Origin of the sequence: Clostridium lundense DSM 17049 (assembly GCF_000619945.1) — a bacterium.
Lineage (GTDB): Bacteria > Bacillota > Clostridia > Clostridiales > Clostridiaceae > Clostridium_AO > Clostridium_AO lundense.
Window position 1 is genome coordinate 57,672 of record NZ_JHVC01000014.1, and the last position, 50,099, is coordinate 107,770.

Sequence of the window (50,099 nt, forward strand, 5' to 3'; positions counted from 1 at the left end):
AGCGACTAAATATCTATCCCTGTGCAAATTGTCGCCCAAACTCATACCTACAGACTTTGCACAGGGCATTTTAATCATTTTTCTATCCATGAGATTAATATTCATAATATCACACTCCCTGTTTGTATTAAATCAATTATATTCTTTATTAAGAGGATGCGTAATTCATTACCATTCCGACTTCATTACTAGTAATTATATCATGTACAACCAATTAACTCCATATAAACCATATATGAAAGAAGATTTTAAGCAATTTTTTCACCGCATTATTTATTTTTCATTTGTGACATTAAATAAGAAATATCTTACAGAACTAAAGCTAAAATTATGTTACCTAACTCTACAAATTGAAATTTATCAAACCCTTTTATATCCATAAATTACGTAGGTATCATTATCCTTTTCATAATTAATATTATATTTATTAAGTATTATTAGAAACTCTTTTTCAGCATCATGTATAACCTTTTTAGAACACAATCGTCCTCCTTTTGTTTCATAATATCGTGGTCTGACCTTAATCCATTCTATTAAATAATACTTTAGATAGACAAAACTTTCTTCATCATATCCCCCAAAATAATTTACATCTGAAGCAAAGTGAGTATAATATGTGCTATCATCTTCAACTTCATATATTGTTTTAATTATATATGGAGGTGGAAATGGCATTTCCTCAAGCATAGCCTTTCTAAATTCTTCCCACTTTGTATTGTTCATGAAAGAAACAAGCTGCTCCTTTTCAATATATTCTCTTGCTTTCTTTTTTGATTTTTGAATACGTGCGTTTTCTATACTTGTCATTCTTTATTCCCTCATTCTATAAATCACCATTTATTTAGTTATTTTATATATTTCATATGTCGCATTGTAATCACACTTTTGGTATTGAGCAAGTGTATTTTCGTTTTTCTTAATGTGATAAGCACCAGACCATCTACAAACAGTTACAGCCAGTAAAGCAAAGTTATCTGCTGGACTTTAATTCGTAATATAAGAATGTTACGAACTAAAATTTACATTAATGTTCTATCATCCTGTAAATAAAGCGTTATCTTCTAAATAACGCCTTTACTTTTTAAATATTTTTCATAATAAGGTAAAAATACATTATAATATTGATTAATTTCCTCAATTTCTCTGTAAAATTCTTTTTTTACCTCTAAATGCTGAACGTTCTCTAAAGCCATTGAAAATCCTGAATCCTCATATCTATTCAGTAAATGGTAAAAATATTCACATGAAAATTTCACCATTTCCGTTCCATCAGAATATACTCCTGCATCATTTAAGAATGTTGCCCAAGAAATTTCTCTTCTACAATATTTTAAATAAAGACAGCCAATATATAAATCGTCAAATTTATTACCTATATAATGTTCAAAAGGTTCTGAATGAATATACTCGTATAAAATATTTAAAGCAGAACCTCTATTTTTTTCTATAGAAATATCTAATATCCAAGAAGGAGGATTATCAGATATTTCAATAATTTCATCACACCATAAATAGTAGTGTTTATACCATATTAGTCGTGAATCAATCATAACTGCCAATTTTCGTGCAAACTCTTTATCTAAATTAAACTTCATGTTCAAGCCCACCTTTAGTTAATATGTAATTTACAACAGTTGCGTCACAATATTTTACTATTCCATCAAAGTTTAAGAAAATTATTCATTTTCTCAGTTGTGACGTTAAAAAAGAAAGATACGACAAAATTGAATATAAAATTATGTTACATCAAGTCCACAAATTGGAACCAGGTTATCACTCATGAAAATCTTCTGAGACTTCAAAATTAGTATAATAATCCACGAAATCATCAATTAATAACTGTCTGTTACGCACATATTGATATTCTACGCCCCCATTTTCAAGACTTTCTATCCATTCACCATCTACCATACAACCAACATCCATATTTATACTATATTTTGCCTTCTTAATAATTTCTACATCATTAACATCACCTATACAAAACAAATACCCGCATAGGAAACGTAAATATTCACTGCTACCATTTTGATAGTTAATAATCTCTTTTTCCAAAAGTTGTCTGATTTCTGCATGATATTTGTGACTAAAATCGAAGTCATATCTCTTTATTAAAGCTTCTGCACGTTCTTCATTATTCAAACTTATTCATCCTCCTAAATTAGAATTTACCAAATAAGAAAAATTATATTACTTCAATGCCTTTTTCTTTAAATTCATCCATCAATTCCTCTGAACACATTGCAATATATTCTACTTTTTTTAAGTTTAGTAAATTTTCAAAACCACCTACACTTTTTACATTAAACTCTTCAGACTCTCCATCCCAGTTAGGCATAATCATGAAATAAATATCTTCTCCACCATCAAAGCAAAGCTCTGTAATAAGTAACAAGTCTTCTTTTGTAAGCTTTAGATCTTCAAAAAACTCAACCATCTCTGGAATACACTCAAATCCATCAGTATCATAAGTATCAACATATTTTTCATTCATTTTCTCAAGTGCATCTGTAAAGCTTGTCTCTTTATCCAAAAGACTATTAATTACAACCAGTTTAAATCCAAAATCTTCAAAAATCCCACTTTTATCTTGAAACATTTCTATACCTCCATAATTCTTTATAACCTCTAAATTTATTTAATAAAGATAGTTTAACATATTTGTAAATATGGCATTGTTCAAATTTACAGATAGTAAAAAAACACTTATATAAAATACCTCATTAAGTGAATTGTAAACAAAACTTAATCAATGTATTTAAAGCATATATTTATTTTCCAAGGTTTTATATTAATCAACAAAATTACTATTTATATTACTCGGCCTTAAATTGGAATTTGTTAATCTGTTGAAGACGCAGCAATTACAACAAATATATTTGGCATTTTATCATATATAGTCCAGTATATAACCCCCCACCATTCTAACCCATAATCAAAATAATTAGACCATTTATGTTCCCAATATGCATCTGATGTGTTCCAGTCTATTCCACTACACCAATCATATATCTCAAGGTTCTTAATATGAGAAAACAACATATTGTTAACATGAAAAAAATCCTCTTCCTTTAATTCGCTGCCATATGGTGGGTCAAGAAAAGCATGTATTGCCTTGACCTTTATCATTTAATTTCTTAATTAATGAGTAAGCAGGATGATATATGATCTCTTTCATTTTTTTAACTCCTTTAAACATTTATTAAATACTTGTTATAATATTTGTTTTATTCGACAAATGTAGAAATTGGAATTTCAGCACCTTACCATCCTTTTGCTTATTAGACTATATAGATGATGAATCAATACCTATTATTTCGATATTGCCATCATTATGTATGATAAAGTGAACTTCAAGGCCAAGATAATCCTGTTCAGTAGGAGCAGTGATAACTCCACCGCAAAACATCTCGGTAAAGTGAGTAAGAATATTGCCTTGTATTCCATTTCCACACCAACTGTAATATTCCTCGGCTACATAATAGTTACCCGTCATGCAATCATTTCGCGGAAACATACCTTCCTGAGAATTACATAAGTCCTCTGTATTAACATATTCCAAAACAGCTTGATACACTATTTCATCAAGCCGAGTTTTTGCTTTAATAATATGACAGTATCCACTTTCTTTTACATTTTCAAATATATAACGAGGACTTGTAGGCTCTTTTCCAATATCCCAACGCACATAATCGTTATTTGAATTTTCTTTGGTAAATATCAGCTTATTAAGTTTTTCAAAATTCATAATCATACTCCTTTATCCACCACTTTAACTTGTTGGCTGCTATCTCGAAATCCTACTAAATCTCAGACGAATTTCTGTTTAACTACCTCTTGCTTATTTAGCCATTTAATCTATCATCACTTAAATCCCAATCCTTAATTAGTTGCTCTATTGGAATTTATCATGTTTTCCATAACATAGTTTGTTAATTTAATACCTTTTCTCTTAAATCTATACTTCCCGTTGCTCATACATTTAACTGTTCTTCTGTATTGTAAAATAGTTCAGCTAACACTATACAATCTAATGGTTTATATTTTCTTATAATCATGCCTTTTCCTTTCAGAACACCCATTCACAGACTAATATACTGGAATTGGTAGTTTTGTGTTATATTTATATTGTAAAACTATTAAATTACTATTTATCAGTTAGTTTCATTATGGATTAATTAACATTTATATGAATTAATTTACAATTACTGATATACAATTATATATTAATTCTATTATGTTGTAAATTATTCAACTAAAACTTCTTCAATCACATTAGAAAAAATATGGTTAAGGAACTTTAATGTTACTATTTCAGGCAGGATCATTTTTACTAGCACTATTAACATTAATAGTGCTACTTATAGAAAAAATCTCAAAAAAATAGTAGCCCCCCTGTGCAAATGGATAGCTACTATTTTTAAGTATTAAATTTAATAGTGATACCAGCTGCCTAAGCAACTAGAATTGTATATGAGTAGAGTGTTGACGCACTCTACTTTTTTTATTATCTACATTTTTTATTTATATTATATCAAATTTTTATTAAAGATAAACCTAAATAATTTTTCTACTTAAAAATTTTTAACTAATAGATAAATTGGAATTACAATGAAATCCAATATACATACATTGGCTTTTTATCTATATATAATTTTTCCTCAGTTCTTATCCCACCACATCGTTCAATAGTTTTTATCGAGGCTATATTGCTAGAGTAGCAACCAAGCATAACTTTCTCAAGTCCTACTGTCCTCTCAAATTCAAGTGCCATTTTCAGCATTTGTGTGGCGTAGCCTTTACGCCTCTCCGATGGACGTACAGAATAACCAATGTGTCCCCCGTATGCAGCAAGGAAATCATTGTTGATGTTATGCCTGATATCAATTATACCTATGATTTTATTATCGGCCTTTCGTATTACAAAAAACGTATTGGCAACAACCCAGTCACTTCTCACAGTTTCAGGAGAGCTGTTGTTTAATGTGTTGACAAGCCAATTATCATATATCATTTGGTCAAGCAACGCACTGCCATTGATAACTGTTTCTTCATAATCAAAAAATTCTTGTTTAAATTCTTCAGCCTGATTTTTATACTGCACAGTTGGTGTCCTAAATTCAAGAATTTCCATATTAATCACCTCAGTAAATTGGAATTTATCACACAACCTATATACTACATCGTCTCGCATTCCAGCCATGCTTGCCTGCATCAAAAATAATAATTTCTTTATTACATTTCTGACAAATTAGTTTTACAATCATTTTGTCATTACTTTGATAAATACTAAATGTCTCACTGCCACAGGAACATTTAATATTGCCTTTTACTTCATATTCATTATTATTAGTACTGACTAATTGAAAAAACTCTTTAATATGTCTAGGTATTGGATACTCCACCATTTTCCACCTACTTTTCAAATTGCTATTCTCCTTAATCAATTTAAAATTAATTAAACTGGATTACTGAATAAATGATATTTCTTGGGGTAACTTCCCTATTTTTTTATAATCTACATAGATATGATATATTATATGTATAGCTAAATAATCAAATTTCATTTCATATATATAAAATGCATTCTTACACTCCTTTATTATTTTAATTCGGCCTTCATCAACAGCCTTACCCCATTCCTCTTCATTAAGCACACTTTTCTTAATAGAGATTAATCCATCATATAAAAAACGGTCTTCCTCCTCATTTGGTAGATTCCAATTTGCTCCTGAATATTCATATATTAAATAGCCATTACTTTCTTCTTTATATCTGGCATAGCCTTCAAATCCTAAACTCATTTATGTCCTCCATAAATTGAAAATTTATCTTACTCATATGTCAAGTTAATTATGTCTTCTGCTGTGATCTCTCGTAATACTTTGCAAGGATTACCTACTGCAATTACCCCCTCTGGAATATCTTTATTTACCACACTTCCTGCTCCAATAATGCTACCTTTTCCGATAGTAACTCCACCACATACAGTAGCATTAGCACCAATCCATACATCGTCTTCTATTGTAATAGGTTTTGAAGTTCCAATTCCTTCTGCTCTTTGTCTTGAATTTATAGCATGCCCAGAACACGCTATACAAACTCCAGGAGCTATAAATGCATTTGCACCAATATGGACTGGTGATGTATCTAATATCACACAATTATAGTTAATCACAGTAAGTCCATGGGTATGTATATTAAACCCATAATCACAACGAAATGATGGCTCGATAAATGTTAGCGGATGATAAGTTCCAAGTAATTCTTTTAAAATACTACTTCTCTTTTCTCCTTCAGATGGTCCCGTCTGATTATATTTCCAACATAATTCTTTCGCCTTTTGTTGTAATTCTGATGGCATATCTGTATGCTTTGAAAAATATCCTTTATTTTGTGTCATAATTTCTTTAAAATCCATAATCTTACTCCCTTCAAATTACTATTTGCCAGTTTTATATTATTTTCACAATCCCATTTTTTCAATCTACTGAATAGCAATATATAAATAACAATGTGGTTTTCCATCTTTCATATATTCACCGAGAATAATGCTCTCATAAACCTTGATAAAGGCTCTTCTTATATGTGCTGATTTTTGATCAAACCATACTTTTTCTTTTCTTCTTACATAATTATTAAATTGCTTATATTGTTGACATACCGAATTAGATTGCTATTGTGAATTAATTATAACATATTACTAAAGGAAAATTTAGTAAGCATTATTCAGTAATACATTTGAAATTTCCTTAATAATATTTTAAGCCAACACAATATTATTTCCTTACAAAAATTCACAATCACTTTTTATTAGGTCTTCTTTTAATAAGCAACAATTTTGTTTATCTGCATTTCTTATCCTTTAGCTGTATTAAAAAATCAAATTCCAATTTAATTATCTCACTCATAGGAATTTCTTCACGATATCTACTTTCTAATGAATCAGCTTCTGCCCATAAGAATGGATAAAAACTTATTCCATTATCATTACTTATTCTTTTCATATCATCTTTCCATGTGTTCCATCTATAATCCTTGTAATATGTATCAGTATCTCCATGAAACGCCCAATAAAGAAACTCTGAAAAAGAAATCTCCATGTCTTCCCATTCCAAGCAGTCCGGTGCAAAATAACTAATATTACCATCATTAAGAATTGCAAATAAACCACCTAAAACATCTTCTGCAACAATAATATTAGAATACGGAAATAAATCATTTCTTTCATAAAAGTTCAATTCTCCAGAGCCATAAAATCTAAGCCAGTTTTCAACTATAATTCCACCAGTTTTAAAAAGAATATTTCCAAATAAACTTTCTTCATTTATCTCATATTTTTTCTTAATACAATTCAATACTTCACTATTAATAGGAAGAATTTTTATCTCTTTTTTAGAACTTTTGATACTTTCTAAAATCTTTTCGTATCTATCCATTTATCTCTCCTACAAATTCACTATTTATCTTTCACTAAAAAATTACTTATTTTTTATTATAGCATATTTTGTAAATGCAACATTACTTATAATACAGTCTTTCCATGTACAAAAATAGTCTTAACCAAATAATATTAATGGTTAATGTAACCACTATTTTAGCAGATATTAACCCCTTTCAGACAGCGATAAAGAACAATTATTCAATGCTATTGGTAAGATACTAACGCTTTTTTCATATGCAAAGAATTTAACGGAGTAGCAACTAAATACTTGTCAAACTATCTATATTGGTTTAAGTGTCTACAATTTTTCAATAAAGAGAAAGAAATTGTAAAAAGCAAAAACTTTTTAGTGCATAGTAATAGAAATTTTGTTAAGGTTAAGATAGCAAGTTTAAGGGCAAAATCGCCTATACAAGTATAATATTTGAGTAAACTGTATGTTGGAGGAGAAGTATTATGGATAAAAATAAGAAGAAAGAACTTATGAGAAAGTATGCTCAAGAGCAGAAGAATACTTTTGAAAACTCGCTTCCATTTGACAAGACTATGTTTGAACAACTATTTGATTATCTTGATGAAATGTTGGAGCAAGAAGGATGTGACGATACTTTAAAATACACTACAAAGTTTCTTAATGACAACAACCTACCTGTAGAAAAATCTTTAGATTGGTTGAATGAAAATGGTGGTTACTGTGACTGCGAAGTTTTAGCAAATATTGAAGATAAAATATCAGAATTATAGGACATAGACCTCGGTGAAACATCCTAAAAAAATCATTAAGGGAGGGTAGAGATACCTTCCCTTAAAAACATACAATATCAACATTTTCTTAAAACAAAGCCTTTAACAATTATTCACCAGCTATTTAAAACTTTTTTCCTTTATATTATTTAATTGGCCACTTCAAACTGACTGTAATAAAGGGAGGCATAGAAACCATTTTCTTCTAGAAGACTCTCATGGTTTCCTCTCTCTACAATATCTCCATCTTTAACAACTAAAATCATATCTGCATTTTGGATAGTTGACAATCTGTGAGCTATGACAAAACTTGTTTTATCCTTCATAAGCCTTGATAAAGCTTTTTGAATTTCTACTTCTGTTCTTGTATCTACACTTGAAGTAGCCTCATCTAATATCATAATTGTTGGATTAGTCAGCATAGCACGAGCAATAGTTAAAAGCTGCATTTGTCCTTGAGAAACATTAGATGTCTCACTAGATATTACAGTATCATATCCTTCTGGGAGTGTACGAATAAAATGGTCACAGCAGGCTGCTTTTGCAGCAGCTATAATTTCTTCTCGTGTAGCATCCATCTTACCATAAGCAATATTTTCAGCTATTGTACCTTCAAACAGCCATGTATCTTGAAGTACCATACCAATTTGTCTACGCAATGTACTTCTAGAAATTTCAGTAATGTTAACCCCATCAATTGATATAGCTCCTCCATTCAATTCATAAAAACGCATAATCAAGTTAATTAATGTAGTTTTTCCTCCACCTGTTGGGCCAACAATAGCTACTATTTCGTTAGGCTTTACTTCCAAATTTAGATTCTTTATTAAAGTTCTATCTTGTGTGTAACCAAACTTTACATTCTTAAAAGTCACTTTACCATTAGATTTTGAGAGTGTACTAACTGTATTATCTATAGTTTCTTCCTCTTCATCTAATAGTTCAAAAACTCTCTCAGCTCCAGCAATAGCAGATTGTAGAGACATAATAACATAAGAAGCTTGAGTAATAGGCTCAGAAACTTGATTTACATATTGTAAAAATGCCTGAATTCCACCTAAGGAAATCTGTCCATTAAGTGTCATTATTCCTCCTACAATAGCTGTAACAACAAAACCTAATTGATTTAATAGCCTTATAGTTGGGTATATGGCAAAATCAATGAATTGTGCTTTTCTATTTGCTTCAAACTGCTTTTTGTTAAGCTTAGAAACCTCTTCAATCATATCAGATTGTTGATTAAATACCTTTATAATACGATTGCCAGAATATACTTCCTCAATTTTTCCACTCAAATCACCCATGGCAGCAAAATTATCTGCATAATAACGTTGACTTAATTTTGATACAAAATTTGTTGCAATAGCGCTGATTCCAATGAATATAAAAGTTAAAAAAGATAACTTTGGATTTAAGATAACCATAGCAATAATAGTAAGTATAATTGTAAAACAAGAAGATATGAACTGCATAAATCCAACTTGCATTACTAAGGATACTTTTTCAAGATCAGTTGTTACTCTACTCATAACATCCCCTGCTTTATGTGAATCAAAGTATTTCAGTGGAAGCTTATTTATTTTTTCGCTAATATCTTTACGTAGTGATAGAGTTAAATTTTCACCAATGCTAGATATTATATATTGCTGAATATAAGAAAGCAGACTATTAACAATAGATGTTACTACTAACATGAAAACTGGCATAGCTAGTGCATGTGTCACCATTGATATAACACTTACAGAGCCATCAAAACTACGAATTGCATTTAGTAAATTATTAATAGCAGCTCCAACCATAAGTGGCATAATTGCATAAGATGCACTGCTTAGTAATGCAGCTATACCTACAATTATTAGCTTTTTATTTTGCGTTTTTAATCGTCCCATTAGTCTCTTAATAGTCTTTTTTGTATTTTGAGGAATATCCTCACTAAACATTATTGTATCTTTCTTTTTATTTTTATCCTTCTTCACAAAATCAAGCCGTTACCAAAACTCTATAAAACTCTCTAAGAAGATTATATAAGTTTAAAGTTTTGTTTATTTCCTACTTCATAATGTTCGATTTTGCCAAAGCTACTTTCGTTTGTATAACACTCCATAGGCTTTGTTACCTAATAAGGTAATGGGTTGTAACGATTACCCAATCTAGTAAATCTTTTAAGTGATTATACTAAACCATAGTTTGCAAGGTTGTATGAAGCATTTTTATCTCTATCACAAATAAAGCCGCAACTACATTTATAAGTTCTATCTGAAAGTTTTAAATCTTTCTTGATAGTACCACAATGGCTGCAAGTTTTACTTGAAGGATAAAATGTAGGTACTTGAACAAATTTAATACCATACTTTTCACATTTATATTTTATTTGATTAAGAAATATATTAAATCCTTGCTCTGCTATCGCCTTTGATAAGTGTTTATTCTTCATCATATTAGATACTTTTAAATCCTCCATAACTATCCTATATGGTTTGGCTTTCACCATTTTGGAAGTAGTTTGGTTTATATGATTTAATCTAATATTTTTAAGTTTACTATGAAGTTTTTCAATCTTCTTTTCAAGTTTTGCAATGTTCTTAGTTTTTTGGTAACTCTCTCCTTTCTTATTCATAATATATTTTCTTGAACATTGTCTTTGAAGCCTTTTTAACTTTTTACTTAGTTTTTTAACTTTGTTTGTTTTATTAACATTCCTAGTATCTAATTCATCTATATTTGTTATTGCTAATTGAGATATTCCTAAATCAATACCTAGGCTAAAATCATTTAATTTAACAGTTTTAATATTATCTTCAATACCTACTGAAAGTACCCATACTCTACCATTAAAATATACTCTAGGATTTTTAAACTTTGTTACAGTAGTTAAATCAATGTCATAATCCACCTTACATTTAACTTTACCTATTTTTTCAAGATTAACAAAGTTATCCTTAAAATAAACTTTGTCATATCTGCTGTAAAATCTAGGTCCTAATTTTTTCTTGCTTTTAAATTTAGGAAAGCCACCACCATTAAAGAAATTATTATATGCTTTATCTAAATCTCTAATGCTCTCTTTAAGCGTTGCATGAGATACTTCATATAACCACTCATAACCTGCGGTGTTCTTTAAAATAGTTAATTGTTTACCTAATTCTGTAATTGATAGTTTTTTATTATTAAGTTTATAACTATCTATTTGCCCGGCTAACGCCCAATTATAAATGAATCTCATACATCCTATATGCTTATACATTAAAATTATTTGCTCTTGTGTTGGATAGAGCCGTATATTTAATGCTTTTATCATGTTTTATCACCTCACTTTGCCATTTATTATATCATTATGTTCAATAACTTATTTTATATGATATTTTTGAGGTGATGATAGTGTATATTTTTGAAGTCTATTAAAAAATAGTAGAATTTTATAAATTTCTATAAACTTTTTTTAACTGTTAACATACCTTCTTTATATTCATCTGACTTTTAACAATTGCTTCATATACAGAACAGTTTTTCATTAGGTCATTATGTTTTCCAATACCAACTAATTTTCCTTCGTCTAACACAAGGATTTGCTCTGCATCTATAATTGTACTTACTCTCTGAGCAATTATTATCTTGGTTGCATCTGTCATATTTTCTTTAAGTGATTTACGAAGTGCTGAATCTGTTTTTAAATCCAAAGCAGAAAAGCTATCATCGAAAATATAAACTGGAACCTTCCTTATAAGAGCCCTTGCAATAGACAAACGTTGTTTCTGTCCACCTGAGAAATTAGATCCACCTTGAGAAACTTCAGATTCTAATCCCATAGGTAATTTATCTACAAACAAATCTGCTTGAGAAATGCTTAATGCTCTTTTCATATCTTCCTTAGTTGCATCTTTATACCCCATTCTTAGGTTATCTTCAATTGTGCCACTAAATAAGAAAGCTTTCTGAGGAACATAGCCAACTCTATCCCTTAATTCCTTTTGTGAAAGGCATCTTATATCCACACCGTTTATACGAATTTCTCCTTGATCTATGTCATGTAATCTTAGAATAAGATTAGCAATAGTGCTCTTACCAGAGCCTGTACTTCCAATAATGGCTGTTGTCTCACCTTCATTACATGAGAATGATAGGTTTCTTATAACTGGCTCCTCTGCTCCATGATAAAAGAAGGATACATTTTCAAATTCAACAACTGCAGAATTATCCTTTATATCTTCTTTTTCTATGTTTAAATCCTGAATCTCTGGATTAATTTCTAAAACTTCCTCTATACGATCAAGACATGATTTCATTTTAGGAAGAGTAACACTTGTTGTTGTAGCCAACATTAGATAGCTCAATGTAATAATAGAGTATTCAGTAACTGCAGTTATTTGTCCAATTTCCATTGTTCCATTTATAGAAAGCACTCCACCCATCCAAACTATAAAGGCTATAGACAAGCCAATTATAAGCCATATTGTAGGATTTAATACAGCAAATAGCTTATTTAGCTTTATCATATCTGTAGCATACCCCTTAAAAGCTTTACCTGCTCTACCTTCCTCATATTTTTCATTTCCAAAAGCACGGATAACCCGGATTCCAGTAATAGATTCCCTTATTACCTGATTAATATGGTCTAATTTAGTCTGAACCCTTTCAGAAATATAAGTTGATTTCTTAAGTACTAATCCAGCAAAAAACATAAATATTATCACAGATAAAATAAGTATTAAAGCTAGAGTAAAACTAGTACATGCTGTCATAGTAATAGATGTACCAATAATAAGTGGAGCTGGAACTATAAGCTGCAACACCAACCCAAAAGTCTGTTGTAAATTAGAAATATCTGAAGTTGTACGTGTAATCATAGAAGAAACACTAATGGTATCAAATTCATGAATAGATAGTTTCTGACTCTTACAGAAAATTTTATCTCTCATGTAATAGCCAAAAACTGCAGCCAAGTCAGCAGAATAGTAACTTCCTAAGACAGCTGCTACTGTTGTTATTAAAAGAACTGATATCATTTGAACCCCTATACGAAGAATCTCATTCATATCACCTTTCAAAATTCCATTGTCTACAATCCCTGCTATTAGAAATGGAATGAGTAATGTTCCTATTACTTGTCCTAAAAGCATAATTAATGTTATTCCTACTTTTCCTTTTCTTTCTTTTAGGAATACTTTTAAATACTTCATAGTTTACCTCCGTTATGTAAGTAATTTTGCAAAAATTTATTTTCAGTGGTATTATAAACCTTAAAGTAACTTTAATGTCAATAGTTTATTTAAAGTTTGGAGGTTATTATGAAAGATAAATCTCATATGCCAATAAAAGAATTTTCTCGTCTCACTGGTATTAAGCGTGAAAACCTAAGATATTATGACCAAATTGGGTTGTTCTCTCCAGAATTTCGTGGTGAAAATGGTTATCGTTATTATACTAGAAGTCAGCTTACTACAGCATATTTAATCATCTCTCTAAGAGAAATTGGCATTAGTATAGACGAAATCAAGAAATATATAGATATACGTACTCCTGAGCAGATGTTTTCTTTGTTTAGCACACAAAAAAAACATATTTTGATGGAAATAAAAAAACTTAAACGTATTCTAGAAATTATGCAATTATATGTGGATATAGCAGAAGATGCTATTAAATATGAGGAAAATAGTATAAATATTGAATATAAAAAGAAAGAGCCTATTTTTTTAGGCCCTATACTTTCTAATGATCCTCCAGATGATTCTACTATTTTATTTTATAATTTCGCTACTGAAAATGGAATTGATGTAGGTTATCCCCTTGGTGCTATTATTAATACAGAAAATATTAAGCCTGGAGACCCTTTATTGGTAATGCACTACTATTTTAAAGTAAAAGATGACCAAAATTCGTATAAGCCAGAAGGTAAGTATGCAGTGTTCTATGGTAGATGTGCCTATGGAGAATCCGATGATCTTTATGAAAAGTTATTTACATTTATTAAAGAAAATAATCTACGTATTTGTAGTAATGCCTATGAGGAATATCCTCTAAATGAACTTACTACTAAAGATGATAAACAATACTGTGTAAAGATAGAAGTTATGGTAGAAGATATTTGATATTCTCCTAATTTCTCTACACTATAGATGCAAAGTGAGCACATTGACGAGAAATATCATCTTTAGTTAAGCATAATCTCTTTATACACCATTTAAAAATTAAGATTAAGTTTCTTGGTCTCCACATAGAAGTTAAAAGCAAACAAAAAAGTGCTTCATCCCGCAAAGAGTAGCACTTTTTCTAAGATTAATAATTTTCAGCATAAATCTAATCCAATATCCCTAAAACAAAATAACTGTTCTAAGACTTAGCTTAGCTTTAAAGCACTAAGCTTTTCTTATATAATTTTTATATTTCAAACTTCCTTTAACTAATATACAAATTGGAATTTGTAAACAACCTCTACGCCTTTTTAAGCACTTGACCATATATTTCCTTCTTTTTTTCTACAACCATTAATTCGCCATCTTCTATCATCTTATTAATTCTTTTAGCATACCACCAGTCTCCAACTCCAATAGGATGTTTTCCTAAAATATTTCCAATAAGGCGTGCCATAATAAACTCGCCATTCGGAATTTCTTTTCTAATAATATGGTCATAGAAATCTTCAGTAACACCAATTAATTTACCATTTACAACAGCTCGTAAAGTACTTTTTTCTTCTTTTAATTCAGCCCAATTGTATGTAAAAGATTGTATCTCACGAGAAGATAATTCTTTTTCCAAAGGCAAGAATTTATAAAACATTCCAGCATCTATTTCACTCCACGATGTATAAAATTCAATTATATTATCTGATAGTTGCATATACTGTGGTAACTTTATAACAAATATCTTACAACTATATTCTCTCAAGATACTACATACATAATAAAATCCACACATAGAATACGGCGCATCACTATACCATAAACGAATAGTTTCTCCTTGTGCGGCATAATTTTTCAGTCGTTCTATTTCATTTAAGTATCTTTTCCATACATCCTCTAAATCTTCTGAAATGCTAGTATCATCTATTCCATTTATGGTATACATATCAAATATAAGTTCTTTTCTATACTCATTTTCAATTGAAACATTAATATCACCAATATCCAGCATGAAAGGAATACAAATTACTTCTGAGGAATTGCCACCAACCGCCTTTCCGTCAAACATTTTTTCAAATTCATATTTATTTAGTTTCTTCCCAAAACAAGTTGTTGCCCCATTATCAAAATCAGGTTTTTGATAATTCTTTGCCACTTTCATGGCTCCGCCTTCACTCTCTCCAAACAATACTTCTATCATAAAAGTTCCCCTCCAAAAATTTATAATCTAATATTAACTTCGTAGTTTTCATCTATTAATATATATTCACAATCATACTTTTTACACATTTTTAAATTTATATCATTTTCCTTAATCATCATTTCTTCAGTACAAAATGAATCATCAACACGTTTTTCTATTATATTTGCATATTTTTTATTATAACATATTTTGTAAATACACCATTACTTATGATACAATTCTTTCATGCATAAAAATAGTCTTAACCAAGTAATATTAATGGCTAAGACTATAAAACTCATTTTATTCTTATATTTATTTTTACTATCACTATTAACATTCATAGTGTTACTTATTGATAAAATGTTTAAAAAATAGTAGTCCCGTGTGCAATGGATAGCTACTATTTTTAAGTATTAAATTTAATAGTGATACCAGCTGCCTAAGTAACAAATTTATCCATATCCTCTTCTTCTAAATATATATATTGTTATCTCTTTTAGTAATATAAAAACCTATTATAAATTGGAACTTGTCTATATACTACCATAATACCTTCAACATCCTAAATTCCTTATAGGTAATATCCCCAACTGTATATTCAAATGAATTTTTTTTATTAAAACCATATTTTTCATACAATTTAATAGCTACTTCATTATCTATTTCTACGCTTGTATATAAATTTTCATTTGGAAATTTATCATGAAAAAAATCTAAAAACTTTTCTAACGCTTTTGAACCATATCCCTTTTTTTGATACTTAATATCAATCATGAATCTTGAAAATGACCATCCTTTTAATTCTTCATCATAATCATATAATAAAAATCCCACCATTTCATCACCATTATATATTCCTAATGGATATAATTCATCTTCATAAAAAGCTTGTACTAATGAAAATGCATTACTTGCAACATAGTTAGTTTGATGTTCTCCTACCTTTAAAGACACGCAAGTGTTATAATTTGTTTTATCTATCTTTCTAAAATTAATCTCCATATTTCACCTCTTAAAATTACCATTTGTAAATTTTGTATTATTCTCACAACCTCATTTTTCTATTCTACTGAATAGCAATATATAAATAACAATGTGGTTTTCCATCTTTCGTATATTCACCAGGAACAGTGCTCTCATAATCCTCGGTAAAGGCTCTCTTTATATGTCCTGTTTTTTGCTCAAACCATACTTTTTCCCATGCCTTTCTTGTACATGCACCTATTTCTCCGTTTTCATCTTTTTCATCATATTTTTTATATAAGCCTTTACTTACTGCTATTTCCATTGTTTGAAAAAAGTCAGCTGTTACAGCCATTATGGTAAGATCATAATCTCCGCTTTCATCACTGGAATAGTTGCTGTATTTTGAAACTGGAGAAACACCTTGTTGAAACACATGCTCACTATCAAAAAGAATGGGTAGTTTTCCGCTAGCAATATCCTTCCAAATTTCACCAATTATTTTTATTCCTTCTTCAGAATTATCTGTTCTTATTGTTACTTCTTTCAATTTATAAGCCATAGTTTTTCTTTTCTCCTTACATAAAATTATTAAGTTGTTTATATTGTTCATATGCCACATTAAGTTACTATTGTAAATTAATTGTAACATATTATCAAAGAAAAATTCAGTATGTATTTAAATTATTTCACTTTAGAAATTGTAAAACCTTCTCTTAAATAAAAGCATAACACACGATTATGCTTATAATCTCCTCCTTTACATATTTCCCAATTTATATTGTATATTAATATTATACTATCTATTGTATATAGTAACATTTTTTGCAAATACCGCATATCAAAATCATTTTGCCTTCTTACTTGTGATACAGCATTTTTACTTATAAAAATAGCCTTAGGCAATTTTTATCAATACCTAAGGCTATATAGTTACTATATTTTTGATTCAAGTTTCCATTAAACTTTCTATAACACTATGTTAAATATTATTCTTTATATAGATTAAAATTTGTACAACTATTCGTAAGAAGATATATTATTCACCCACTTGTCCTTTGTGATACGGGTGATAATTTCTGTCCTTACATCCCCCATCAAAGGCCAATACTTATCATGATTGGTATGATAATATTCAAATCCGCATTTTTCTTGAGCACGAAGTGATTTCTTGTTTTCCTCAAAGTACCCACACCAAAGTGTCTTAAGTCCAAGATCTTCAAAGCAATAGCGCATCAATTCTCTAATCGCCTCTGGTACAAGACCTTTCCCCCAATAAGGAACACCAATCCAATATGCGATTTCCCCTTCATCTGGTCCTATGCCAAAATCACTTGCTTCTCCTATTAAAATTCCAATACATCCAACAGGTTCTTCCTGGCCTTTAAGAACAATTGCATATATCCCTTCAATGGAAAATACATCTCTGATAACTTCTCTACTATTCTCAATGCTAGTATGAACTGGCCATCCAGCTATTGGACCAACTTTAGGATCGCTGGCATACTTATATAGAGCAGGTGCATCTTCAATTCTCCATGGTCTCAATATGAGACGCTTAGTTTCAAATTTCATTTTCATTCTCGTTTCACTTCTCCTAAAATTCTTATTTTTGTGTTTCATCTATCTATACAATAATTCAAGTATGCTTTTATTTTATAAGTTTAAATACTATAATAATAGCCTTAAGAATAGTTATAATTGTTTTTTCCTATCTAAAAAAGAGATCCTACCAAAATGGTAAAATCTCTTTTACTTTATTTATTCACTATTTTTCTTATTGAATCATATGATAAACAATAATTCTTAGCAATATTAGTTATTGTTGCTCCATTTTTATATTGATTGATTATATTCATATTACGTTTCTTATAGTATTCTCTTGAACCACTACGTTCTCCCCATTTTCGTTTTTTCCTAGGGGTGGGAATATATAACATTCCACCATCTACATAATTGAAAATTTCCTTTAATAATTCTTTTGGAAGCACCTCTGCTGCATTAATATATTTCATATTCATACTCCTTTACTTAAATAATTAAATAAAGTGCAGAACTAGCAGCCAATGCAACTTTTTATCCCACGCAGTTTGTTGCATTTCTACTATTCTGCATGGGTATAAACACTAAGAAAATTACTTCCAAATTTCAGATTTATAAACATACTTCCCACCCCCAACGCTTTCAAATTGATAAATATGAGTATATCATAATTTATACCTATGTCAATGTGGAAACATTTCAAATATTGGCTCAATAACTATCTTTGTAGCCATTTAAACCACTCTGTCTTTAGCAATTGGAATTCTCAATGAGCATTTCCTTCCATCTTTCTTAGGTATGTATGCTCTTTTCATAGTTATTTTTTCTTAACAGGAATCCAAATTTCGCTGTAGTAATTTTCATCTTGACTACCTTGGGGATAATCAGACGCATTGGCATACATTTCAATATTATAACCTGCTGCAATTTCATAATCCTTGCAATTAGGTAGCCATTCTGAGAAGATTTTTTCATTCACATCTTGCAGAGATTTTGGCATTGCACCATTGCAAGCAAAAACAGCCCACGTGTGCTTAGGAATACTCTTTGTAACAAAGCCATTAGGTATTTCTATAGACGGATTATAATTGTCTGCAATCAAATATTCAAACTCATCTGGGCCCATGCTATCATCTATACATACTCCGTACATTCCACATACAAATTTCCCATTTCCTGTTTGATAATGCTCTGTCCAAAACTGTGGAACTTCTGTAGTTGCACTATCATATTTAAACACCTTTGATATACCCATAACAGTAAACGAATCTTTTTCAACAATTTTGTAATCCATAATATAACCACCCTCCAATGAAAGTTTGATCTTAAGTGGAGCAAAGGATTTAATCATTGCTCCATCTTTTCGAACAGCAGTAGGTGTGACACCATGAAATCGAGTAAAAGCTTTTGTGAAACTATCTGGTGAGTCGTAGCCATATTTCAGTGCAATATCAATGATTTTTTCGTCAGTAGAAACAAGCTCACTGCCGGCAAGGGTGAGCCTGCGTTGTCTGATGTACTCTCCCACCGAAAAACCACAAAGCATGGCAAAGCCTTTTTGGAAATAGAACAGAGACATAAATGTTTGTTTTGCAATACTTTCCATAGTCATTTCTTCAGTGATATTCTCCTCAATATAGTTGATAGCTTCACTGATTCTTTCGATCCATCCCATAATCATCCCCCCTGTCTGTACATATATCTTATCTCTTTTTAAGCGGTTATTCCCGACTTTTTGTGTTATGTTTTGTCTTGCCTGAAAGATTATTAAGTAAGATCATAATCTCCACCAAAGAGTTTCTAATTCTTCCTCCTTTTTGAATCCACAACGTTCTAAAATTCTTTGAGATGCAAAACCATCTAAATCAGTTTCAGCAATTATGTTTGTAACACCATTTTGTTTTAATGCCCACTCACACATTGCTTTTACAGCTTCTGTCATATAGCCGTTGTGCTCGAACTCTTTACCCAAACCATAACCAATCTCAACTTCACCATTTTCATTTGGAATATCTTTAAAATCTGCTGAACCTACTACAGCCCTGTCATCCTTGCGAATCAAGAAAAAAAAGCTATGCCATAAATAATTGTTAGGATCTTTTTGGGTTATTTCATACTGTCCCTTTACTATTTGTAGAAAAAATCCTTCCATTGATTCTGCCTTATAGGAACAGTCTAATTCTTTTTCAAGTTCAGGAATATTTTCAATCCATAATTTTAATTGATTAAGAGTTAAGGCAATAATTTCCAATCGTTCGGTTTGTATTATCATTTTGTTTCCCCCATTAAATAAAATTTTTCTGTAAAACAACTCCATAAATTGCTACTTAGATTTATGCCAATTATAAAAATCTTTTAGCTCTGCTTTTCGTTCCTGTTGCAAAGCTGTTTTCTTAACGCCTTGAATTGCACCTTCCAGTGCTAACAATCTATGAATACAGGCAGAAGCATCAATTTCTTGTATTTTTAGCCATGCCTGTTCTGCTCCAATATCTTTTAATCCATCATAAGTAAATATACCTACTTTATTCAACTGACTTTCAACTTCTTTTCCGATATTAGGTAGTTTTGATAATTCTCCCATAATAAAACTTCCCTTCAAAATTACTATTTATCTTTCACTAAAAAATTACTTATTCTTATTTATTTTCATATAATCCGTACAATCTTGAAATAAAAAGTATAGCATATTCACACATTTTTCAATGTATAAATCCACATCTTTTATTTCATCATTGTATATAAGCTTATGACACAGATCATCAATTATGAAAAATGAGTAATGAAAAAATATGTTTTTCTCCTCTTCTCCTTTAAAAGGTATAGATAAAAACTTAAAAATATCTGCTATATTTTCATCTCTACGCTTCTTCTGTTCCTTTCTTACCATAGCTATATCCTCATCTAAAAGTGTTAATGCCTCCATTTCATCGTGAAAGATTTTAGAAAAGTCATGATTTTTTATCATCATTTTTATAAATATCCTAAAAAGTTGTTTTGCCTCTTCAGCATTATTAAGTTGTTTATCAACATTCTCCATCCAAAAATCATGAGTAGGATGTATAAATTTTTCATTAAGCCTTTCAATTACCTTAATATAAATATCCTTCTTATCTTCAAAATAGGCATATACAGATCCAGTAGCAACATCTGCTTCTTTAGATATATCTGCTGTAGTTGTATTATAATAACCCTTTTCATTGAATAATTTATAAGCTGCTTCTAATATTCTATTATACTTTTCTAAAGCTCTTTTTTGAGTTGGTATCCTTGTTTTTCGTTCCATTTTCATCACCTACTCTAATAATAAAATATAAAAAAATATAAGTCAATGAAATATGAAATTGATTTCATGTATTGACAGTTAAATTTTTCCCATATATAATGTGAATATGAAATTAGTTTCATATTTTAATAATAATATTAATTTTGGAGGGTATTATGAATAAAAAACAAAAAGTATTAGCATTTATATCTCTAGCAATTGCTTGTTTCTTAACAGTATTAGACTCAACTATAGTTAATGTATCTTTGCCATCCATGGCTCATTATTTTAAAACTGATATAACAGGAATATCTTGGGTGAGTATAGCTTACTTAATTCCTTTCTCTGCACTATTAATAAATTTTTCTAAAATTGCAGACATTTATGGAAGAAAGAAACTATTTATAATAGGTCTTTTAGTTTTTGGCTCTTCATCAATATTTTGCGGACTTTCAACCTCTCTTTCTATGATTATAATTTTTAGAATTATGCAAGGTATAGGCGCTGCGATTCTTACTCCGCTATCCATTCCTTTAGGTATAGAATTATTTGGCAAAGATGCTCTATCAAAACTAGGTATATTAATTGGCATGATAATCTCTATAGCAGCAGCTTCTGGTCCTGTTATAGGTGGAATTTTAAATGAAACCTTTGGTTTTAAGGCAATATTTTATGTAAATGCTCCTTTTATTATTATTTCCATATTCTTTGGAGCAAAGTATGTTAAGGAATGCTATGATAAAACACTAGAAAAGAAAATAGATTTTATTGGTTCTGCATTATTAGCTTATGGAATTGGAGCCCTAACCTTCTTACTTGTTAAAGGCAATTACTATGGTTGGGGAAGTAAAAAAATAGTTGTATTAATAATAACTTCAACAATTTCAATTGCTACTTTTATAATACATGAAGTTAAGTCAAAAAATCCAATGATAGAATTTAAGTTATTTAAAATTAAAAGTTATACTTCTTCTATAGTTATAATTGGAACAATTTTCTTTGCTTATATGCCCATCTCATATTTAATGAATTTTTATCTAGAAACCCAATTATGTTATTCAGTATTAAAATCTGGAATGATACTAGGTATAGTAAGCTGCATATCCTTTATTACTTCACCTATTTTTGCAATTATATCTCAAAAATATGGTGCCAGAGTTATTTCCCTATTAGCTGTAATTTTTGTATCTCTTGGTGACTTTATGTTTGTATTTATGAATAATTCAAATAATACAAAGATATTTTATTTTGCATTTGTTCTAGTAGGACTTGGACTTGGTTCAACTTCTCCTTTATACAAGAGTGCATTTGAAGAAATCTCACCAGATAAAAATGGTATTGCATCAGGAATACTAAACAGCTTTAGGCAATTAACTGCCTGCTTAGCAATAGCTTTAGTTTCAACTCTAAGCAATCATTATACTACTCAAGCTATAGACAATACAAAAGTCAGAATCATAAATTCTGTTAATAATAATGCAGTGCTTGAACAACAAATTAAATCTACCATATGCGATAAAATAAAGACTTCAAACACTAGCAAAAATACCGCCTTTACAAGAGATATGATTGATAAATTAATTAAAACTCAAGAAAAAACAGTATTAGCAACTGTTCCTGATAATATGAAACCATCTGTAAAAGAAAAGTTCAATATACAAGTAAAAGAGGTATATAATATACTAGATAAAGCAACTGCAATAAAAAATGATGAACTCAATAAAGTTTATAATAAGTGCTTTTTTTTCACATCAATTATTGCAGTTTTAGGTCTAATAGCAGTACCTTTTAATAAAAAAAATGAAACTGTATTAGAAAAAGTTAAAGCAGTAGTATAGATGAAAAATAAGAGTGTGTTATACTAAGTACTCTTCTGCATTTATATATTAGTTTGGTTAAATTTCCTCTACATAAAAGATAACGACTTCTAAGTAGTAAAACTCCTTAGAAGTCTATTAATAAGCTTCCCTTATTTTTTTGGCCTACTTCTATTACAAATCTCTTTCATTCAAAAGATACTGTGCAAAATCCCAAGAGTGTCTTTCTTTTCAGTTGTAGTTGTTTTGTCTGCATCAACATGAGCCACAATTCCTATATTAATTGTTTTCATATGTATCCTCTCTCCCTTTAGCCATCTTAACATCTTTTTTATCCATTATCAAAGAAAGGATATATAAAACTAATACTGGGGTTACTAATAATGAAGTACATGCTATACCAATACTTATTGAAAATTTTGTAGCTATAATCCCAATAATTGGTCCACCTATAATTTGTCCTAATGCATTAATTTGTCCATTCATAGAAAGTATAGTTGCCCTTGCACTATCATCTATATGATTATTTAGCCATGCATTAAATATTGGATCATTTATAGCTCTAAACAGATTTGTTGATAAATAAGCTACTAGCATTAAATTAAAGTTTCTTGTAAGTGCAAATGCTAACATAAAGGATATATAAAATATATTTACAATGAATAATATCTTCCCACTCTGATTCTTATCCCCTTCTTCTAACTTCTTAATTATAAACTGCATTGCTATAGCACTTAATACCATTCCAGCAATACCAAATATCCCAAACCAAGTTACAGGCTGAAGGTTTCCTATCTTAGGAAGCGTAGTATCTTGTAGAAAATGTGCATTGGAAAGTCTATCATAACCTTCGCTGGATAAACCATAAAATAGAGTTACAGAAAGTAAAATCATAATTATAGATTTACTTTTCACAAACTTTAAGCCAGATTTAAAGGTATATCCCATCTTTCTAAAAGTGTTTAGATCTTCTGGAGCAGATGGTGTAAAATTATTCTCTGGCATATACAATGCTAGAAATAATGCACTAATCACAAATAAACATCCACTGATTATAATAGGTAATCTAACAGATAAATTACCTATCATGGTACTTAGTATTATCCCGATAACCGCTCCTATTTGTCCTGCTTGTGCTCCTTTTATATACATTCTATTTAAGTCCTGTTCTTTTTCTTCCTCTGCAATCCATGCCTCAACAGACCCACTAATAAAAGTTGAACCTAATCCCCATACTATCTGTGCTGTAAGCACAAAGGCAAAACTAGAAATGGAGCCTTCTAAAATAAATCCTAATCCTGTCAAAACTGCACCAATAACAATAGATAACTTACGGCTATATACGTCTGCAACTATCCCTGTAGGAATTTCAAATATAAAGCATGCCGCTTCTAGTGTAGTGCCAACAAGTATAAGTTGAAGTGGATTTAAATGAACCTTTTCAATGTGGTATACTACCATAACTGTAGCAACTAACGAAAAACACATGGCTGTAATAGCTGAAAATAACAAATAAATTTTATATGCTGAAAGTTTTTTAACCATTAATTATTCACCATCCCTATATTATAAAAAAGTTTGTTTGTACTTTGTATTCTAGATATTTTAATCATCCTAATAATCTCCTTTTAAAAAACAAAAGACTGCAAATGAACATTGGTTCACTTACAGCCTCATAATTATATGACCTAAATATAAACATAAAATATAGGACTTTAATTTATACAACTTATTACTAAACTATATAAACTAAAATCTTATATTATATTTATAAATGCAGCAAAAATAGGCATAAAAATACCGTGTTTAGAACACGGCTTTCCTACTTATGCAAATAAGGTGTAACATGCTCATTTTAATACTGATTATTTTAGAAGTACACAAATAAACATGGTAGTTATTAATATTTTTCAAATTGATTCTACCACTAATAAAACTTGATAACTCAAGATTTTCCAAACGTACTTTCTAAAAATAATCCTTATTCAGTTAGTTTAGTTAAAAACTACCTCTTTGCGCATATTTACAACACCTTTTCATTTATATTCTTTTTATGTTTATATTTAAATCTATTTATATTATACATAAATTTAGTATTTTTTCAACAGTTTATTTTATATCGTAAGCAACTATGCTTTAATAGTGAACAAAATAAAAATACTCTTATCCATATTGCTAAGATAAGAGTATTCAATATTATAATATATCTTTACAATTTCTATTATTGCAAAGGAGCCTATGTCATTTATGGTAAGCTTCATCTTACATAATTTTAAAATATTATATAAACTTATACTACTAACTCTGTTTATTTAAAAAACTCTTTTGCTTTTTCTTTAAATGATCTATTTGTGCAATCTTTTTCACACATTTCCAACACTTGCTTTGCAATATTGCTATTTCGATCACCACAATCATTAACAATATCTTCTGAACCTGTTATGGCAACCATTACTTTTGTTTCATAATCACCAACTTCTGTTAATTTAATATAATACGGAACATATCCTCCCCCATGATACATAAATGACACAACATTTACTCCTCCATAAGCTGAAGTAACACCAAAATAAATTTTAACCTTATTGCCTTCTACAGTCCTCAAATCCTCTGTATGCTCAATTTCCCACTTAAGACCTGTAAAATTGGATTTTAGCTGTTTTTCAATATCCTCTAAGGATTTATATATAGTAGTTTCCATGATTTTAGCCATCTTCATTTAAATTCACCACTCTTAAAATTTTTTATCTTCATTATATTTTAACATAATTATCCTCTTTGCTTTAATAAAATACTTCCTGTATAAATTTCTCCGCTTTTTTCTCCCCTTGAAATTCTCTTATATCCTTACCAGTGTTCTCTATAAAAAAGCACATCTCCTTTAATCTGCTGTAGGTTCTGTAATCATATCTTTCCACAATTTTATTTATACTCATGTTGGTGGTTATAATAAGGGGTAGTCTAGAATTATTTCTCTTTTCTATTATTTGATATATAATGGCTCTTGTCCATTTATTATCTTCTTCTGTGCCTAAATCGTCTATAATAAGCAAGTCCGCATTATCTAAAGCATTTAAAATTGTAAATATTCCTTCATCTCCCCAAGTCTTTTTACTTTGACTTATTCTCTCTGTAAGTCCTATACACCCTATACAAATAACAGGAGTTAATTTACCTAGTAGTTCATTTGCTATAGATGCAACAAAATATGTTTTACCATTACCAGGTCTTCCATGTATAAGCATACCTTGATTTCCATTTTTCATCTTCCGAAAATTTTTCACATACTCTTTAGCAGCTTTATATAGTTTCTCATTTCCTACATTATGATTCCAATTTTTAAAGGTACATTTCTTAAAATTATTATTCATCATGCTATTACAAATAAATCTATTAAGTCTTGCCTGCTTTTCTTTATTTTCATCTTCTTTTATTTGATTATTATAAATTTCTCTTCTACATTTGCAAGCTCTTGGATATAATCTTTTACCAAAAGGCATTTCCACCACAATCCCAATAGGCTCATTACACACTTCACATTTAGGTATATTCTCAAAATCGTCACACTGTAATTCCAAACTTTGATTTTCCTGATTCTTTAGACTTTCCATAAGCTTCTCCATATCTCTCCTCTACCCCCTTTTCATTTAAATATCCTTCAAACTTTGTTCCAAAAAGAGTTGCTGGTCTTAAATATCTACTCATTTCTGTGCCTAACCACTGACTTACTTTATTATCAATAACCTTATAAAAATCCTCCTCCTTAAAACCTTCACTAACTCTTGCTCTTATTAATTGCTGATTTTTTGGAGTAGTAGCTCTATAATTTGTGTTAGCCTTTTTGTTTAGGTACTTTATAACCGAGTTATATATATTATTAATATCTTTAGTAGAATTATCTTTTAGTAGAGGGATTATTTGTTCCGTGTTGGAATCCGTATGGGTACCGGATTCATTCTCATATGCTGTACTAAATCTTCGTAGTCGTAGCACTTTATGTTGTATTTTGAAGCTTCTTTTATTATTAATGGCTTAAAATTATCAATAATTTCTCCCAAAGCTTTCCCATCCCCTTCTCTCCATCTTTGGAGGCACTTATACATTGGAGCAACACCATCCTTTTGAATATTTTACCATCATTATACAGCATACTTTTTCATTTTTATCATTAATTATGAAAGTATCAAAAAATTTATAAATATATCAATAAAATTATAAAATATGACAATTAGGATCATGTTTGATTTTCTTATTTTCCAAAAACTCTGTCCATAGTTGTATTAAAAAGTTGGGCTATAACCTGTGCTTCTTCCACAGTGAAACTGCTATTTCCATTCTCCTTTCGATTATATGTAGATACAGTAATATTCAGTAAATCTGCCAATATATCTTGCCTTATATTATATCTAGCTCTCAACGCCTTTAATTCATAATTTATTCCCATAACACATATATACTCCTTTTATTCCATAATGAACTTTTTAATGTCCTGACAACATCTTTTGTAACCCATTATACATTTTATGCATTTTTTTGAAAATTCTATGCATTATGTAAATGTGTATATAACTTTCGTTTTCTTCATTTATCTTAATATACATCCATTTCTCTCACAAAACCATTTGCAACATCCAATTAAATAACCTGCATATTTACCATAATATTAATGCATTATCATGCCAGTGCTTCTAGTAAAGGTAACGTATATAACGTAAAAAGTTTGTTAATACTTTAACATTACTATACTTTTTTAAAATAGATCTTTCCCTATTTATCTCTTATTTTGTAGATATTTGTTCTTCTATTAATAGATGTAACTTTTTCAAACCTTTTTTTCAAAGTATAAAGAATAACCTTAAATTATATAGTTTTAATTTTGTGTAATTACATGAAATAAATTAAAATTAATGTTACAATCATTGTATATACATTCCATAACATATAATACATTTTTAGGTAAATGCACTATTAATCATAATTTTAATTATACGAGGAGGTACAAATGTCTGAATCTAAATATAATTTTTCCAACAGAGATCTTGCTATATTTTTTATGGTAACCTTTGGTTTTACCATAGTCATGGGCATAGCTATGGCATTTGCATATACTAAATATAACTATCCAGTAGATGATTTTGCTTTGGTACAGATGTATTATCCAACTATAGGTGTGATGACAGCTTTACTTCTAAACAAAGAAAGACATAAAAATCTTCCAATGAAATTTTATAAAACATATTTGTCCTTTACAATTGTTTCGGTTATTTTAGTTTTAGTGGAAATTTTTATATTTCACCAAGCTCCAAGTGCTTATAGTACATACTTAGTATTACCAGCAAGCATTTGCTTAGCTCTTATTTATTTTTCAGATGAAAAAGAGAATATAAATCGTTTTGGATTGGGATTTTCAAAAAATATAAAAGCATCCATTGGCTGTATTGTATTATATATTATTCTACGTCTGTGCGTTCCAATTTTAATTTCATTTATCTTTGGTGACTTTAATGAAGTTAATATAACTTCCGAAGATCTAAAAGCACTTATCACCATATTTTTGCTACCTCTTTCCTTCCCCTTAGATTTTATTATATTCTTAGGAGAAGAGTATGGCTGGAGGTATTTTCTTCAAACTGCCCTTCAAGAGCGACTTGGTAAACGAATAGGTGTAATCCTTGTAGGGTTTATTTGGGGTATATGGCATTTTCCATTAAACCTATTTTACTATAGTCCAGCAGCACCTTTTTATTCTGTTATAAATCATATAATTAGTTGCACTGGCTCTGCTATATTTCTTGGATTTGTATATATGAAGACAAAAGACATATGGGCTGTTTCTATAATTCATTTTATGAACAATAGTCTTGTTGCCCTATTTTCTAGCAGTGGAGGAGTGAATACTGTTCCTAACTCAGAATTAGTATTAAAAACTTTAATTTATACATGTATAGTCTATGTACCTTTCCTATTCAGTAAAGAATATAGGAAAACAAAAGAAAAGACTTTAAATTATACTTCTTAACAGAATTATTTGTAATAACTTAGAGGTGGTATATTTTGCTATTTGATAAACTTAAGAATAAGCTTTCTTTTAAAAATAAGCTAGATATAAAGAGTAATGAAACATATCAAATTACTAATGATCCGTTAGGTCAATTTAACGTACATTTTGGTGATGAAAAAGGGGACATAATTTTTGCAAAAAGCGGTGGCAAAAGTTCGCCTATACCACAAATATCCAAAATAGATGTTGATAAAAAAGAAATACAAACATTTAGCCTAGGTTCTGATATTGGTGTGGAAGATTTTGATGTGCGTAATAACAAGATTATTGCAATAACATTTTCATTTAATGAGTTTTTAGCAAAACGCATTAAGCAGCAAGATAGCTATTTAAGCTATCTTTTTTATGTAAAAAGATTAGAATTAACATCTCCTACTTATTTATAACAAATACATCAAAGTTTTATAGATTACTATTTCTTAAAACGGGCGAATTATGCAAAATTTATCCATTTTACGTCTTAACATGGGTTTTGTCGGAAATGTTGGCGCTACCCCAACTATTGCTATTACTTAATAATTCCTAGCTCCTTTTACTTATAATTACATATTCAAGCTGATCACTAGCCTTCCCCTCAAAATATTCTCTATAGATAAAGCTTACTTTAATATTATTTTTCCTATCTACATAAATATATTGTTTTAATAATTGTTCACTATCATAAGTGACTTTAACATAATTATTTCCTAACCTAGGTACTACATTGTCTAAATTTTTTATAGCTTTATATCCATTAATACTTATATCAGCCTGATCCGCATGTCCAAAAATTTTATTAATTTTATTATCCTTCTCAGATATCATAATTTCTTCATATATAAAGTTATAATTGTCATTACTATACCTATCTGTAAATGTATATTCTTTATTATTAAACTTTTCTAAGCTATCACCTATTTTTAAACCATCTATATAAACTTTACTTAAATCAGTAGATTTTACAGTATACTCCCCAACAGTTTTTATAAAGCCTGTATAATTAAGTCCTAATGTTATTAATAATAACAAAGTTGAAACTATAGGATATATTACTTTTGAACCACTATGATTCTTAGACTTAACTAATTCTACACTTTTTACCACCATAGTTATACACAATATAAATAAAACTACATATTTTAAATCCATAGATAAATTAATTTCTAAAAAATCATATATAATAAATATTGCTATTAACACTCCATATATTATTAAAAGTTTCAATAAATTTTTATCACTTTTTTTATCATAAATCTTATTATTATAATTATCCCCATTTATTTTCTTTAACTCTTTATTTATTTCTTTTGCCTTATATCTATAAAATAAATATTGTACATTGCAAATGATGAAATATAGCAAAATTAATATTATGAAACATTCTATAAATAATAATGGACTTAATAAAAATATACACAACATTAAGCTTGACATAATAATGAAGTGAATAGTGGCTTGCTGTAATAGGCTCCATTTTTCCACTTCAAAACATAACATTGAAATGCTAACTGCTACTCCTAATACTCCTGATAAAAATACCTGAAAAATTGCTGCTATAAGTTTATTATTTATATATGATAAGAACTTCCTTGAAATATAATAAAATTTTACATCTCCCAATACTAAAGATATTACTAATGATATAAATATACTTACTGTTATACCTATACAAAATCCTAAAATCCCTCTTTTAAAATACTTATTATTCATATTATTCTCCCATAATACCATTAGATTCCATGAATTAATTATAACATATTTTGTAAATACCGTTTTATTGAACTACAGCATTAAGCTCGACCAATGCCCCGCAAAGACCCCTGGGCATTGTTAATTTAAAGAAACACAGAAAGCAAATAATTTTTTTAACATGCAATATACATTCTTTCAAAAATGTATTTGTTTTATAATATATATATATTACGGTATTTGGATCTCTATTTTTCTAACAAATATGCATTTTAAATATATGTCATTAATTGAAAAAAATTGAAATAGTTATATTTTTAGTATATAATATAGAAAAATAAAGTTAAAAAGGAGGACGAAAAATGCGTATTAAAAACTATGTTTTAAGTTTATTTATCATGGTGGTAATACTTTTTTCAATGGATCCAATTACTGTATTTGCTGATTCACCAATAACATCTACTGACTTTTATAGAGCTTATATTGATGTTAATATTGTAAAAAAAGCTAAAGAAAAAGGAATTATAGACCAAGAAATAGCTGACTATTTACACTCAAGTACAAATCCTATTGATGTTAAAGCAGCAGTTATTAATGCATTAGGTTGGACATGCGATGGTAAAAGTAATGCGAAATCCTATGTTAATTTCATATATTCAAGTGATATAGATAAACTAGACATAGATCCATTATCTGGAGATGAAATTTTTTGTATAAGCTATCTGATGGCTTTAGACGATTATTTTAATGTTAATGAGGCAGTGTCATTAATGGAAAAAGCTTATAAGAAAAACAATACTAGTTTCACAATTGCAATAATTAGAAGCATTATAAAAGGACAAGCTGTTATGAGCAACAATTGGGGAATGATTTGGACTAATACGTCAAGTGTTTTAAAGGATAAAACACTTGTGAAAGAAATGAGACAAGAAGCAATAGATATTATCGTAGAATATATGCAGTTATATGAAAAATATTCAACAGATACTACCATTACCACTAATAGGATATGGGGTTCTAATAGATATGATACATCAGCAAAAATATGTGAGCAAGGTTGGAATCAAAGTGATTATGTAGTAATAGCTTCAGGAGAAGACTTTCCTGATTCTTTAAGTGCAGCACCTTTGGCTAAAAAGTATAATGCACCAATATTGTTAAATGCTCATGACAGATTACTACCACAAGTGTCATCAGAGATAGATAGGCTACAAGCTAAACATGCTATATTGGTAGGCGGACTTGCGTCGCTATCATCAGAGGTAGAGAATGCTATAAAAACTAAAGGATTAGATACTGTTAGATTATCTGGTCAAACTAGATATGAAACATCTATAGAGATAGCAAAGAAAATAGGTACATCAAATGGTGTTATAGTAACTACTGGTGAGGATTATGCAGATGCTTTATCTATAGCACCTGTGGCAGGTAAATTACAGATGCCAATAATATTGGCACAAAAAGATATACTAAATTCAATGCAAAAGAAATTTATAGCAGAGAATACTATTCCTAAAACATATGTATTAGGGTATACAGATATAATAAGTGATGATGTTGCTTTAAAGTTTCCTAATGTGCAAAGAATAGTTGGCGAAAATAAATATGTAAGAAATTTAAATATTATAAATACATTTTCAAATGAAATTGATTTTAGCAAGCCAATTTTAGCTTCTAGTAAAAATTTTCCTGATGCCTTAAGTGGATCAGCTCTTGCAACTTTGAATAATAGTCCTATATTTTTAATCAGCAGTAGTTCATATAATGGTTATTTAGAGAGCTCAAATAATAGTTCTATATCAACTTTATTAGGAAACAATAATGTAGATACTTTATATACTTTAGGTGGAAATGCTAGCATAAGTGATGATACTTTAAATGACATAGTAAATAAAATAAAAGCGGTAAAAACTATAAAATGAAAAGTAAAAACTAATTCAAATTTCAATAATACAGTGTTCAGATAAATTGTTCGTTTTTTCAGTTGTTTCGTTAAATATTAAGATTGTTCATCATCATTCTTTTCGAATATTAAATCAAACGTTTTAGGCTGGCCGTTATTTCCATAGAATGATGTTGGTATTGAATTTGTAAATTTCCAACCATCTTTAGCATATTGGTCAATTAATTCTCTATGATTTGCATCAGAAAAAAAGCCCTTAGTTTTAGACTCAACATATAAATACTTAAAACCCATATCTACCACTTCAATATTTTTATTTTTCACTTTTCAATCTTAACTATTCACTAAAAATTGCGTTGTTTTTCATCTTGTCCAAGGGTCTTTGCCAGGCTTTGGTTGAGCTTATTAAAAATTTTAATGCTTAAATATTTTTTTAGAGTAAATTTTTAATATATTCACTGCATCGTCTAATACTTTAAATTCACCATAGTCTTTTAAATCAACAAATTTTTGAATTTGTTCTGTAAATATATATTTTTTACCACTGTTATTAACATACTCATATTCCGTTACACTATCATATCCATTTTTTATAGGATAAGCATTTATCTTACTTAATTTAAATCCATTAAATTCCCCTATTTTATCCTTTTTTCTATTACTAGGATAAGTTATAGAACCATTTAATATTTTGTTATAGGTATCCATATTAAAATTAGTTAGCAACTACAATTTGGTTAATTAATTGCCAAAACGTTTTCTTATAAAATTTGAAAATACTATACCTAAATATCCAAAAATTAATGTATATATAATAATACCTTGCACATAATCAAGATAAACTTCTGTTATTTTCATTCCACATTTAATACAACTGTATCCATAATATAGCAATACTTGTACTATGGATATAATACTTAAAACTAAAAGCTTATTTTTAATAAACCTTTTAAGCATCCATGCAGAAATAAAAATTAATACAGGTAGTGTTATAAAGAAAAATGCTGCAGAATTAAAAAATAACTCATACATAAAAATACCTCGAAACTAATCTATACTTTTTAATTTTTACTTATATATATAAATATTTTCTTATTTATAGTCCAACTCTTTATACAGATCATCTAAGTTATTAATAATATTACTATCTACTTCATACCAAGTACCATTAATGCTAATCTTATCTTTCAAAAAAGATATATCATAATCATTTTTACCACTGATTTTAATTAGGTATACCCAGCCTTTAAAAGGTTGATCGATTTTTTTTATTAATTTTATAGAATTAATAAAATCAACTATTTTTTTTATGTCTTTTTTTTCAGATAAAACCTTCTTTTTAGGAGGAGAAGGTAATTTTGCTATAGATATTTCTTCTATATAATTTTCATTTAGATGAATACTAGTTGGGTTTTGCTTATGAATTTTATAAAAATATAATGAAATTATTGAAACTAGTATTAGTGCTGTTACTATTAAAGATTTTTTCATTACTATAACTCCTTTTAAATTTAATATTAAGTTTGTCCAAGGCTTTGCACAGCCTGCCGGGCATTGTTAACTTGTGAAAAGTTTTCCTTTGCATAAAGAAAAAAAGAAATAAACTTAGGATTTTATACAAATGATTATTCAAATTATACCATATATTTTGAATATAGTGATTTGAAAGCACTTAAGAGGTTTCATAATGATAAGGGGCTTTTAGTAGATGAGATTATATAGGATATTTGTAAATAATACATTAGTAACTATATTCTAAGAACTATTATATAATATATTGTTAACATACTAATTACCTTTATTTATCATAGTAAAAAGCTATGTGCAAATTCACTGATATTCCATATGTTTCCAATATGATAATTTTAGTCAAATTAAATTGATTACAAATCGAACTAATAGGAGGGTATCTTGTGAAAATAATGAATAATAAATTGGTATCTCCCATAAAGCAGCTATTATTGCCTTTCTTAATTGTACTCACATGTATTTTTTATTTTAGCCGTATAATACCTAAAGATTTTTCATCACTTCTTCCGGGCTCCGATAGTATTATAAACGGTTGCATAATTAATAGTATTGGTCAGAAACCACTTGAGTTAGATGAGAATGATTTAATAAAGTTTCTAAGTATATTAAAAGACACGCAATATTATTACAATGGACATTATGGTGATACCCTTGTAGGAAATCTTTATCGCATAGAATTTTTAGAAAGAAATAATGGTTTGCAAAGTGTTGTATTAACTATGATTATTTCTGATGAGGATATCGCTTATATTGGGAACAAACAGTATAATATCCATTCAGAATCTATCTCTATTACAGATTTCTTACACAGTCTCTATTAACACATAATTTCCAACTCATTTTATAATTAAAAATATCACTTTATTTATTTTTCGTCATTATCTTTCAATACTAAAAAAGTGAGGCCCTCACTTTTTAATGAGTCCCCCACTTTTTTTGGTGTTCCATAATAGCTAGCATAGTTTTTGTAAATTCTGAAAAAGCTTTAGTTAAATCATCAAGCTTTTTTTCAAGTCTTACCAGAAGATATATGCTAACTGCTACTGGGAATCCTACATTACTTATAAGCATAATTAATTCGTCATACATAGTTCCCACCACCCCTTTTCAGAGTACAGAGTACAGTTGACAGAGTACAGTTATTATAAAGAAAGAATTTTCGCCATAAGCAAAAATTCTCTCTTCAATCTATACTCTATGCTCCATTATCTAAACTAAGCTGTATAAATTTCATTAACAGATTTGTCTTCTATTTCTGCTGATATTTTAGCAACTAACGGAGCCTTTAAATCAAACACCTGGCTCTTTTCCAGTATAAGATCCATTAAGGCTACTACTTCTTCCTTTGTTATATCTTCTTTTATTTCAGTAATAGAAATAGGTACTTTATTGTCTAAGCTGTCCTTAAATCTCATAATTAATTTCTTTTCCATCATTTATTCCTCCTTTAGGCACATTAAAATAAATAAGAAGTCAAAGATGCGACGGATATTTTGTATCAGACAAGGAAGCAGGTTCCACTGCTAGTAGAGCTATCAGTGGGTTCTGATGACGCAGTATGATGCAAAATAGCCTAGCATACTGACTTATTTATTTTTTAAATGTGCCTTAACCTAATAATGTACTCTTATCAATTCTTCTTATTGATAGCATGTCATACATAAGTACTTCTGATATAGCCTTTCCTACAGCAAACAAGTCTTCATCTGTTGCCTTTCTGCTTATTTTAGATATTGACTTATTTTTAATTTTGTCATTTCCCTTCTCGTCTTCCCCAACTTTTAATTCTAGAACTAACCCAGTGCCATACTTACTTGATATAACAGCCATGTTAACCCCTCCTTTATTTTGTTTTCACCTCTATATATGACCTTACTAGTATAATTGCAGTGAAATAATAAAATATTTTTTGTAACGAAATTACTAAAATACTGATATATATTATAGGAGGTACCAACAATTGTTAAAAAGTTATTAAAGTTTCTGACTTTAGTTAGTATTTATTATGATTTTAAAAACCAGATTAAATAGTGCAAAGTATAGAAGAAATTTATAGAGAACAGGCACAAACAGTATATCGTTTCTTGTACAGTTATATACATGATGCAGATTTATCAGAAGAACTAACACAAGAAACTTTTGTAAGGGCAATGAAATCTCTTCATAAATACAATGGAAAATGTAAAATTTCAGTTTGGCTTTGTCAGATTGCAAAACATGTTTTGTATCAAGAATTGGAGAAGAAAAATAAAAATAAGACAACAACCCTTGATGAGAATATGGACTTTAGTACATATTCTACAGAAGAATTAATTATTTCATCAGAAAGTAAGAAAGAAATTTATAAAATGGTACAATCACTAGATAATACTACTAGGGAAGTTATGTACCTTAGATTTACGGGAGACTTGAGCTTTAAAGAGATTGGAGAAATACTTAATAAAACAGAAAATTGGGCTAGAGTTACTTTTTTTAGGGGAAAATCAAAAATTATAAGGAGGATGAAAAATGAATAGTGATTTATCATGTAACACCATAAAAGATCTATTACCTATATATTTTGATGGAATTGCAAGTGAAGAAACTAATATATGTGTAAAAAAACATTTAAGTGAATGTAAGTCATGCCAAAGTGAATATAAAAAGCTTTGTGAAACTCCAGAAAAAAGCGGACAAATGCTTAAGAATGAAACTACCTCTATAAAGATATTACGAAAAAAATTAATTACTTGGTTCATTACAGTTATTATACTTGGAATTCTTTTAATTGGTATAGCTATGTTTTCATATTCTTATAAATCAATGCGCAGTCCTTCAATAGAGGAAATAATATCAGTATTACCTATGTATATAGGCATATACCTTTTTCCTTTATTTGGAACTTTTGTAGCTATCCTATGGAGAAAAACCATTCCTAAAAAAGAAAATACCTTTTGGCCCAATGTTATTATCTCATTTTTAGGAATATGGATTATATTTCAAGTGGCATTCCTATTATGGCGCTTTTTTTCCATAATAAGAGTCTTTTTTATATAAGGAGGTTACAGTTATGAAAAAAACTATATCCTGTGAAATTATTCAAGATTTATTACCAAATTATATTGAAGGTATACTCAGTAACGAAAGTGAAAAATTAGTCAGTGAGCATCTTCATAAATGTGTTTACTGTAAAAAAGAATGGGAGAATATGAATACATTAATTGAAGTGAATCCTGTTGAAGAAAGAAAAGTAGATTATTTAAAAGGGATACATAAGAGATTTAGAAATATTTTTCTTGCTTGCATTATTCTTAGTGCTATTACTTTTTTAATTGGTGTATTTTATAGTGAAAAAAATACTGACGAAGCTTTATGGACACTATTTTTATCCTTTTTTGTTTTTGTAGTTATGCTTATAAAATTTGGATTCCCATTATTTTTTGCAGTGGCAAGTTTTTTTGGGTATAAAAAAACAAAGAATAAATGGATTTTGATTATTACTGTTATATTTATTTACTTGTTTTTTGATTCAATATCTTTTGTAATAAAAAATATACTTATTTACGGACATTAAAAGTTGTTAATAAAGCTGCTACGCTCCTGAGTAAGTTCTTCTCCTAAAGGATACGGATTTATAAGAACTCTCTTAATAAGGTTCAGATGGAGGAAGTAGCTCTTCTAAATCTTCTTCAATGCCTTCGTCATCATAAAATGAACCTTTACCTTCTTCTGGTTGTGCTAAATATCCTATTTTATCTGTTTTAATATTATCATCTATCTCATTTGTTTCATGATTTTTTATACTATTTTTAGAATATATTTCACTAGCTACAATAATGCCCCCTGTTACTATAGTAATAATAGCCATAGCAAAACTAACGCCAAATGAAACTGGTATTCTAAAACAAACATAAGCACTTATTATAATAATTATTGTTCCAATAAAAAGAAATACCTTGTTTGAAAATGACTTCATCATAAAACCTCCCTATTTATATCTTACACATTATATACATCCATAAGTTATAATTTTCGTAATAAAAGGCAAAAAAGAAGTGTTAACTAATTTAACACCTAATTATGCTTTCTTCACATCAACATTATAACCCATAATTTAATTATATTATATATCCAATGGAAATACTTCTAGAAAAATGTAAAAAGCTCCAGATAATAAAATATTTAATCTGAAGCTTTTATTTTTAATTGTTCACTCTCCTCCCGAGTATCGTTGCAAAGCCTAGGCTGACCTTTATATAAACTTATTGAACTGGTTCTCCTGGTACAAAAAGCCTTACTATTTTTTCAAAAACCATTGCAGGACTAATTATTTCTACACCACTAATTAAAAGTATGCTAACAATTAAATTTATAGCAATTATAGAAAAATAAACCGTCATAGCCTTTTGTGGATTACTTGCATTCAATAAATCCCGAAAATCAACCAACACTATGATTATTAAAATAAAGATCACTCCAAATATTTTGATACCAGCATTATCAGACATTCTTTCATACAACTCCTCTTATCCATTTAAATCTTTTCACTTGATTTTTTCTTATTCAACGAAATAATCATAATAATAAATGGAATAATTATTTGAAAAGGTATAGCCAAGTAGACATAGACTTCTGATACACTAGCAAAAAACTGAAAAATATCGTGATAATTCCACATACATAAAATAAGTAACAATAAAGCCATAGGAAATACGAATGGTCTATGATCATTCAAATTTAACATTTGAGCAACTCCCTTTGTTGAAGCATATAGATAAGTTGATGATTCCGCACTGCTTCCAATTATTAAATTAATAGCAATAAGTGGTGAAATATTCATAGGATCAGGTATTAATTCCGATGATGTCTGGGCAGGGAAAGTTAAGTTTTCTAATAGATTAGGTCCTAGAACCATTATGTCACGCAATACAGTAATAAATATAATAGTTCCTCCTATCATCATGGCTGAGAAAGCAGCTTTTTTTATATTTTCATTATTATTAACATTATCATAAATCATCATAAAAACTACTAATTCTCCAAAAGGAAATGCAACTGTAGATAAGCTACTCTTGAAAATAGGATACCATCCACTCTCTAACATAGGAAGAATATTCATAAACTGTATATGTGGTATTAATAATAAAGACACCATTATAACAAAAAAAACAAATATAAAAACAAGTATTCCATATACTCTAGCTATAATTTCTGGACCGCCTCTAACTGCGAAGGAAACTAAAAAAACTAATGATGCCATAATAAAAATAATAGGAGTATCAGGATAGTTTACAATATATATATACTCCCCAAACTCTCTTACAATTAAAGAATTAGCATACATAAAGTAAACAATATAAAAGATCCCCAACATAGTTCCTAAATATTTACCAAAACAATCCTTTAAAATCTCAATAATAGTTTTAGATGGGTTTAATTTAATTATTTTCATATACATTAACATTATAAAAATTCCGAAAATCCAGCCAATACCAAATCCTATCCAACTATCCTGCCCTGCACCATTACCTACCGCAGGATTTACAATAGACATATCTCCAAAAGTAAAAGTTAACATCCATAAAAATAATTGAAAAGCTGATATTTTTCTTAACTTCTTCATATATCTTCTCCAATCAAAAATATATATCTAAATATTCATTATCATATATGCTTCTTTATGAAACCCATCTCCTTATTTTTATATTGTACTTTTATTTCTACAGGCAAATCACAAAATATATCATTCCAATTATTTTTAACTTCTGTCCAATAATTTAAATTTTTACTATGAATAATTTTGTGAAAACCAAAAATATCAATTTGTAAATTTTGTTGCGCATTCTTTATTGTCTTATCAACTACTTTTTTAATTTCTTTTGAAGTTTCTTCTTCTAAAGCTCTAATTTGATTCGCTGAAGTTAGATCTCCCTTTCCATGTTGTTCTACCATTTTTCCCTCTGCCTGTACTTCCACAGAAAGTACAGGTTTGCCATTACTAAATAATACATTTTTTTTAGTCACAGATTTAGTAATTTCTACTGTCACATTTTCATCAGAATTTATTGGGTTTTGTACATTTATGATTGGGTTTTTAAATTTATTATCTACAATTAAAAAACCATAAGTCTCACTTGCATTTAACCACCCAACTAATTTATCCTTTTTAAAAACTGCAGCTCCTGTAAAATCTAAATTTGCTGTTGTCAACTTTTTATTTACTTCTGAAACTTTCACCATGCCAATTATAGAATTCCCTTCTCCAGCAACATTTAATATTAAATCATGCATAGTCATTTTTCTTATGGATGCTAATCTATCAGTATTTTTTACCGTTTGAATTATTTCCAAAGAAGACGCATCTGCTTGTTCTGGCTCTATATCAAGTACCACTTTAGGTTTTATTCCTTTTGAAATAAGTACAATTTCTCTTTTATCTATTTCATGAACTCTCTGAAAAAAATCTAAAATATCATCTACACCCTCTTCAGCAAGTTTTTCTCCAATAATCATCACTTGAATATTGGAATAATTCAATTTCTTATTCACCTTTGCTAATAAATTTCTATTTGCTTCAAATGCAGTGCTTCCTTGAGCAGACAGTGAACGCCATGTTTTATTCTTACCACCTTGTTTTCCCCCTTCATCTGAAGTTGGTTCAATTAACTGTACGGTAATTTCTATTTCATCATTTTCTAATTTCTCAAGACCAACCCCTACAACTATTCCTAGTTCCGTTAACTCCCTGTTATTCCAACAACCAGAAAGAACAAAGAACATTAAACAAATTATAAATAATTTTATTTTTTTTGTGCCATATAACATATTCCTCATTCTTCTTTCTTAGGAAAATTATTTTTTGATTTGTCTTTTACATTGTCTATTTTCTTACGAAAATTATTTTTTACTCTGTACTTTACATTATTCATTTTTCCCCAAGTTAAAGACCTTGGTCTAGTAAGCATAGCCCATAATGGTACACGAACCACTGTATCCTTTAATTCCGTTCTACTAAATGATGAAAATGGAGATAAATAAGGAACATCAAAAGATCTTATTGAGCTTAAATGAATTAGGAGCATAATATTCACAATCATAATTCCTAATAGACCCATGAAATTAGATACAACTAATAATATTAATCGTATAATTGGGATAGTTCCCAATAAAGAACCTGAAATAAAGCCACCAATGGCTGTAATAGCAGTAACAATAACCATAGGAGTACTAACTAAACCTGCTTGCACTGCAGATTGACCAAGGACCAAAGCTCCAACGAAGCTAACTGTTGAACCTGCTGGTCTAGGCATTCTTATCCCCGATTCTCGTAATATCTCAAATATCAATAACATTAAAAATGATTCAGTAAAAGCGGAATAAGGAACCTTCTCCCTTGACGAAACTATAGTTAATAACAACTTAAAAGGTATAACTTCTTGATGAAAAGAAATCAAAGCAAGATACATAGCAGGTAAGTTTATAGAAATAAACAAGCCAATAATCCTAATCACTCTATAAAAAGTAGCAACAAGTGGCTTAACATAATAATCTTCTGCAGTCTGAATTGATTCAATCAATAGATATGGAACAGTTAAAACAAATGGACTACCATCACAAAGAACAGCTACCCTACCTTCTAAAAGCTTTGCACAAATAACATCTGGCTTTTCATATGCTCCAACAGTTGGAAACACACTAAAGGGAGCATCTTCAATAAACTCTTCTAAATAACTAGATTCTAATATTGCATCAGTATCAATTTTATTTAATCTGTTCCGTAGAGTTTCTATAATCTGTTCATTGGTAATTCCTTTAATATAACATATTGTAACTGTTGTACTTGTCTGTTGTCCTATAGTTATATCCTCAAATTTTAAATTAGGATTTTTAATTATTCTACGCACCATAACTTTATTATTACTCAAAAGCTCAGTAAAACCTTCTCTTGGTCCACGAATAACAGCGTCTGTTAAAGGTTCAGTAATATTTCTGGATTTTATTTCCACCAAATTTATATTTAATGCAACTGTGGCACCATCTATATATAAGATGACATTACCCTCTAGGGTTTTATTCACAATTTGTTGAAAATCCTTTATCTCCTCAATCTGACTACAAGTTAAAACATTTTTTTTAAGAATATTTATAGTACTATCCTTTGATGTAAGTTCTTCTTGAAAATATACACCAACATTCTCATCCATTACAGGCTTCAAAATATTTTCATTAAGTAAATTTATATTAACCATTCCATCAATATATATAATCAACATAGTTGTATTAAGTTCACTACACAAAGTAACCTCTCTCATAATAAAATCATTAGTACCAGAAAATACTCCATTCAATTTTTCTTTAACCTGTACAATAGATTCTGGAATAGGTTCAATCCGCTTGCTAGCTTTAGTTTTTGAAGAATAGTTTAATGAATTAAATACTCTATTTGAATTATTATATTTCATTTTTGTGAGCAGCTTTTTTAACATACCTTACTCCTGTCATATATTTATTGGATCATTAGGGCATTAATGTTTATTTTTCTCAATACAAAATAATTTATTCTCACTTTAAGACTTTACACAACACAATTTAAAAAAAGTGAGAAACTTCACTTTCTCATGAGTTTCTCACTTCTTTTGGTGTTCCACAACAGTAATTAAAATTATTAATATTATAGCCTATGATTTAATTATGTTATATATAATAATGCCAATACTCTAAAACATTGCTAGAAAAATGTAAAAAGCTTCAGATAATAAAATATTTAATCTGAAGCTTTTTTACTTATTATTTTTACAACATTTTTAATAAAGCTTACTATTAGTTATTTTCTGAATAACTATCTTCTTTCATTGAAATTATTATAGTAGTCAGAAGTCCTCCCCAAAGTACTGTTGCACCTATACTAAAAAATATCATTGCACTTAATGTCATTTTTGTCACACACCTTTACTCATTTTTTAAATTAATATTATCTATCCATGGTTGTTTGCTTATTAATATTGCCCCGGTAATTCCTATAAAAATAACTCCCCATCCATAAACAAACAAAGCTGACAAATTGTATCCACCATAAGGTTTATACATTTCTGTAATGAAACTTTGTACCAAAATGAAACTTAAGATAATTGGGTTTATATATTTAATAATTACATCCCACCATTTTCCTATTCTATAATAAGATACTGAATTTGTATGTTCACGAATTGTTTTAGTTTTTACAATCCATCCTACTAAAATAGTTTCTAATAATCCAACTACAACTATTCCATAATTATTAATAAAGTTATCCATAATATCCAATAGGTATAATCCTGCCCTAGTTGCGAAAGAAATACTTATAATAAATCCAACTATCAAAAGTCCTGTTACTACTTTTTTACGTTCCCATCCTGTTTTATCTATTATAGCTGAAGAGATTGCTTCAACTAAGGATACTGCTGATGTTAAGCCTGCAAATATCAAGCAAGTAAAGAATAATACCCCTATTATATTTCCCCATGTGCCCATTACTGAAAATACTTTAGGAAATGCTATAAATGCAAGTCCTATTCCACCAGATACAACTTTATCAACGGATACCCCTTGATTTGTTGCCATGAATCCAAGTATTGCGAAAACCCCTATTGCAGATAAAAATTCAAATCCACAGTTGGCAAAAGCAGTCATAAATGCACTATTATTTATATCTGTTTTTTTAGGAAGATAACTGGAATAAGTCATCATAATTCCTGTAGCTATACTCAATGAAAAAAATACTTGTCCATATGCTGCAATCCAAACTTTAGGATCTTTAACTTTTTCCCAATCAGGTGTAAACAATGTGTTTAAGCCCAAAGAAGCACCTTCTAAAGTTACTCCTTTTATTACTATAATTATCATTATTATAAATAGAACTGGTAATAATACTTTGCTTAATTTTTCAATTCCAGCCTTTATTCCTTTATAACATATAAACCAGTTAATCAACCAAATTAAAGTTATTCCTACTAGTATTGGAATGACTATGCCTCCAAATTCAAAAGGTGATGATGATAACTTTAATACTTCATTATAAAAATAACCATTAGTGTCATTTCCCCATAATTTTTTAAAACTCAATGTTAAGTACTTCATAGACAAACTTAAAATCATTGAATAATATGATAAAATTATAACTGCACTAATTACAGGCCACCAACCAAGCCATTCCCATTTTTTATTTGCCCTTGCTATTGCTAGTGGTGTTGAGCCCCTAAATTTATGTCCCATTCCATATTCAAGAATTAACAAAGGTATTCCCGCTGTGAATATGGCGAAAAAATATGGTATTAAGAAAGCTCCACCTCCATTTGAATAAGCCACATAAGGAAATCTCCATATATTACCTAATCCTACAGCAGAACCAATAGCTGCAAGTAGGAACCCTGCTTTTGTCCCCCATTGTTCTCTAGATTCTTTCATTTCTATTCCTCCCAAAGATCTATTTGAATTTTTCAAATATTAATATTTATCCATAAATAAAAAAGCCCCATAGTTTATACTATGAGACTCTTTTTTACCTAGGATATTAAAAAAGTCCCATAGTTTTATCTATGGGACTCCATTTATTTCAACACAAATAATTAGCCACCATAGATGCAAAGCGCCTGCTTCGGCGATTGCATCTATAGTAGTATATAACGTATCTATATCTGCAATCGCTATCTTAAGTTAGCTAATAAGAGTAGATTATTCAATTTTGAAATAAACATATTTACTTTAATATTCATGATAATCCTCCTCTTGGTAATTTTATGTTATGATAACATACTATTTTAACGATGTCAAATATGATGTTAAAAATAATTATGGATTTTTTATACTTTCACGTAATAAGTATTCTATCAATTTCCCTCTATCACTAGGATTAAGAATGAATTCTGATGCAATTGCTATTACTAGATCTTTTTCTGTCATCATAATAGTGTAATGCCCTTATAGTAATGCCTGTTAGCTTTGCTATTTCATTTACAGTTTTAAGCTGTCTCTTCATCCCAAAAATCCTCTATTTCTTTCATAATTTCAATTGCAGGTGTTAAAGTAGCTTCCACTATTGATTTTCCAGTCTTTTTTAGATAATGCTTTATCATATAATAACCACATGCATAACCTGCACAATAAGGCATACCTTCTGAAAAATATCCTTGTAGCTGTGCAAGCTCATCACCCCAAAGGTAGGCTGATATATTCTCGAAGCCTGTTGCACCTAATGCATCCTTAATCAATGGCTTGATATAATTGTTAAGGGTATTTATATTAGTTTTGCTTACCCAAGGTCCAACCAAATCTTCACCAAACATTGAGGTTGCAAAATTCTCAGCAAGTCCTTCTATAATCATCATTTCTCCTAATGTAATATCATTCCTCCACTTCTCAAACTGAAAACGCACATTATGATTACATTCATGAGCCAAAGCAACAGGAATTCTTCTGATAGTATATTCATTTGGAACAAGGGCTACCATAATATATCCAGGAATTCCTCCATCTCCAAGGTAACCATCACTCAAAGATATGTATGGACTTTCAGGGTTCCCAAGCATGATAGAAAACATATAATCTTTTACTGGTAATTCGTATCCTGCTTTTGTAAAACACTCCAAGGAATTTTCAATAGTTAATTTACAGGTTTGCCATAAAGCATCCTTTAAAATTAAATCAATGCTTTCTCTTTGAGTCTCATCTACCTTTGATGGTGGTAAAAACCCAAGCATACTACTTGCCATAACTACATCATAACCACCCTTTTTTGAGGATTTAAGAGGCACATTAATACATGACCACTTAAATTCAAAAGGTTTCGCTATTTCATAACGATAAATATCATCTCGTTTTTCCTTTGGTAAATTCATCATTTTTTTGTAAATTTGATCTGAACGTAATAGTGTAATATTCATATTCCCATCTCCTTGTAATATCAATATACACTATTCCGCAACGTGGAAGTCAATACATTTGGCTAAATAAATTTGACATAGTAAACTCTTATAGTTTTCATACTCTGACGCTCTAAAAACTTTGCATTTATAGATTACTTACAATAAAATCACCTTCAATTATCACTTTACCTGTACCGCCGATTTGTACTCCTATATCCTCACCAATCTTGCAAGCATATATATTGATTGCACATGGAGATTTTATTATATATCCCTGTTCAGCATTTATTGATATACTCTTTCTATCAATATAATAGTTACTTAACAAATATGCACCTAATGCAGCATTTCCAATTCCACATGCTGCATCTTCAATACCCTCTCTTGGACATATATTTCTTGTATGTATATCAAATATATCATCTTTAGTTTCAAAACAAAACGCCTGTACTTCTCTTACGCCAATAAAATCACATAAGCTTTTTAGTTCACTTATGTTTCTTTTAATTTTCATTAATCCATTAAAAGATTTTATAGGAACAACCAAGTGACCTAATCCAGTATTAATACATTGTATTGGTAAATTACTCATTATATCATCTTCACAAATCTCTAAAACCTCAGCTATTTTATTCTTATCCTGAATTACTAGTCTAAACTTTGGTTTTTGTTGTTTCAATTTAACAAAAATATCTTCGCCATTCTGCTGAACAGTAACTTCTTTTAATCCATCTCTTGTATTAACTAAATATTTATCTTTCATTATAGGATTTATTTTTTCTTCTTTTACAAGGGCAATAAATGCAGCAACTGTAGGATGTCCTGCAATTGAAACTTCCCTTTGTGGAGTAAAATATCTAATATTAAAATCTATCCCTTGTTCTTTACTCTCATCAATAAATACTGTTTCAATTAAATTAAGTTGACGAGCAATACTTTGTATAACATCCTCATCTAACTCACCACTATTAATAAATATAGCTGCTGCATTTCCACCCCGCCCATTATATGTGAAACTATTTATAACTAAAAATTTCTTAATTATGTCCATATTATATCTGCTCCTTGGCATAAATTTAATATTCTTACTTCTACCTATAAGTATTTTTTAAACCCTCGAACAACATCTTTAGCATATCCAATTGATTCATAAAATTTATGAGCATTTTTTCTGCTAAAAGCTGATACAAGCATGGTGAAGTAACAGTTCCTTGTCCTAGCAAACTCTTCAATGAAATTCATTAGTCCCTTTCCAATCCCCATTTTTCTATAGTCACTTTTAACAATGACATTTTCAATAACTAGAAATGGCTTACACTCACCAACAAGATCTTTACAAACAATTCCAAGCAATGAACCAACTAAATTCCCGTTATCATCCTTTGCTCCAATTAATAAATAATCTTTATTCGAATTAATCCAATCAAAGTTTTTATTGAATTTTTGTAAGTTTGTTTTTGTTCCTGAAAGTTCTTCGTATAGGATTGCCAAGTCATCTAGATCATCATATGTTATTTTTCCTATAGTAATCATATTTACTCAACCCCCCACCATATTCAATTTACTGGATTATGCCTTCCAATAATATTATAGTCTAATTTTTTACAATGTTTATTGCTTTTATTGCTATAAACATTGTAAAAAATGCTTTAATACATAAGCCTTAACTTCTGATCAGTATGGAAACACAATATTAAAATCAAATTCTACTGGTAGAAATAATTCTAATATTACTCCAGTTTCTATAGGTTCAGCAGGAGGATGGATTTATCGTATTGGTGGATTTGATTTTATATGGTTAATTATTAATGATAATGAAATTTTGAATAAAGCTCATTCAATTAAAATAATACTCGAGGAAAAACTGTATTTTTCATCTTATCTCCCAATTCCTTCGCCATATATTTGAATTGCGCACTAAAAAATACCGCATATTAATCATTGATATGCTCCCTTTAAAGTAGACAGATTAAAAAATAAAAATCTGTTACTGGAAAGGGGAGTATTTTTTTGTCTGGAAGAACTAAATATACAGCAGAGGAAAAGTACGAAATTTTAATGGATTATGAGAGTGGAACTAGCTCAATACAAGAACTCTGCATTAATTACAGTATTAGTGCCTATGCTTTTTATAAGTGGAGATACAACTACGAGAAGTATGGAGTAGATGGATTGAGAGAGTCGAAAACTTACAAGAAATATTCAAGAGAACTAAAGGAACAAGTTGTTCTTGAATATCTCTCTGGAAAATACTCACAAAGAGAACTTGTGAATAAATATGGATTAACAGATAAATCAGTGTTGAAAAGATGGATAAACAATTATAATAGTCATAGAGAAGTAACGGCAATACCGAAAGGAATGAGAAAATCTATGGCAAAAGGAAGAAGTACGTCTTTTAGAGAAAAAATTGAAATTGTACAGTACTGTATTGATCATAAAAATAACTATCAGCATACTGCTGAGATGCATAATGTTTCTTATCAGCAAGTATATCAATGGGTTAAAAAATATGAATCTGGTGGAGAAAATGCACTTCAGTATAGACGTGGTAAGAAGAATGAAACTGAGCTTACACCCGAAGAGAAAATAAAACTTGAAATGAAAAGGCTTGAGGCTGAAAATGAAAAATTAAGGGCGGAGAATGCATTCCTAAAAAAATTGGAGGGACTAGAAAGGAGGCGGTATTAAGCCGTATAAGACAAGAAAATAAGTATATCGCGATTTCAATGCTCCATGAAAAAGAGAAGTTCTCTGTATCTTTATTATGCGAAATAGCAATGATTCCACGCTCTTCATACTATAAGTGGACAAAGCGTGAAAAAAGCGTTCAAGAGACTGAAAACACGATGTTAACTGCAGAAATTGTTAAAATCTATGATGAAGTAGATGGTATCTATGATTATCGAAGAATGACTTTGAACTTAAATCATAGGCTAAATAAAAACTTTAACTATAAACGCATCTATCGACTTATGAGACTGGCATCGTTACAATCTGTAATTCGCAGAAAGAAGAAACGTTATGTCAAGTCTGCTCCGCAGCAGGTAGCAGAAAATTTACTAAATCGTACGTTTTCAGCCGATAGGCTGAATCAGAAGTGGCTTACTGATGTTACTGAGTTAAAATACGGTAACTCTCAGAAGGCCTATTTAAGTGCCATTTTTGATCTATATGACAACTCTATTGTCGCATATGTTCTTGGCCATTCTAACAATAATGATCTTGTTTTTAGTAACTTAGACCTAGCCTTATCGGCTAATCCGGGCGCAAGCCCTATGCTTCATAGCGATCGTGGTTTTCAAGTGCGACAAGAAGTCGCGTAATATATTGTCATAAGACTACCCTATCCATTCGGGGTAACTCTATCGTGACTAGCGTGAACAGTAACGTTCGGGTTAGAAAGCTCACGAGACAATGTGGAAGTTCGAATAGCCTAAATTGGGACAACTGCTAGAGTAAGAATGCTATGGGGAACGTAAAGTGAATCATTGTAGGAATCGTTACGCTGAAGAAAGCGAAATAGGCTGAAACGCTTTGACCAAAATGGTGAGGAGTTGAGCAAAGGCGAACTGTTAAACCAATGCGAATGGATAAAGAACTCCCGGTTTAAAGATGACTCCTAAGGCATTCATAATTATGTATTATGTGGAACTTGGTAAACCCTATATGTTCCTCTACAAAGAGGTATCTAACCGTAAGGAGCGAAATGACATAGAGGGCAGAAGAAAAGGATAAAAAGCGAATGCTGATTTTGTAATGAAAACAGATAAGGGTTCAAACTTTGCCCTAACCCGAAAGGGTGCAGACTTATCCTATGGTATTTCTTAGTAGGAAAGGATTATAAACTTATGAATTTTAGTAACTCAACGACGGATAAAACCGAGAGGCTAAAAAACACAAAATCACTTACCTTTCAATGGGAAACCATTGACTGGAAACAAGTTGAATATGATGTTAATAGGCTACAAACCCGAA

General features: G+C 29.4%; 60 protein-coding genes and 1 pseudogene. 14 read left to right on the forward strand and 47 right to left on the reverse strand.

Annotation, left to right across the window (positions count from 1 at the left end; all coding sequences use genetic code 11):
* Positions 1–360 precede the first annotated feature (360 nt).
* The 6 genes from T514_RS0115665 to T514_RS0115690 form a co-directional block, all read right to left on the reverse strand.
* Positions 361–807 (reverse strand): DUF6678 family protein, encoded by a 447-nt coding sequence (locus tag T514_RS0115665; RefSeq protein ID WP_027625632.1) that lies wholly within the window; start codon positions 805–807, stop codon positions 361–363.
* Between the two features lie 254 nt (positions 808–1,061).
* A complete protein-coding gene (locus T514_RS0115670) occupies positions 1,062–1,595 on the reverse strand; it encodes a hypothetical protein (protein WP_034869345.1) in 534 nt (177 codons plus the stop codon).
* A gap of 178 nt (positions 1,596–1,773) precedes the next feature.
* A complete protein-coding gene (locus T514_RS0115675; RefSeq protein ID WP_027625634.1) occupies positions 1,774–2,142 on the reverse strand; it encodes a hypothetical protein in 369 nt (122 codons plus the stop codon).
* A 43-nt stretch (positions 2,143–2,185) separates the two neighbouring features.
* Entirely contained in the window at positions 2,186–2,599 is a 414-nt protein-coding gene (locus T514_RS0115680) for a DUF6892 domain-containing protein (protein WP_027625635.1), read from the reverse strand.
* 242 nt (positions 2,600–2,841) lie between these two features.
* Positions 2,842–3,129, reverse strand: coding sequence for a hypothetical protein (locus tag T514_RS24725; RefSeq protein ID WP_051542074.1), 288 nt, complete (start codon positions 3,127–3,129; stop codon positions 2,842–2,844).
* 157 nt (positions 3,130–3,286) lie between these two features.
* The gene (locus T514_RS0115690; RefSeq protein WP_027625636.1) at positions 3,287–3,748 is read right to left on the reverse strand and encodes a hypothetical protein; all 462 of its coding nucleotides are present in this window, start codon (positions 3,746–3,748) and stop codon (positions 3,287–3,289) included.
* 555 nt (positions 3,749–4,303) lie between these two features.
* Here T514_RS0115690 and T514_RS26720 point away from each other — a divergent pair.
* Complete coding sequence (locus tag T514_RS26720) at positions 4,304–4,387, forward strand: putative holin-like toxin (protein ID WP_156939967.1); 84 nt, start codon at positions 4,304–4,306, stop codon at positions 4,385–4,387.
* 219 nt (positions 4,388–4,606) lie between these two features.
* Here the strand turns inward: T514_RS26720 and T514_RS0115695 are convergent, their stop codons facing one another.
* The 5 genes from T514_RS0115695 to T514_RS0115715 all read right to left on the reverse strand — a co-directional run bounded on the left by T514_RS0115695 (position 4,607) and on the right by T514_RS0115715 (position 7,439).
* Positions 4,607–5,203, reverse strand: coding sequence for a GNAT family N-acetyltransferase (locus T514_RS0115695; protein ID WP_242850614.1), 597 nt, complete (start codon positions 5,201–5,203; stop codon positions 4,607–4,609).
* Positions 5,172–5,426: a hypothetical protein gene (locus T514_RS0115700; RefSeq protein WP_027625638.1), complete on the reverse strand. Its 255-nt coding sequence runs from the start codon at positions 5,424–5,426 to the stop codon at positions 5,172–5,174. Before T514_RS0115700 ends, T514_RS0115695 begins: the two co-directional genes overlap by 32 nt.
* Positions 5,427–5,468: 42 nt before the next feature.
* A complete protein-coding gene (locus tag T514_RS0115705) occupies positions 5,469–5,804 on the reverse strand; it encodes a hypothetical protein (RefSeq protein WP_027625639.1) in 336 nt (111 codons plus the stop codon).
* Between the two features lie 29 nt (positions 5,805–5,833).
* A complete protein-coding gene (locus T514_RS0115710) occupies positions 5,834–6,421 on the reverse strand; it encodes a sugar O-acetyltransferase (protein ID WP_027625640.1) in 588 nt (195 codons plus the stop codon).
* A gap of 424 nt (positions 6,422–6,845) precedes the next feature.
* The gene (locus tag T514_RS0115715; RefSeq protein WP_027625641.1) at positions 6,846–7,439 is read right to left on the reverse strand and encodes a DUF2625 family protein; all 594 of its coding nucleotides are present in this window, start codon (positions 7,437–7,439) and stop codon (positions 6,846–6,848) included.
* Between the two features lie 246 nt (positions 7,440–7,685).
* Between T514_RS0115715 and T514_RS27365 the strand changes: the two are divergent.
* Both T514_RS27365 and T514_RS0115720 read left to right on the forward strand, forming a co-directional pair.
* Positions 7,686–7,865, forward strand: a pseudogene (locus T514_RS27365) (hypothetical protein); the annotation flags it as partial.
* Positions 7,866–7,900: 35 nt separating this feature from the next.
* The gene (locus T514_RS0115720; protein ID WP_027625642.1) at positions 7,901–8,188 is read left to right on the forward strand and encodes a DUF2695 domain-containing protein; all 288 of its coding nucleotides are present in this window, start codon (positions 7,901–7,903) and stop codon (positions 8,186–8,188) included.
* 149 nt (positions 8,189–8,337) lie between these two features.
* Here T514_RS0115720 and T514_RS0115725 read toward each other — a convergent pair whose 3' ends face one another.
* The 3 genes from T514_RS0115725 to T514_RS0115735 form a co-directional block, all read right to left on the reverse strand.
* Positions 8,338–10,164, reverse strand: a complete 1,827-nt coding sequence (locus T514_RS0115725) for an ABC transporter ATP-binding protein (RefSeq protein ID WP_027625643.1) — start codon at positions 10,162–10,164, stop codon at positions 8,338–8,340.
* A 194-nt stretch (positions 10,165–10,358) separates the two neighbouring features.
* Positions 10,359–11,486, reverse strand: coding sequence for an RNA-guided endonuclease InsQ/TnpB family protein (locus T514_RS0115730; protein ID WP_027625644.1), 1,128 nt, complete (start codon positions 11,484–11,486; stop codon positions 10,359–10,361).
* Positions 11,487–11,634: 148 nt separating this feature from the next.
* Positions 11,635–13,365, reverse strand: coding sequence for an ABC transporter ATP-binding protein (locus T514_RS0115735; protein WP_027625645.1), 1,731 nt, complete (start codon positions 13,363–13,365; stop codon positions 11,635–11,637).
* A 108-nt stretch (positions 13,366–13,473) separates the two neighbouring features.
* Here T514_RS0115735 and T514_RS0115740 point away from each other — a divergent pair, with 108 nt between their 5' ends.
* On the forward strand, positions 13,474–14,274 hold the full coding sequence (locus T514_RS0115740) for a MerR family transcriptional regulator (RefSeq protein WP_027625646.1): 801 nt from the start codon (positions 13,474–13,476) through the stop codon (positions 14,272–14,274).
* A 343-nt stretch (positions 14,275–14,617) separates the two neighbouring features.
* Here the strand turns inward: T514_RS0115740 and T514_RS0115745 are convergent, their stop codons facing one another.
* The 9 genes from T514_RS0115745 to T514_RS0115790 all read right to left on the reverse strand — a co-directional run bounded on the left by T514_RS0115745 (position 14,618) and on the right by T514_RS0115790 (position 21,284).
* Positions 14,618–15,508, reverse strand: a complete 891-nt coding sequence (locus tag T514_RS0115745; RefSeq protein WP_027625647.1) for a DUF3658 domain-containing protein — start codon at positions 15,506–15,508, stop codon at positions 14,618–14,620.
* Between the two features lie 525 nt (positions 15,509–16,033).
* Entirely contained in the window at positions 16,034–16,495 is a 462-nt protein-coding gene (locus tag T514_RS0115750) for a GNAT family N-acetyltransferase (RefSeq protein WP_027625648.1), read from the reverse strand.
* A 64-nt stretch (positions 16,496–16,559) separates the two neighbouring features.
* Positions 16,560–17,018, reverse strand: a complete 459-nt coding sequence (locus T514_RS0115755) for a hypothetical protein (RefSeq protein WP_027625649.1) — start codon at positions 17,016–17,018, stop codon at positions 16,560–16,562.
* Positions 17,019–17,476: 458 nt separating this feature from the next.
* Entirely contained in the window at positions 17,477–18,031 is a 555-nt protein-coding gene (locus tag T514_RS0115765) for a GNAT family N-acetyltransferase (RefSeq protein WP_027625651.1), read from the reverse strand.
* Positions 18,032–18,213: 182 nt separating this feature from the next.
* Positions 18,214–18,471 carry a CD3324 family protein gene (locus tag T514_RS0115770; RefSeq protein WP_027625652.1) on the reverse strand — a complete coding sequence of 86 codons (258 nt, stop codon included), beginning with the start codon at positions 18,469–18,471 and terminating at the stop codon, positions 18,214–18,216.
* 344 nt (positions 18,472–18,815) lie between these two features.
* On the reverse strand, positions 18,816–19,673 hold the full coding sequence (locus tag T514_RS0115775; protein WP_027625653.1) for an AraC family transcriptional regulator: 858 nt from the start codon (positions 19,671–19,673) through the stop codon (positions 18,816–18,818).
* A 102-nt stretch (positions 19,674–19,775) separates the two neighbouring features.
* On the reverse strand, positions 19,776–20,270 hold the full coding sequence (locus T514_RS0115780) for a GNAT family N-acetyltransferase (protein WP_027625654.1): 495 nt from the start codon (positions 20,268–20,270) through the stop codon (positions 19,776–19,778).
* A gap of 51 nt (positions 20,271–20,321) precedes the next feature.
* Entirely contained in the window at positions 20,322–20,582 is a 261-nt protein-coding gene (locus tag T514_RS0115785; protein WP_027625655.1) for a TfoX/Sxy family protein, read from the reverse strand.
* 45 nt (positions 20,583–20,627) lie between these two features.
* Positions 20,628–21,284: a TetR/AcrR family transcriptional regulator gene (locus T514_RS0115790; protein WP_027625656.1), complete on the reverse strand. Its 657-nt coding sequence runs from the start codon at positions 21,282–21,284 to the stop codon at positions 20,628–20,630.
* 155 nt (positions 21,285–21,439) lie between these two features.
* Between T514_RS0115790 and T514_RS0115795 the strand changes: the two genes are divergently transcribed.
* Entirely contained in the window at positions 21,440–23,101 is a 1,662-nt protein-coding gene (locus tag T514_RS0115795) for an MFS transporter (RefSeq protein ID WP_027625657.1), read from the forward strand.
* Positions 23,102–23,359: 258 nt separating this feature from the next.
* On the opposite strand, the gene tetA(P) is transcribed toward T514_RS0115795, so the two are convergent.
* From tetA(P) to T514_RS0115825, 5 genes are all read right to left on the reverse strand, one after another.
* Entirely contained in the window at positions 23,360–24,625 is a 1,266-nt protein-coding gene (tetA(P), locus tag T514_RS0115805; RefSeq protein ID WP_027625658.1) for a tetracycline efflux MFS transporter TetA(P), read from the reverse strand.
* A 763-nt stretch (positions 24,626–25,388) separates the two neighbouring features.
* A complete protein-coding gene (locus T514_RS0115810) occupies positions 25,389–25,799 on the reverse strand; it encodes a hypothetical protein (protein WP_027625659.1) in 411 nt (136 codons plus the stop codon).
* Between the two features lie 64 nt (positions 25,800–25,863).
* On the reverse strand, positions 25,864–26,703 hold the full coding sequence (locus tag T514_RS24730) for an ATP-binding protein (RefSeq protein ID WP_051542075.1): 840 nt from the start codon (positions 26,701–26,703) through the stop codon (positions 25,864–25,866).
* Positions 26,642–27,073 carry a conserved phage C-terminal domain-containing protein gene (locus T514_RS25815; RefSeq protein ID WP_051542076.1) on the reverse strand — a complete coding sequence of 144 codons (432 nt, stop codon included), beginning with the start codon at positions 27,071–27,073 and terminating at the stop codon, positions 26,642–26,644. Before T514_RS25815 ends, T514_RS24730 begins: the two co-directional genes overlap by 62 nt.
* A 256-nt stretch (positions 27,074–27,329) precedes the next feature.
* Entirely contained in the window at positions 27,330–27,524 is a 195-nt protein-coding gene (locus tag T514_RS0115825; protein ID WP_027625660.1) for a helix-turn-helix transcriptional regulator, read from the reverse strand.
* Between the two features lie 558 nt (positions 27,525–28,082).
* On the opposite strand from T514_RS0115825, the gene T514_RS0115830 reads away from it, so the two are divergent.
* Positions 28,083–29,099, forward strand: coding sequence for a CPBP family intramembrane glutamic endopeptidase (locus tag T514_RS0115830; protein WP_027625661.1), 1,017 nt, complete (start codon positions 28,083–28,085; stop codon positions 29,097–29,099).
* A gap of 35 nt (positions 29,100–29,134) precedes the next feature.
* A complete protein-coding gene (locus tag T514_RS0115835) occupies positions 29,135–29,527 on the forward strand; it encodes a hypothetical protein (protein ID WP_027625662.1) in 393 nt (130 codons plus the stop codon).
* A gap of 136 nt (positions 29,528–29,663) precedes the next feature.
* Here the strand turns inward: T514_RS0115835 and T514_RS0115840 are convergent, their stop codons facing one another.
* On the reverse strand, positions 29,664–30,830 hold the full coding sequence (locus tag T514_RS0115840; RefSeq protein WP_027625663.1) for a DUF3021 domain-containing protein: 1,167 nt from the start codon (positions 30,828–30,830) through the stop codon (positions 29,664–29,666).
* Positions 30,831–31,171: 341 nt separating this feature from the next.
* On the opposite strand from T514_RS0115840, the gene T514_RS25820 reads away from it, so the two are divergent.
* Positions 31,172–32,731: a cell wall-binding repeat-containing protein gene (locus tag T514_RS25820; RefSeq protein WP_051542077.1), complete on the forward strand. Its 1,560-nt coding sequence runs from the start codon at positions 31,172–31,174 to the stop codon at positions 32,729–32,731.
* A gap of 77 nt (positions 32,732–32,808) precedes the next feature.
* On the opposite strand, the gene T514_RS0115850 is transcribed toward T514_RS25820, so the two are convergent.
* The 4 genes from T514_RS0115850 to T514_RS25825 all read right to left on the reverse strand — a co-directional run bounded on the left by T514_RS0115850 (position 32,809) and on the right by T514_RS25825 (position 34,203).
* Entirely contained in the window at positions 32,809–33,006 is a 198-nt protein-coding gene (locus T514_RS0115850; protein ID WP_034869355.1) for a DUF4177 domain-containing protein, read from the reverse strand.
* A gap of 120 nt (positions 33,007–33,126) precedes the next feature.
* Complete coding sequence (locus tag T514_RS0115855) at positions 33,127–33,420, reverse strand: hypothetical protein (RefSeq protein WP_027625665.1); 294 nt, start codon at positions 33,418–33,420, stop codon at positions 33,127–33,129.
* Positions 33,421–33,453: 33 nt separating this feature from the next.
* Complete coding sequence (locus T514_RS0115860; protein ID WP_027625666.1) at positions 33,454–33,744, reverse strand: hypothetical protein; 291 nt, start codon at positions 33,742–33,744, stop codon at positions 33,454–33,456.
* Between the two features lie 60 nt (positions 33,745–33,804).
* Positions 33,805–34,203: a hypothetical protein gene (locus T514_RS25825; RefSeq protein ID WP_051542078.1), complete on the reverse strand. Its 399-nt coding sequence runs from the start codon at positions 34,201–34,203 to the stop codon at positions 33,805–33,807.
* 422 nt (positions 34,204–34,625) lie between these two features.
* On the opposite strand from T514_RS25825, the gene T514_RS0115870 reads away from it, so the two are divergent.
* Positions 34,626–35,063 (forward strand): hypothetical protein, encoded by a 438-nt coding sequence (locus T514_RS0115870; protein ID WP_027625667.1) that lies wholly within the window; start codon positions 34,626–34,628, stop codon positions 35,061–35,063.
* Positions 35,064–35,157: 94 nt separating this feature from the next.
* On the opposite strand, the gene T514_RS26225 is transcribed toward T514_RS0115870, so the two are convergent.
* From T514_RS26225 to T514_RS0115885, 3 genes are all read right to left on the reverse strand, one after another.
* Positions 35,158–35,331, reverse strand: a complete 174-nt coding sequence (locus tag T514_RS26225) for a YvrJ family protein (protein WP_034869360.1) — start codon at positions 35,329–35,331, stop codon at positions 35,158–35,160.
* A gap of 125 nt (positions 35,332–35,456) precedes the next feature.
* On the reverse strand, positions 35,457–35,678 hold the full coding sequence (locus T514_RS0115880) for a DUF2922 domain-containing protein (RefSeq protein ID WP_084284635.1): 222 nt from the start codon (positions 35,676–35,678) through the stop codon (positions 35,457–35,459).
* Between the two features lie 172 nt (positions 35,679–35,850).
* Complete coding sequence (locus T514_RS0115885) at positions 35,851–36,072, reverse strand: DUF1659 domain-containing protein (protein ID WP_027625669.1); 222 nt, start codon at positions 36,070–36,072, stop codon at positions 35,851–35,853.
* Positions 36,073–36,272: 200 nt separating this feature from the next.
* Between T514_RS0115885 and T514_RS0115890 the strand changes: the two genes are divergently transcribed.
* From T514_RS0115890 to T514_RS25835, 3 genes are read left to right on the forward strand one after another with little or no spacing between them, the layout of a single operon-like run.
* On the forward strand, positions 36,273–36,758 hold the full coding sequence (locus tag T514_RS0115890; RefSeq protein ID WP_027625670.1) for an RNA polymerase sigma factor: 486 nt from the start codon (positions 36,273–36,275) through the stop codon (positions 36,756–36,758).
* A complete protein-coding gene (locus T514_RS25830) occupies positions 36,751–37,278 on the forward strand; it encodes a zf-HC2 domain-containing protein (RefSeq protein WP_051542079.1) in 528 nt (175 codons plus the stop codon). Before T514_RS0115890 ends, T514_RS25830 begins: the two co-directional genes overlap by 8 nt.
* A 13-nt stretch (positions 37,279–37,291) precedes the next feature.
* On the forward strand, positions 37,292–37,795 hold the full coding sequence (locus T514_RS25835; RefSeq protein ID WP_051542080.1) for a zf-HC2 domain-containing protein: 504 nt from the start codon (positions 37,292–37,294) through the stop codon (positions 37,793–37,795).
* A gap of 72 nt (positions 37,796–37,867) precedes the next feature.
* Here T514_RS25835 and T514_RS0115905 read toward each other — a convergent pair whose 3' ends face one another.
* The 11 genes from T514_RS0115905 to T514_RS0115955 all read right to left on the reverse strand — a co-directional run bounded on the left by T514_RS0115905 (position 37,868) and on the right by T514_RS0115955 (position 47,654).
* The gene (locus tag T514_RS0115905; RefSeq protein WP_027625671.1) at positions 37,868–38,197 is read right to left on the reverse strand and encodes a hypothetical protein; all 330 of its coding nucleotides are present in this window, start codon (positions 38,195–38,197) and stop codon (positions 37,868–37,870) included.
* Positions 38,198–38,483: 286 nt separating this feature from the next.
* A complete protein-coding gene (locus T514_RS0115910; protein ID WP_027625672.1) occupies positions 38,484–38,729 on the reverse strand; it encodes a hypothetical protein in 246 nt (81 codons plus the stop codon).
* 26 nt (positions 38,730–38,755) lie between these two features.
* Positions 38,756–39,844: a GerAB/ArcD/ProY family transporter gene (locus T514_RS0115915; protein ID WP_027625673.1), complete on the reverse strand. Its 1,089-nt coding sequence runs from the start codon at positions 39,842–39,844 to the stop codon at positions 38,756–38,758.
* Positions 39,845–39,885: 41 nt separating this feature from the next.
* Positions 39,886–41,046, reverse strand: coding sequence for a Ger(x)C family spore germination protein (locus T514_RS0115920; RefSeq protein WP_027625674.1), 1,161 nt, complete (start codon positions 41,044–41,046; stop codon positions 39,886–39,888).
* Between the two features lie 5 nt (positions 41,047–41,051).
* Positions 41,052–42,683 carry a spore germination protein gene (locus T514_RS0115925; protein WP_169735826.1) on the reverse strand — a complete coding sequence of 544 codons (1,632 nt, stop codon included), beginning with the start codon at positions 42,681–42,683 and terminating at the stop codon, positions 41,052–41,054.
* A 358-nt stretch (positions 42,684–43,041) separates the two neighbouring features.
* The gene (locus T514_RS26725) at positions 43,042–43,155 is read right to left on the reverse strand and encodes a MetS family NSS transporter small subunit (protein WP_156939965.1); all 114 of its coding nucleotides are present in this window, start codon (positions 43,153–43,155) and stop codon (positions 43,042–43,044) included.
* A 15-nt stretch (positions 43,156–43,170) separates the two neighbouring features.
* The gene (locus T514_RS0115935) at positions 43,171–44,664 is read right to left on the reverse strand and encodes a sodium-dependent transporter (RefSeq protein WP_027625676.1); all 1,494 of its coding nucleotides are present in this window, start codon (positions 44,662–44,664) and stop codon (positions 43,171–43,173) included.
* 445 nt (positions 44,665–45,109) lie between these two features.
* The gene (locus T514_RS27580) at positions 45,110–45,235 is read right to left on the reverse strand and encodes a MerR family DNA-binding transcriptional regulator (RefSeq protein ID WP_278246529.1); all 126 of its coding nucleotides are present in this window, start codon (positions 45,233–45,235) and stop codon (positions 45,110–45,112) included.
* Positions 45,219–46,139, reverse strand: a complete 921-nt coding sequence (locus T514_RS0115945) for a DUF2268 domain-containing putative Zn-dependent protease (protein WP_027625677.1) — start codon at positions 46,137–46,139, stop codon at positions 45,219–45,221. The genes T514_RS27580 and T514_RS0115945 overlap by 17 nt, the downstream gene beginning before the upstream one ends.
* Positions 46,140–46,266: 127 nt before the next feature.
* The gene (locus T514_RS0115950) at positions 46,267–47,172 is read right to left on the reverse strand and encodes a PhzF family phenazine biosynthesis protein (protein WP_027625678.1); all 906 of its coding nucleotides are present in this window, start codon (positions 47,170–47,172) and stop codon (positions 46,267–46,269) included.
* 44 nt (positions 47,173–47,216) lie between these two features.
* Positions 47,217–47,654, reverse strand: coding sequence for a GNAT family N-acetyltransferase (locus tag T514_RS0115955; protein ID WP_027625679.1), 438 nt, complete (start codon positions 47,652–47,654; stop codon positions 47,217–47,219).
* A 477-nt stretch (positions 47,655–48,131) separates the two neighbouring features.
* Here T514_RS0115955 and T514_RS0115960 point away from each other — a divergent pair, with 477 nt between their 5' ends.
* Positions 48,132–48,812 (forward strand): helix-turn-helix domain-containing protein, encoded by a 681-nt coding sequence (locus T514_RS0115960; protein ID WP_027625680.1) that lies wholly within the window; start codon positions 48,132–48,134, stop codon positions 48,810–48,812.
* A 5-nt stretch (positions 48,813–48,817) separates the two neighbouring features.
* Entirely contained in the window at positions 48,818–49,447 is a 630-nt protein-coding gene (locus T514_RS24765; RefSeq protein WP_278246532.1) for an IS3 family transposase, read from the forward strand.
* Positions 49,448–50,099: the final 652 nt, after the last annotated feature.

Coding starts and splice junctions, on each gene's coding strand:
- T514_RS0115790 (WP_027625656.1), bottom strand. CDS start 21,284: ATGGAACGAAAAACAAGGATACCAACTCAAAAAAGAGCTTTAGAAAAG.
- T514_RS24725 (WP_051542074.1), bottom strand. CDS start 3,129: ATGATAAAGGTCAAGGCAATACATGCTTTTCTTGACCCACCATATGGC.
- T514_RS0115665 (WP_027625632.1), bottom strand. CDS start 807: ATGACAAGTATAGAAAACGCACGTATTCAAAAATCAAAAAAGAAAGCA.
- T514_RS0115925 (WP_169735826.1), bottom strand. CDS start 42,683: ATGAAATATAATAATTCAAATAGAGTATTTAATTCATTAAACTATTCT.
- T514_RS0115920 (WP_027625674.1), bottom strand. CDS start 41,046: ATGTTATATGGCACAAAAAAAATAAAATTATTTATAATTTGTTTAATG.
- T514_RS0115715 (WP_027625641.1), bottom strand. CDS start 7,439: ATGGATAGATACGAAAAGATTTTAGAAAGTATCAAAAGTTCTAAAAAA.
- T514_RS0115770 (WP_027625652.1), bottom strand. CDS start 18,471: ATGAAATATATTAATGCAGCAGAGGTGCTTCCAAAAGAATTATTAAAG.
- T514_RS0115860 (WP_027625666.1), bottom strand. CDS start 33,744: ATGTATGAGTTATTTTTTAATTCTGCAGCATTTTTCTTTATAACACTA.
- T514_RS0115955 (WP_027625679.1), bottom strand. CDS start 47,654: ATGATTACTATAGGAAAAATAACATATGATGATCTAGATGACTTGGCA.
- T514_RS0115750 (WP_027625648.1), bottom strand. CDS start 16,495: ATGGAGATTAATTTTAGAAAGATAGATAAAACAAATTATAACACTTGC.
- T514_RS26225 (WP_034869360.1), bottom strand. CDS start 35,331: ATGTATGACGAATTAATTATGCTTATAAGTAATGTAGGATTCCCAGTA.
- T514_RS0115825 (WP_027625660.1), bottom strand. CDS start 27,524: ATGGGAATAAATTATGAATTAAAGGCGTTGAGAGCTAGATATAATATA.
- T514_RS0115755 (WP_027625649.1), bottom strand. CDS start 17,018: ATGGCTTATAAATTGAAAGAAGTAACAATAAGAACAGATAATTCTGAA.
- T514_RS0115950 (WP_027625678.1), bottom strand. CDS start 47,172: ATGGACATAATTAAGAAATTTTTAGTTATAAATAGTTTCACATATAAT.
- T514_RS0115670 (WP_034869345.1), bottom strand. CDS start 1,595: ATGAAGTTTAATTTAGATAAAGAGTTTGCACGAAAATTGGCAGTTATG.
- T514_RS27580 (WP_278246529.1), bottom strand. CDS start 45,235: ATGAAGAGACAGCTTAAAACTGTAAATGAAATAGCAAAGCTAACAGGC.
- T514_RS0115705 (WP_027625639.1), bottom strand. CDS start 5,804: ATGAGTTTAGGATTTGAAGGCTATGCCAGATATAAAGAAGAAAGTAAT.
- T514_RS0115855 (WP_027625665.1), bottom strand. CDS start 33,420: ATGGATACCTATAACAAAATATTAAATGGTTCTATAACTTATCCTAGT.
- T514_RS0115780 (WP_027625654.1), bottom strand. CDS start 20,270: ATGATAATACAAACCGAACGATTGGAAATTATTGCCTTAACTCTTAAT.
- T514_RS0115740 (WP_027625646.1), top strand. CDS start 13,474: ATGAAAGATAAATCTCATATGCCAATAAAAGAATTTTCTCGTCTCACT.
- T514_RS26720 (WP_156939967.1), top strand. CDS start 4,304: ATGTTACTATTTCAGGCAGGATCATTTTTACTAGCACTATTAACATTA.
- T514_RS0115830 (WP_027625661.1), top strand. CDS start 28,083: ATGTCTGAATCTAAATATAATTTTTCCAACAGAGATCTTGCTATATTT.
- T514_RS0115885 (WP_027625669.1), bottom strand. CDS start 36,072: ATGGCTGTTATATCAAGTAAGTATGGCACTGGGTTAGTTCTAGAATTA.
- T514_RS0115720 (WP_027625642.1), top strand. CDS start 7,901: ATGGATAAAAATAAGAAGAAAGAACTTATGAGAAAGTATGCTCAAGAG.
- T514_RS26725 (WP_156939965.1), bottom strand. CDS start 43,155: ATGACATTAAGTGCAATGATATTTTTTAGTATAGGTGCAACAGTACTT.
- T514_RS0115935 (WP_027625676.1), bottom strand. CDS start 44,664: ATGAAAGAATCTAGAGAACAATGGGGGACAAAAGCAGGGTTCCTACTT.
- T514_RS0115765 (WP_027625651.1), bottom strand. CDS start 18,031: ATGAAATTTGAAACTAAGCGTCTCATATTGAGACCATGGAGAATTGAA.
- T514_RS0115680 (WP_027625635.1), bottom strand. CDS start 2,599: ATGTTTCAAGATAAAAGTGGGATTTTTGAAGATTTTGGATTTAAACTG.
- T514_RS25825 (WP_051542078.1), bottom strand. CDS start 34,203: ATGAAAAAATCTTTAATAGTAACAGCACTAATACTAGTTTCAATAATT.
- T514_RS0115795 (WP_027625657.1), top strand. CDS start 21,440: ATGAATAAAAAACAAAAAGTATTAGCATTTATATCTCTAGCAATTGCT.
- T514_RS25820 (WP_051542077.1), top strand. CDS start 31,172: ATGCGTATTAAAAACTATGTTTTAAGTTTATTTATCATGGTGGTAATA.
- T514_RS0115695 (WP_242850614.1), bottom strand. CDS start 5,203: ATGGCTGGAATGCGAGACGATGTAGTATATAGGTTGTGTGATAAATTC.
- T514_RS0115840 (WP_027625663.1), bottom strand. CDS start 30,830: ATGAATAATAAGTATTTTAAAAGAGGGATTTTAGGATTTTGTATAGGT.
- T514_RS0115690 (WP_027625636.1), bottom strand. CDS start 3,748: ATGAATTTTGAAAAACTTAATAAGCTGATATTTACCAAAGAAAATTCA.
- T514_RS0115910 (WP_027625672.1), bottom strand. CDS start 38,729: ATGTCTGATAATGCTGGTATCAAAATATTTGGAGTGATCTTTATTTTA.
- T514_RS0115945 (WP_027625677.1), bottom strand. CDS start 46,139: ATGAATATTACACTATTACGTTCAGATCAAATTTACAAAAAAATGATG.
- T514_RS0115785 (WP_027625655.1), bottom strand. CDS start 20,582: ATGGGAGAATTATCAAAACTACCTAATATCGGAAAAGAAGTTGAAAGT.
- T514_RS25830 (WP_051542079.1), top strand. CDS start 36,751: ATGAATAGTGATTTATCATGTAACACCATAAAAGATCTATTACCTATA.
- T514_RS0115915 (WP_027625673.1), bottom strand. CDS start 39,844: ATGAAGAAGTTAAGAAAAATATCAGCTTTTCAATTATTTTTATGGATG.
- T514_RS0115745 (WP_027625647.1), bottom strand. CDS start 15,508: ATGATAGAAGTATTGTTTGGAGAGAGTGAAGGCGGAGCCATGAAAGTG.
- T514_RS0115775 (WP_027625653.1), bottom strand. CDS start 19,673: ATGGGATGGATCGAAAGAATCAGTGAAGCTATCAACTATATTGAGGAG.
- T514_RS25835 (WP_051542080.1), top strand. CDS start 37,292: ATGAAAAAAACTATATCCTGTGAAATTATTCAAGATTTATTACCAAAT.
- T514_RS0115905 (WP_027625671.1), bottom strand. CDS start 38,197: ATGAAGTCATTTTCAAACAAGGTATTTCTTTTTATTGGAACAATAATT.
- T514_RS0115810 (WP_027625659.1), bottom strand. CDS start 25,799: ATGAAGATGGCTAAAATCATGGAAACTACTATATATAAATCCTTAGAG.
- T514_RS0115735 (WP_027625645.1), bottom strand. CDS start 13,365: ATGAAGTATTTAAAAGTATTCCTAAAAGAAAGAAAAGGAAAAGTAGGA.
- T514_RS0115710 (WP_027625640.1), bottom strand. CDS start 6,421: ATGGATTTTAAAGAAATTATGACACAAAATAAAGGATATTTTTCAAAG.
- T514_RS0115880 (WP_084284635.1), bottom strand. CDS start 35,678: ATGATGGAAAAGAAATTAATTATGAGATTTAAGGACAGCTTAGACAAT.
- T514_RS0115730 (WP_027625644.1), bottom strand. CDS start 11,486: ATGATAAAAGCATTAAATATACGGCTCTATCCAACACAAGAGCAAATA.
- T514_RS24730 (WP_051542075.1), bottom strand. CDS start 26,703: ATGGAGAAGCTTATGGAAAGTCTAAAGAATCAGGAAAATCAAAGTTTG.
- T514_RS0115850 (WP_034869355.1), bottom strand. CDS start 33,006: ATGGGTTTTAAGTATTTATATGTTGAGTCTAAAACTAAGGGCTTTTTT.